We start from the raw sequence: 53,152 nt of genomic DNA on the forward strand, positions 1-53,152 counted from the left end.
CCCACGGCTTCGGCGCCCCCCGCCCCGCCGCCTCCGCCACCGCCGGCGGGTGGCGACGACGACATCGACGACGACATCGACGACGATGACGACGACGATGACGACGACTGAGGACGGTGAGGGTCAGAGCGAGAACGGCGCCGGCGGTCTGCGCCGGGTGCTGTCGAGCCTGCGCGTCCGCCTCGTCGGCGGCTACCTGCTCCTGCTCGCCCTCGCGCTGGCGGCGTCGATCGTGACGGTGCGCGCCGTGCTCCTCGACCGCGTGAGCGCACGCATCGACCGCGAGCTGCTCCAGGAGGTGGAGGAGATGCGGGCGCTCGCGGCCGGCAGGGATCCTGTCACCGGTGAGCCCTTCGGGGACCGCGTCGACCGGGTCGTCGAGGTGTTCTTGCGCCGCAACATCCCCCACCGGCACGAGACCATGGTCGCCTTCGTCGACGGGGAGCCGTTCCTGCGCAGTGCGAACCCCCCGCCCCTGCGCCTCGACCTGCAGCCGGAGCTCGTCGAGCGGTGGTCGGTGCTGGAGACAACCCAGCGCGGGCAGGTGGACACGGAGGTCGGCCCGGTCGACTACCTCGCCGTACCCCTGCGCGCGGACGGGCAGGCACGCGGCGTCTTCGTGGTCGCGGTGTTCACCGCGTTGGAGCGGGCGGAGGTCGACGAGGTCGTCCGCCTCGCCGGCACGGTCGCCTTCCTCACGCTGGCGGCCGGCACCGTGCTCGCGTTCGCACTCGCCGGCCGGGTGCTCCAGCCGGTGCGGCAGCTGACCGCGACCGCGCAGCGGATCACCGACACGGACCTGTCGCGACGCATCGACGTCCGCGGGCACGACGAGCTCGCCGAGCTCGCCGCCACGTTCAACGGGATGCTCGACCGCCTGGAGGGGGCCTTCTCCGGACAGCGGGCGTTCCTCGACGACGCCGGGCACGAGCTGCGGACCCCGATCACCATCATCCGCGGTCACCTCGAGCTGATGGGCGACGACCCGGCCGAGCGGGAGGAGGTCGTCGCGCTCGTCCTCGACGAGCTCGACCGCATGCACCGCATCGTCGACGACCTCCTGCTGCTCGCCAAGGCGCAGCGGCCCGACTTCCTGCGCGAGGAGGTCATCGACGTGCGCGCGCTGGCCGAGGAGGTGTTCGCCAAGGCCCAGGCGCTCGCGCCACGCGACTGGCGGTTCGAGGCCGTGGGCGACGGCCGGATCGTGGGTGACCGTCACCGGCTCACCCAGGCGCTCGTCGCGCTCGCGGCAAACGCCGCGGCCTACACCGAGGAGGACGTCGAGGTCGCGATCGGTGCGGCGGTCACGGACGGCCACGCGCGCCTGTGGGTCCGTGACGAGGGGCCCGGCATCCCCCTCGGCGAGCAGGAGCGCATCTTCGACCGGTTCGCCCGCGGTTCCCACGGGCAACGCAGCCGCGACGGCAGCGGGCTCGGTCTGGCGATCGTCCGCGCGGTCGCCGAGGCGCACGGCGGGCGCGTGGAGCTGCGCAGCCGCGCCGGCGCCGGTGCGACCTTCACCGTGGTGATCCCCGTGGACCGGGCCGGCGACGGAGACGGGCGGTGAGCCGCATCCTCATCGCCGAGGACGAGGCGCGTATCGCGTCGTTCCTCGAGAAGGGTCTGCGGGCGAACGGCTTCGTCACCTCGGTGGCGAGCGACGGGATCGAGGCGCTGCGGCGCGCGCGCAGCGGGGAGTTCGACCTGCTCATCCTCGACATCGGCCTGCCCGGCAAGGACGGCTTCGCCGTGCTCTCCGAGCTCCGGGGGACCGGCAACCGCTTGCCGGTGATCGTCGTGACCGCCCGGGACGGCGTCGATGACACCGTGGCGGCGCTCGAGGGGGGGGCCGACGACTACGTCACGAAGCCGTTCGCCTTCGAGGAGCTGCTGGCCCGTGTGCGGGTGCGCATGCGGGGTGACGCGGCCGTGGAGGAGACCGTGCTCCGCCATGGCGCGGTGTCGCTCGACCTGCGCACCCGCCGGGCGCGGGTGGGCGACCGGGAGGTCGACCTCACGGCCCGCGAGTTCACGGTGCTCGAGACGCTCCTGCGCCATCCCGGCCAGGTGCTGAGCCGTGAGCAGCTGCTCAGCCACGTGTGGGGCTACGACTACGACCCCGGGTCGAACGTCGTCGACGTCTACGTCGGCTACCTCCGCCGCAAGCTCGGCCAGCGCACGATCACGACCGTCCGCGGCATGGGCTACCGCCTCGAGGCCGTCGATGCCGGATGACGCCGACGAAGGCCGTTCCGTGACCGGTCCCGGGGGCCGCGTGCTCCTCGTCGAGGACGAGCCCCGGATCGCCGCGTTCCTCGTCAAGGGGCTGCAGGGCGACGGCTGCGACGTGGTCGTCGCGGAGGACGGCGAGGTCGGGCTCTACCTCGCCACCGCCGAGTCCTTCGACGCGGTCATCCTCGACATCGGCCTGCCGGGGCTGCACGGTGTGGAGGTGCTGCGGGGGATTCGCAGAGCGCGCCCGGCCCTGCCCGTCGTCATGCTCACCGCCCGCGACGAGCCCGACGCCCGCGACGTCTGCATGCAGGCCGGCGCGACCGGCTTCGTCACGAAGCCTCTCGTCTTCGCCGACCTGCGCGCGGTGCTCGCCGCGTGCATCTCTTCGGGTGCGGGCTGAACCGCCCGCCCCTTCCAAGCCGGTCCGCTGCTTCGGCGGCTTCCCGCGGACACCAACGGGTTGTCCGGCGGGATACCGCGGGGGTGGACCGCCCCGAGGGGCGGCCCACCCGCCGCGGGTCAGCGGGTGAGGACCGTCGGATCCCGGAAGGTGCCGACGAGGCCCGGCTGGGTCTCGCCCGGCGGCCGCGTGGTGTCACCGCGCAACCCGACGAAGTCGGTGAAGTGACCGCGCTCGGCGCACGTCGGCTGCGTGGCGTCACGCTGGTGCGCGAGGCACACGAGGATGCCCTGGAAGGACCCGTGACCAGTGATGTCCTGGAAGGTCCCGGTGCTCTGCGTGGGGGACAGCTCGAACCGCCCGGTCAGCTGCACCTCGTTGTCGGAGATCCGCCGGTACCGCGCCCGGAACTCGGTGACGATCGCGTGCTCGGTCTCGGTCTGGACGCCGTTGACCGTCTCGCAGAGGACGCTCGTGATCGTCCCCTCGATGAAGCCCCGGTCACCCCGCGGACCTTGCACCTGGGTGACGGTGCCCTGGACGTGGTGGCGGACCGCAGCGGTGCCGTCGTCGTCGTCGACACCGGGGTAGTCGGGCCGGAAGTCCAGCCCGAGGTCGTTGAAGGGCGCCCGCCCGGCGCAGGTACGGGACGAGTAGGCGAAGGTCTCACCCTCGACGAAGTCGTACGACAGCCGCTCGGTCGAGAAGAGCAGGCCCGACCAGTCGGGGTCGTCGTTGCTGTGGGTGTGGACGCTCAGCTGGAAACCGCCGCGCGCCTCCGACTTGGGTGCCTTGTTCGGATTGGCTGCGGCAGGGCCGACGAGCGCCAGGGCCGTCACGACGGCCAAGGCGAACACGAGACGTAGTCTTTGCATGCAACTCCCTTTTGGTAGCAATTCAGTCGCTTTCCCTTACTCGCGCGGGTTCAGGGCGCAAGGCGGGCTAGTGTAGCCAGGCTAGGAAAGTCGACAATCCTTTATTGCTCGACCCCGCGGCGTTGCGGGTACCGGTCGCTGTCGGCACCCCTCAACGGCTGGCGAACACGAGCGACTGCGTGTGGCCGGGCAGGTCGACGACGTCGACCGCGGCGAAGCCCGCCTCGGCAAGCCAGCGCGCATACTCCTCCTCCCCGTGCGTGTCCCCGCCGCCGCCGACGCCGAGCATCTGGACGGCGAAGGCCGGGACGACGGCGTTGCGGCCACGGACGAAGGCAAGCAGCGCGACGCCGCCGCGCGGGGCGACGACCGGACGCAGCAGGCGAAATAGGGCGGCATTGCGCGCGGGGTCGTACGTATCGGTGACGGCTGCGGCGAACACGATGTCGAAGGGTCCCTCCGCGAGGTCGTGGAAGAAGTCGCCGGCGCAGAGACGCACCCCGGCGGCCTCGAGTCGTCCGCTGCGGCGCGCGAGGTCGACGGCCTCGGGCCGGTCCTGCATCGTCACGGACAGGCCGCGGCGGGCGAACGCGAGGGCGTGCTCGCCGTGGCCTCCGCCGAGGTCGAGCACGCGCCGCGCGTGCGGGAAGCGCGACAGGCACGCCTCGACGGCGGCCGGTGCGACCGGACGCGCGTACGCCGCGAGGGCTGCGTACCACCGCTCGCGCTGCGCCGGCCCGGAGGCGGGCGCGGCGGTCGGCTCGACGCCCCGCAGGCGGGCGTCGAGCGCGCCGCTCCACATGCGTATGGAGCGGGCGTGGTGGCGCAGGAGCGCGGCGAGGTCGGGGTCGGGTGCGCCGGCGCCGGTCGCGTAGCGGCCGCCGCTGCGGCGTTCGACGATGTCCCAGACCGCGAGGAGGTCGAGGACGACGCGCACCGCGTGCTCGTCGAGGCCCGAGGCCGCCGCCACGTCGGCCGGCGTGCCCGGCAGGGCCGAGAGCACGCCGGCGTCGGCGGCGGCGTCGTAGACGAGCAGCATGCGCCAATCGCTCGCCTCGTCAGGCGGGGCGAGGAACGACCGGTCGGGGCGCACGGTCACCGGGCGGTCAGGAGTCCGTGGGCATGCCGGTCTCCTGGCCGGTGACGAACGCGTGCTTGTTGTACGTCGTCGGCACGACGCCGGCGACGCCGCCCGGGGTGTAGTACCAGGCGTCGAAGACCTCCGTGTCGTGGATCGAGAAGCCGGTCGGGTAGACGAGCGGCAGCAGCGGCAGGTCCTCGGCGACGATCTCCTGGATCTCGGTGACGATCTCGAGGCGCTCGTCGTCGTCGAGCGTGTTGAGCTGCTCGCGCGCGAGCTCGTCGACGCGCGGGTTCTCGTAGCCCTGCGCCTGCTGGACGAGCTGCTCCTCCGTCGAGTAGATGAGCCGCAGGTAGTCCGGTGCGAGGTCGCTGTTCATGCCGCCGAAGCTGATCATCGACATGTCCGTTTCGCCGGCCAGCACGCGCTGGTTGAACGACGGTGTGTCGAGCGCCTGCGGCTCCAGCTGCACGCCGATCTCCGCGAGGTAGCCCACGACGAGGTCGACCGGCGGCCCCGCCGGGGCGGGGACGAGGAGCTCGAACGACAGGGGCTGACCGTCGGGACCGGTGCGCATGCCGTCCTCGCCGCGGGCGTACCCGGCCTCGTCGAGGAGCGCGTTCGCGGCCTCGAGGTCGAACGCGTACTGCTCGACCTCGGCGTGGAAGGGATGCTCGGGCGGGATCCACCCGGGGTTGCCCGGGGCGCCGTTGCCGCCGAACAGCCGCTGCACCATGTCCTCGCGGTCGATGGCGAGCGCGCAGGCACGCCGGAACTGCGGGTCGGCGAGCGCGCCACCTCGGGCGAGGTTCCAGTACAGTGCCGTGCCGGCGGAACCCGGTGGCGCCTCGAGGATCTCGTAGCGGTCGTCCTCCTCGAACGGCGCGAGCGCGTCGTCGCGCAGCCCGTTGCCTCCGGCGGCGGACAGCTCACCGGCGAGCAGGGCGGTGAGCGGGTCGCCGACCTCGACGAACTCGAGCCGTTCGACGACCGGGGTCCCGAGGAAGTAGTCGTCGTTCGCGGTGTAGAGGTAGGACCCCTCGCCGGGGGAGTACTGCTCGAGGCGGTAGGGACCGGTGCCGACGAGCAGCGCGACGTCGCTGGCCTGGGCGGCGTCGTCGACCCCCGACCAGATGTGCTCGGGCACGATCGGGACCGCGCCTGCGGCGCCGAACTGCAGGAACGTCGCAGCCGGCTCCGAGAGGGTGAACTCGACCGTGTGGTCGTCGACAGCGGTAACCTCCTCGATCTCCTCGATCGGCTGCACGATGACCTGCGGCGAGATCTGCTGCTGGTCGAAGTACGCGAACGTGAAGACGACGTCCTGGGCGGTGAACGGCTCGCCGTCGTGCCAGGTGATGCCCTCGCGCAGCTCGAAGGTGTAGGTGAGCCCGTCGTCGGACTCCTCGAAACCGGAGGCCAGCCACGGCAGGACCTCCCCGCTCGCGTCCTTCCACACCAGCGTGTCGTAGATGAAGCTCGTCTGGACGTAGCCGGGACCACGCATGTAGCCGAACGGCGAGGGGAACCCCTGGTCGCCACCGGGCAGCCGCAGCGTCACGCGTTCCGGCGCCTCGTCGGTCGCCTCGGGCGTCTCGTCGGTCTCGGGTTCGGTGTCCTCCTCCTGGCCGGGGCAGCCGGTCAGTGCGAGGGCGAGCGCCACCAGGAGCGCCATGTGCCGGAGCGTTGCTTGCCTCATGCGGTTCCCTTCTCGTTGCGGATGGGCAGGTGGACAGGTTCGGGCCGGCGGGAGGCGAACGCGGAGGCGGCATCGACGAGCCGGCGGGCGGTCGGGCTCTGGGGATCGGTGGAGACGAACCTCGACGGGCCCTCCTCGACCACGCGGCCGGCGTCGAGCACGACGATGCGGTCGGTGACCTTGCGGACCACGGCGATGTCATGTGACACGACGACGAGGCCGAGGCCCATCTCGGCCTGTCGTTCGCGCAGGACGACGAGCAGGCGTGCCTGCTCGGACGCGTCGAGCATGCTCGTGGGCTCGTCGGCGATGAGCACCTTCGGACGGACGACGAGCGCGCGGGCGAGCGCGACCCGCTGCAGCTGGCCGCCGGACAGCTCGTGGGTGCGCGACCGGAGGAAGTCGCCTGCCGACGGCAGGCCGACGCTGTCGAGGACCTCGCGCACCGCGCGCGCACGCTCCGCGAGCGCCCCCGATCCGGCGACGTCGAGCGGCTCGCGCACGAGCTCCTCGACGGTCAGGCGCGGGGAGAGGGCGTCCCAGGGGTCCTGCATGACGAGCTGGATGCGCCGGCGCAGCGCACGGGCCGCGCGCCTGCGGGATGCGCGCAGCGGCTCGTCGCCGAGCCACACCTGCCCCGCGTCCGGCGCGACGTGCCCGGTGAGGACGCGCGCAAGGGTCGACTTGCCGCTGCCCGAGGGCCCGACGATGCCGACGGCTTCGCCCTCGCGCAGTTCGAGGGACACCCCCGTCAGTGCCTGCACCTGCGCGTTCCCACGCCCGAACGCCTTGCGCACCCCCGCTGCCGCGAGCAAGGTCTTCAGTCCGCCGAAGTGGCAGGCGACCAGGCGCCCCCGCGACAGCATGAGCGGAGGGTTGTCGTCGCGGCACCAGTGCTCTGCCTGCGTGCACCGCTCGAAGAAGGGGCATCCCGCCGGAAGGTTGCGCGGGTCGGGAGGGTGACCGCGGATGGGACGCAGGTCCTTCGTCGTGTTCATGACGGGGTAGGCGTTCACGAGCCCCCAGGTGTAGGGGTGGGCCGGGTCGGCGATCACCCGGTCGGTGTCGCCGACCTCCATGGCCTGTCCCGCGTAGAGGACCATCGTGCGGTCCGCCAGATGGGTGGCGTCGGGCAGATCGTGGGAGATCACGACGAGCGCGAAGGCGCGTTCCTGCGCCAGTGTTGCGACGCGGGCGACGAGCTCCGCCCTCGTCGCGGTGTCGAGGCCCGCCGTGGGCTCGTCGAGCACGACGAGCGCCGGATCGAGCACGAGCGTCATGGCCAGCAGGGCGCGGCGCCGCTCCCCACCGGAAAGCTGATGCGGATAGCGGTCGAGCAACTTGGGATCGAGCAGCATCCCCTCGGCGGCCGCCGTCACCCGGCGGCGGGCGCGTGCGGCGCTGAGACCGAGGCGGTCGCGCAGCGGCTCGGCAAGCTGCGTGCCGACGGTCGTCACGGGGTTGAACGGGGCGCCCTGCAGGGCGAGCGCGACCGTCGACCAGCGCAGCTCGCGGAGCCGCTCCGCCGGGGCGCCGATGAGCTCGACGCCGTTCAACCGGACGTTGCCATGCGCCTCCGGCGGCTGCACGAGGCCCGCGAGGCACATCGCGAGGGTCGTCTTGCCCGATCCGGACTCACCGACGACGGCGAGCGACTGCCCCCGCTCCAGGCGCAGGCTCAGTCCCCGCAGCGCGTGCACCCCGCCGGGGTAGCGCACCGCGAGATCCTCGACCTCGAGCAGCGCGCTCACGGGTGGGCTCCGACCCGCCGGTTGAGCAGCGGCTCGAGCCCCACGCCGAGGAACATGAACCCCGAGACGAGGACGGTGATGGCGAGGCCCGCCGGCAGGACCCACCACGTCCACAGCGGTGAGAAGTACAGGCCGGGGTGGGCGAGCGCGCGGTTGAGGATGAGCCCCCAGCTCACCGCGGTGGGGTCGGCCAAGCCGAGGAACGCGAGGCCGGTCTCCAGCAGGACCGCCTGGCCGGAGACGGCCACGAACCCCGCGACGATGAGTGGTCCGACCGCGGGCAGCAGGTGCCGGCGCATCACATAGAGGCCACCGCCACCGAAGCCGCCCGCCGCCGCGACGAAGCCCCGTTCCCGCAGGCTCGCCGCCTGGCTGCGCACCGTCCGCGCGATCACCGGCCACACGGTGAGCCCGATGGCGAGGACGAGGTTCGTCCTGCTCGGCCCCACGAGCGCGGCGACGAGGATGAGCAAGGGCAGGCGGGGGACGGCGAGCACGACGTCGACGACGCGCATCGCCACGACGTCGACGAGCCCACCGGCGAGCCCTGCCCCCACGCCGACGAAGGCACCGACGGAGATGGCCAACGTCGCCGCGCCGAGTGCGACGACGAGCGCGGCGCGGGCGCCCCAGACGAGCTGGGAGAAGAGGTCCTGCCCGATGTTGTTCGTGCCGATCAGGTGGCGGCTCGACGGGGGCTGGAGCGCCTCGCCGGCCAGGGCGCGCGGGTCGTACGGCGCGATCCACGGGGCGAGCAGGGCGGCGATGACGAGGGTCAGGACGAGCAGGCCCCCGACGAGCGCGAACCACGACCGCAGCCCGTGGCTCACCCGCGCATCCTCGGGTCCAGGCGGGTCGAGAGCACGTCGGCGAGGTAGTTGGCGGTGACCACCACGGCGCCGAGCACGAGGAAGCAGGCCTGCAGGACCGGGTAGTCGCGGAACTCCACCGCCTCGAACATCAACCGCCCGAGACCGGGATAGGCGAACACGACCTCGACGTAGATGCTGTTGGTGATCGCGAAGCCGAGGTGGACGGCGATGAGGCTGACGACGGGGAGCAGGGCGTTGCGCGCCGCGTAGCCGTACTTCAACCGGCGCTCGCGCAGCCCCTTTGCCCTTCCCATGAGCAGGAAGTCGGCCCCGAGCTGGCTGACCATGCCCGCGCGCATCACCAGGTACTGGCTGGCCGCGAAGCTCACCGCCATCACGGCCGCCGGCAGGACGAGGTGGTGGGCGATGTCGGCGGCGCGCTCGAGCAGTCCGAGCGCGGCGAACGGGGTGGTTCCGCCGGACAGGGGGAACCAGCCGAGCGTGGCCGCGAACACGAACACCGCCAGGGAGGCGAGGAAGAACGCGGGGAGGCTGTTCGCTGCCATGGCTGTGGTGAGCAGCCCGCGGTCGACACCGCGCCCGCGCCGCCAGCCCGACGTCGCCCCCGCCACGAGGCCTGCGGTCACCGCAACGGTCATCGCCGCCGCCACGAGCAGCAACGTCCACGGCAGCCGCTCCGCCAGGAGTCCGGCGACCGGGCGGTTGTGACGGATCGACGTGCCGAGGTCGCCGCGGGCGAGCCCCGCGAGGTAGGACACGTACTGCTCGCCGAGCGGCCGGTCGAGCCCGTAGTAGGCGGCCAGCTGCTCGCGCAGGGCTTCGCTCTGCACGTAGGAGGGAGCGGCCGGGTCGAGCAGGGCGACGAGCGGGTCGCCGGGCATCGCCCGCGGCAGCACGAACGTCAGCGTCACGAGGACGTAGACCGTCCCGAGGTAGGCGAGCAGGCGGCTCCCGCCCGCCCGCGACCTGCGTGGTCCGTCCGCCGGCTTCCGCGTGGCCAGCCCCGTGAGCTCCTCCGCCACCGCCGGGGGCTGCTCGGGCCCCCCGGTGGCCGGGGCGCGCGCCTCACGCGCCGCCATCGCCGTGCCCGGGCGCGAGGCAGGGACGCAGGTCGGTGAAGGCCCCGGGGGGGAGGTCCTTCGCCCCCCCGATGGCCGCCGCACGCAGCTCTGCCTCGGCCGCCTCCTCGACCACGATCGCGAGCTTGGCGGCTGCGGTCGGGGACGGCCCCCACACGAGCACCCCGTGGTTGGCCAGCAGCAGCGCCGACGTGCGGGGGTGCGCGCGGACGGTCTCCGCGATGGCACGCCCGAGCGCCGTGGATCCGCGCGGTGCCCACGCCGCGACGGGCATCTCGCCGTACTGGCCCCGTCGCAGCAGGGCCTCGTAGCGGCACGGGAGCGGACGACGCGCGAGGGCGAAGGCCGTGGCATGCGGCGAGTGGGTGTGCACCACCGCCCCGGCTTCGGGCAACGGTCCGTACACCGCGGCATGCATGCCGACGATCTCCGCGGTGGATGCGTCGAGCGTGCCCTCCTCCACTTGCCCGTCGGCCCCGACCACGGCGAACGACGTCTCCTTGACGGCGGCAACCGTCCCTCCGGCGAGGAGCATGCGCTCGGCGTCGATGCGGGCGCTGAGGTTGACGTGGCCGGTGTGGGACATGATCCCCGACTCCGAGAGGAGACGCGCCGCTCGCACGAGGCCTCGCCGCCGCTCCTCGACGGTCATGGGGATTCCACCGCTGTCGTCGTCCGCACGAGCGCCTCGCGCTCGTTGCGGGCCTCGTAGAACGCGCGGAGGACCGGCCGCTCGGGATCGACCATCGAGAGGATGAGGCACCAGAGCCCGCTGCCCTCCGCAAGGCGCCGGTCGAGCTTCGTGCAGGTGTCGCGCACGGGGTCGGAGGCCCACGCGACGCGGTGCATGTGGTAGGACCCGAACAAGATGGAGCCGGCCGCGTCGCAGGTTTCCTCCGCCGCCTGCACCTCGTTGGGGTCGGCGACCCATCCGCGCCGCTCGAACGGCGTCTCGGAGGGGACGGCCACGGCCTCCATCACCTCGTCGACGTAGGGCCGCAGCGGCGCCGACCAACGGAGGTTGCGACGGAGGGCAAAGGCATGCGTCGCGACGATTTCGTGGTCGTGCATGCGGCCGCCGAGCAGGCCGTAGCTCTTCTTCGCGGCCTCCTCCCCGGGCTCGTAGTCGCCACGGAGCTTGCGGCGGGCGTGCGCGAGGACGCGGTCGTACACGCCCTGCGGGAACGTGATGGTGCGGACCTCTTCCAGAAACCCCACGACGACGGCTCCTTCATGACACTGCGGGCAGGTCCGTTGGTCGGGCAGGGGGGCGCTCATCGGTCCGGTGAGGTCGAGGGCCGGCTGCCGGTTGCTGCCCGTTGCCGCAGCCAGAGGTCCGCCCGCTCGACGACCCGGTTGACGAGCGTGGCCGCGTCGCCGACCTGGCGGGCGGGATCGAAGATGCGGTCGAGCTCCTCGTCGCCCAGGTGCATGCGAACCTGCGGGTGCCGGGAGACCCCGGTGCGCAGGGACCGTCCCTCGTCGCGGGCCTGCTGGCTGAGCGCGTAGACGAGCGCGTAGGCGCTCTGTTTGCCCATGTGGCGGCCGAGGGCGAGCATGAGCGGCTCCGTGCAGATCTCCTCGGCGCGGGCCTTGGCGCCTTCGGCCATGCGGTCGGTGTGGACGCGCAGGCCGTCGAGGACCTCGGCGACGATCCGCAGGCCCGTGAGCGTGTAGTGCGACACGTCGGCGACCGCGACCCATTCCAGGCGGAGCCCCCGCGAGTCGCGCTCGTGCTCCACCACGAGCCCCTCGAGCGCGAGGGTGGCGTCCACCCGGGCGAGGCGCGCAAGCACGACAACCTGCTGGCAGGCCTCCGGGTTGCGCTTGTGGGGCATGGTGCTGCTGCCCACCCTTCCCGGGCTCCAGCCTTCCTCCAGCTCGCCGAGCTCCGGCCGCCCGAGTGTGCGGATCTCGTCGGCGATGCGCGCAAGCGTGCCCGTGAGCATGGCCAGGCACGTGACGTACTCGGCCACGCGATCGCGCGAAGCGTGCCAGGACGTGGCCGGCACGCCCAGTCCGAGACGGTCCGCGAAGCACTCGAGCAGCCGAGGTCCCCGCCCGTGGAACCCGGCCATGGTGCCCACACCCCCGAAGAGCTGGGCCACGAGGGCCCGTTCGCGCATGGCGTCCACTCGCGCCGCCTGGCGGAGCAGCTCGTCCAGCCATCCGGCGACCTTGACCCCGAAGGTCGTGGGCAGTGCCGGGCGGCCGTGCGTCCGTCCGACCATGACCCTGTCGCGGTGCAGAAGGGCGAGGTCGCGCAGGACGACCACGAGGCCGAGGACGTCGCGGTCGACGACGTCGAGGACGTCGCGCATCTCCAGAGTTTGCGCGGTGTCCTGGATGTCCTGCGTCGTCGCGCCGTAGTGAACGAACTCGCCGGCGCCTGCCCCGCACGCCGCCTCGTGCGCGCGCAGCAGCGCGACGAGGGAGTGGTTCGTGGCGCGGAAGTTCTCGGCCAGCGCGTCAAGGTCCATGCGACCGAGGTCGGCGGCGCGTGCGATCTCCTCGGCCGTCTCGCGGGGCAGCAGGCCCACGTCCGCCTGGCTCAGGGCCAGGGCCGCCTCGACGTCGAGCCAGCGCTGCATGCGGCAGGTGTCGCAGAAGATGCGGCGGCTCTCCTCGGTGGCGTACGCGTGACCATGGAACCGTGAGTCGGTGATGTGGCCGTGCCGGTGCGAGCACGGGGCACTGCGAGGTTCGGCGGGCGCCCGGTCAACGCAGCCCCTCCGCCGCCCCGCGGTGGGGCCGGTCCCCGTAGGGACGCCGCCGCCCGGCGTCCTGTTCGGCGCATAGCCGCAGTGCGGCCTCTCGCGGGGGAACGCCTCCCGCCGCCGCCAGGGAAAGAACCTCGCGCACGAGCGCGCGCGCCCGCCCCGCGACGCGCGCGAGCACCTCGTCGGCCGCAGGGCGTGCCGGCGGACCGAAGAGGGCGTCCATGGAAGCCGGGCCGCCGCAGCCGCCCACGAAGTCGGGGACGACCACGACACCCCGATCGTGCAGCCACTGCTCGGTGTCCGCCGACAGGCCGAGGTTCGCCCCCACCACGACCGCCCTCGTGCCGGCCGCCAGCGCGTTTCGCGCGTCGGCGTCGACGGCGTCCTCGCAGGCCGCGAGCAGGAGGACGTCGACGGCTTCGAAGACCGCATCGGGAGGCGCGACACGGCCGGCGGTGCGCGGACGGGTACGCGTACCATCGTGGTGCGGCCGCCGCAGCAGGGCCGTCACGTCAAGGCCCCCATCGGCGATCAGGCAACCGTGCTCGTCGCCCACCGCGGTGACCGGCAGGCCGGCCTCCACGAGTGCAGCCGCAGCAGCACGCCCGAGCGTTCCGAATCCCTGGATCCCCACCCGTGGGCTGGATCTCGGGTAGCCGACCTCCTCGAGCGTGGCGATGGCGGCGTGGGCGAGTGCGTGGCCCGCGCGCCGCTCTCCGAGCGTGAGATGGCCGACGCGCTCGTCGAGGCGCCGAAGGCGGTGGAGAACCTCCCCTTCGGGCAGTTCCTGCGCCGCCGCGACGGCGATCTTCACCGACGCGATCCCCTCGGCACGCGCGTGTCGCTCGATCTCGTCCCAACGCGTGCCCATGTCTGGGCCCATGGAGTAACGCTCGAGCAGGTAGGGCTTGATGAAGTGGAAGAACCGGCGGATGGCCGCCGCCTTGCCCGGCGCGCGGGGGTCGTAGGCGATGCCGGACTTCGCCCCGTCGACGCCCAGGCCGAGGACCCGCTGCTTCAACGCCATGACCCCCGCCAACCGCTGGACCGTCGAGGCGGTCAGGCCGGGATGCACGCGGAAGCCGCCCGCGGCCAGGGCGTTCCCGACGCCCGCGAACGACAGGTGACCGGAGAACCCTTCGACGGGGTCCACGTAGTGGACCAGCGACGCCGCGCGGTCTGCGTGGAGGAGTTCGGAGTAGGCCTGGTGGCGGGAAATGGGCTGCTCTCCGAGCTGCGAAAGGTCCAACCGGGACGCGGGGGTGGTTGACGTGGCATGCGTCGGGAGGCGGGCCAGTGGCCAGCGGGCGGGCAGGGAAGATGTCAGGCTAGGAGCTTCGGTGGGCGCGTCAATGGGTGTGCGCGTCATCTAGTCCACTCGGGCGGGTCTGCGGCGGCCGAGGGAGGTTTACACGACCGCGGGTGGCGGCAGGCTCGCGGCGCGCGTGGGCCTCCTTGATTGGCGTGGGTGTGGCCGGGCTGTCCGCGTCGACCAAGGGACAAGGACCGATCGGCCGGCAGGCAGGCCCCGACTGTGCGACGAACCGACAACGACCCACGGCGCACGCAGCGTGCCAGCTTCCGCTTGCTCTACCTCGGCCCGTTCATCGCGTACGGCGACCGCTTCGCCATCGCCCCGATACTCGTGTCGATCGCCCGCGACCTGCAGGAGTCGCTGGCCGCGGTCACCGCCGTGGCCATGTTCTACTTCTTCCTCTATGGCGTCATGCAGCCGATCTACGGTGTTCTGGCCGATCGCTTCGGCCGTGTGCGGGTCATGCGCTTCGCCCTCGTCGGGATGGGTCTTGCGAACCTGCTGTCCGCCGCCGCCGGCGACCTCAGCGCCCTCATCGTCGGCAAGGCCGCCGCGGCGGGGTTCGCCGCCGGGATCCTGCCCCTCTCTCTCGTCTACGTCGGCGACAAGGTCCCGTTCGACCGCCGCCAGCAGGTCATCGCCAACGTGCTCGCCGCCGGTGCCCTCGGGACCGTCCTCGCGACGACGGGTGCGGGCCTGCTCGGGCGGTTCTCCGCGTGGCGTGCGGTGTTCGTCATCCCGGCTGTCCTGGCCCTTGCGCTTGCGGTCCTCCTCGCGTGGCTGCCCGAGTCGCTCGAGCGGCGCGAGGGAACCGGCCCGTGGGGGCAGATCACGCGGGTGGTCACCCGGCCATGGGCGCTCCTGCTGCTGGGGATCGCAGTGGCAGAGGGCGCCTTCATGCTCGGGATGCTCACCTTCCTCCCCGCCGCTCTCGAGGCCCACGGGGAGAGCGCCGCCGTCGCCGGTACGGTCGTCGCCGTCTACGGTGTGGCGGTCTTCGTCGGCATGCAGGTCCTGAAGCGCTTCATCCGCAGGACGGCCGTCGAGCCGGGGACCCTGATCCTCGCCGGTGGCACACTCGTCACCGCCGCCTATCTCGCAGCGGTGCCGGCGCAGGGCATCGTGAACATCCTTCTTGCCTCCCTGCTCATCGGATTCGGCTACTGCTTCCTCCACTCCACCCTTCAGACCTGGGCGACAGAGGTCGTGCCGGAAGCTCGGGGCACCGCGGTGACCCTGTTCGTGACGAGTGTGTTCACCGGGGCGGCGATCGGGACCGCGGCGGTGCGGGGGCTCGTCGACGCGCAACGATTCTCGGCGGTCTTCCTCGTCGCGGCGGGGCTGACGGTGCCCGTGACGCTTGTCGGGGCATGGGCGCGCAGGCGCTATGGCGAGACCGCCGCAGTGTTGGGGGCCGGCGGGTCACCATGAGCGGCCATGACGGGGCCCCACCGCGGCCCGCACCCTCGGCGCCCATGGCCATCCACCAGGTCGCGGCAGCCGGCTATGCGACGTGCGGCGACGCGTACGAACGCGGGCGTCCCGGTTACCCTGCCGACGCACTCCGCGAGGTCTGCACGCGCCTTCGGATCGGCCCCGGCAGTGTTCTGCTCGAGGTCGGGGCAGGTACCGGAAAGCTGACCCGGTTGCTCGTCCACGCCGATCGCACCGTCGTGGCCGTCGAGCCGGTGCAGGCGATGCTGCGCCATCTCACCGGCGCCGTGCCGGGGGCGCTCGCTGTCGCGGGCACAGCCGAGGCGATCCCCCTGCGCGCGAGGTCGGTCGATGCCGTCGTGGTCGGGACCGCGTTCCACTGGTTCGACGGCGACCGGGCACTCGAGGAGATCCGGCGGGTCCTGCGCCCCGGGGGCGGTCTCGCGCTGCTTTGGAACAACCCCGACCGGGACCACCGGTGGGTGGCAAGGGCATGGGAGATCATCGATCGGCACCGCAGCGGCACGCCGGGCAACCGTGACCTTCGCTGGCGCGACGCCTTCCGCCGGACCAGCGGCTTCACCGCTCTGCGGCACGAGCGCTTCTCCCACGAGGACCTGACCGACCTCGACGGTCTGCGGGCCCGCGTCGCGTCGATCAGCTTCATCGCGGCCCTTCCGGAGGGTGCACGGCAGGAAGTGCTCGCGCAGGTCGCCGACGTGGCGAGCAGCGATCCCATCGTGGCCCGGCGCGGGGTGCTCGTGCTGCCCTACCGCACCGACGTCTACTGGTGCCGCGCGGCGGGTGAGGAGGGCGAGGAGGCAGACGCGGCGCGTCGGTGAGAATTCTCTCACCGACGGCTCATCGGTCCTTCATCGGGGGCGGGGAAGGTGCGTGACGGTCCCCGACAGCCGAGACCCGAGGAGCGTGGCATGCAGCCGGTCTGGATCCTCACCGACGAGCGCTACGTCGCTCAGCGGATGCCCGGGGCGCTGACCGCCGCCCTGCGCAGGCGCGCGGTCGACGCGCGGCTCATCGTCGCCGAGCGCGTCGCCCCCCATCCCGCCGGCGGCTCCCCGTGGCCGGGCTTGCGCCGGGGGGACATGGTCGTCGGGCGTGCCCGCTCGCCGTGGGCCCTGACCCTCCTGCGCGCCGCGGAGCGGGTGGGGGCTGCAGCGATGATGCCCTCCGCGGCCATCGAGGCGGTCCGCGACAAGGCGCTCGCGGCGGGGGTCCTCGCCGACGCCGGGGTGCCCACGCCCCCGACCTGGCTAGCTCACGGCCCCGACGCGGTGAGGGCGCTGCCCGCCACCGCCTATCCGCTGCTGCTCAAGCCGGTGTACGGGGACAACGCCCGGGGCATCCGCCTCGTGCGGGGACCTGACGACCTGCGCGGCGCCCACGACGAGGCGTCCGTGCTGGTCGCGCAGCGCTACGTCGACGTGGCAGGCGTCGACCTCAAGCTCTACATCGCCGGGGAGCGGGTGTGGGCGGTGCGGCGCCCCTCGCCGCTGACCGGCGAGCCGGGTGAGGGCACCGACGTCCCCGTGGACCGCACCCTGCACGATCTCGCCCGCAGGTGCGCGGAACTCTTCGGGCTCACCTTCGCCGGGGTCGACGTGCTCGCCGCGGCCGACGGCCCGCTCGTCGTCGACGTGAACGACTTCCCCAACTACACGGGGATCGCCGAGGCGCCCGCCGTGCTCGCCGACCTCGTCCTGCGGTCGGGCGCGGCCGCCGCCCCGGTGCGGGAGGGGATGTGCGCATGAGCGCCGTCCGATCGCGGGGCACCCGCCCGGTGGCCTTCGTCCTCGGCCGGCCGGCCGGTCCCGGCTCGGTGCTGCCCGACGTGATCGCTCTGCTCGGCGAGCGTGGCATCCCGGTGACCGTCGACGTCGTCGACGACCGCGTCCCGGCGCCCCTGCTCGCCCGCTGGGCCGACGCCGGGCTGCTCGTACCGCGGGGACTCGGCCTCCCGGTCCTCGAGGCGCTGCGCAGTCTCGCGGGGGTGCCGGCGTGCAACCCGGTGGCGGCCACGGCGGCGGCGCGCGACAAGGTCGAGGCACGCCGGCGGGTGCTCGCCGCCGGCGTGCCGATCCCCGAGGCCGCCGTCACGGGTCGCTGGGAGGCCGTGCGGGCCTTCGGTGCGCGGCGGGCGGTGGTCGTGAAGGCGGTGGCCGGCAGCCGCGGGCGGGGCATCCACCTGACCGACCGGCCCGGCGCGCTGCCCGCCGACCCGCCGTTCGCAGGGCCTTGGATCGCCGAGGAGCGCGTCCCCGCGGACGGGCTCGACCGCAAGCTCTACGTCATCGGCTCGGGCGTGTCCGGGGTGCTGCGCACCTGGCCACCCCGCACGCTGGGCGACAAGCTGGGCACCGCCTTCGAGCCCTCCGAGGTCGAGCACGCGGTCGCCCGCCGCGCCGCGGGCGCCGTCGGCCTGTCGCTCGCGGGGGTCGACGTCATCAACGGGCCCGAGGGGCCGGTCGTCGTCGACGTGAACGCCTTTCCCGGCTTCAAGGGCGTGCCCGACGCCGCCGCCCGCATCGCCGCCCACCTCGCCGACCAGCGGGGCGCGCCAGCCGTCGAGCCGGCGAGCACCGCCCGGGAGGTGACGGCATGCGCGTCGTGATCGTCGGCACCGGCAAGATCGGCTGCGGCGCGCTCGCGCCGTTGTTCGCCGACGCGGGCTGGGACGTCGTGATGGCCGCCCGCACCCGCGCCGTCGCGCAGCGGATCCGCTCGTGCGGCGGTTGGCTCGTGCAGGTCACCGGCCCGCGGGGCGGAGGACCGCGCTGGGTGCCGGTCGCGGACGCCGTGGCGGTCGGCGACGACGCCTTCGGCGAGGCCGTGGCCGCCGCCGACCTCGTGTGCGTGTCGGTCGGGGTCGGCAACGTCGCCGCCACCGCCGCTCCGCTGGCGCGCGCCCTCGCCGGCCGTGTGCGCCCGGTCGACGTGTGGGTGGTCGAGAACGCCGACCAGGCACCCTCCCTGCGGACCGCACTCGCCGCCTGCGGCACCGCGCTGCCCCCCGTGGGGATTGCCGGGGTGGTCGCGAGCGTCGCGGTGGGGCGCGGGCGCTGGACGGCCACCGGTCCGGCGCCCTGTTTCGTCGGCGACGACGCCCGCACCCTGTGGGTGGACGGCACCGCGCTCGTGACGCCCCCGCCCACGCTGCCGGGCGTGCGCGCCACCCGCCACTACCGCGCCCGTCTCGTCGAGAAGCTCTACGTCTTCAACGCCGGGCACGCGGTCTGCGCCTACCTCGGGGCGCTGCGCGGGCACGAGACGGTGCCCGACGCGGTGAGCGACCCGCTGCTGCGCCCGATCATCGTCGGCTGCCTGCTCGAGGCGCGGCGTGCGGTGCTCGCCGCCCACCCCGAGCTCGTCGGCGAACCCGCCGCCGAGGGCGTCGGCCCCCACACCGCCGACGAGGTGCACGCGGTGGTCGGCGACGCGCTGCGCCGGTTCGCCGACCGCGAGCTCGCCGACCCGATCGAGCGGGTGGCGCGGGAGCCGATCCGCAAGCTCGGGGCCGACGACCGCCTCCTCGGCCCGGCCCGGCTCATCCGGGCGGCGACGGGACGGGTGCCCGCGCACTTCGCGCTCGCCGTCGCCGGGGCGCTGCTCTACCCGTCCCCCGACGACGAGCAGGCCGTCGCGCTGCGGCGCATGCTGCGCCGCCAGGGGCTCGTCGCCACCCTCGGGCAGGTCTGCGGTCTCGCGCCCGACGACGAGCTGACCGCCGCCATCGAGGCGCGCTACCGGGGCTTCATCCTCACCCCCGAGGGCACGATCTTCCCGCCCGTGCACACGACCGACGCGCTGCTCGCGCCGCGGCTGGCTGCCCCCGAGGCTGACCTCGCCGGAGCCCCGGGCATGCGAGGGGCGTCATGAGGTCGCGCGTCTGCGCCGTCGTGGAGGCCGGGGGGGTGCCCGGCCGCAACCCCCTGCTCCCCCCGCTGGCCGCCATCCTCGCCGGCGCGGGGGTGGAGCTCGTGACCTGGGACCCGACCCCGGGGTTCTCGGCCACGGCGCCGGGCGCGCCGGAGGCCGACCTCTACCTCCTGAAGGGCGATCACCCGGCGGTGGCGACCGCGGGTGGCTGCCTGGCCGACGCGGGGGCGCCCTGCCTGAACACGCTGGCGGCCACGTCGCTCGCGCGGGACAAGGCCCGGGCGCTGGCCCGGGCGTCGTCCGCGGGCGTGCCGGTCCCCGCCTCGACCGTCGTGGGGGACCCCGCGGCACTCGCGGCTGCGGTCGCGGCCGGCCAGCGGGTCGTCAAGCCGCTCACCGGCGCGCACGGCAGCGGCGTCGCCCGTGTGGGACCCGGCGACCCGCTGCCCACCGGCCCGGGCCCCTGGCTGGTGCAGGAGCCCGTCGAAGGCGACGGGTTCGACCGCAAGGTCTACGGGGTGGGAACGCGCACCGCCCTGCGGCGGATGCGCTTCTCCCCGGGCCGCGTCGACGGTGAGCGGCTGCCCTGCCCCGCCGACCCCAACCTCGAGCGTCACGCCGGCGCGGCGGCGGCGGCCTGCGGGCTCGTCTGCTGGGGGGCGGACTTCGTCGTCGGGCCCGACGGCCCGGTCCTCGTCGACCTCAACGCGTTCCCCGGCTACCGGGGCGTCCCCGAGGGCCCCGCCTGGGTCGCCGAGGCCGTCCTGTCCGCGCTGCGAGGCCGCGAGGAGCCGGCGGCATGACCGGCAGCCCCGGCATCGCGCGCGGCCGCGTAGCGGGGCTGCGCGCGTGGGGGCGGAACGCGCCCGCGGTCAAGGCGGTCCTGCTCGAGGGCTTCTTCACGAGGCTCGGCTTCGGCATCGTCACCCTCTACCTGCCCCTCTACGCGCTCGAGCTCGGGATGAGCCTGACAGAGGTCGGCCTGCTCGTCGGCGCCAAGGCGCTCGTCGTCCCGGCCGTCAAACCGGTCATGGGCGTCGTCGTGGACCGGTTCGGGGCGCGGCGCGGCTACCTCGCCGCGGTCGGGCTGCGCTTCCTCGGCGCGCTCCTGCTGCTCGCCGCCGCCACGCCCGCAGCCCTCCTCGCGGTCCGCTTCGTGCAGGGCGCGGCCTCCGCCGCCCGCGACCCCGCGTCCGTGACCGTGCTCGCCAAGCAGGCGCAGGCGCGGCTCGGCCGGACCTTCTCGGCCGCCATCGGTGCGAAGGACCTCGGCAACATCAGCGCCGGGGTCGTCGGCGGGACGGTCCTCGCCCTGTCCGGCGGGGACTTCGGGGTGCTGTGGGTGGCAGTGGCCGTCCTCGCGGCGGTGCCCGTCCTCGCCGTGTGGCGTTGGGTGCCGGCCGCCACGGCGGTCGACCAGCCCGCTCCCGCGGCGCCCGACGTCACCGAGGCCGCGGCCGAGCAGGGACGCGCGGCCGCCTCGGTGCTCCGCAGCCCCCACCTGCGTCGGATCGCCGCCCTCGGGATGTGCACCGGCCTGACCGCGCACCTGTTCCACGGCCTGTTCCAGGTGTACGCGTCGGAGGTGGCGGGCCTGTCGGCCGGGACGATCGGGGCGGTCTACTCGCTGTCCATCGTCACGCTGCTCGTCGTCGGTCCCGTCGCGGGCTGGGCCGCCGACCGCTTCGGCACCGGGCCCCTCGGCGGGGTACGCGGCCTCGCCAACGCCCTTTCGTCGATGATCTTCCTCGCCGCGCCGAGCCTCGGGGGCGTCGTGGCCGGGCGACTCGTGGACGACGCGGGCAAGGCGGCGTTCCGGCCGACGTGGGGAGCCCTCGTCGGGGGCGCCGCGCGCGAGGCCGGGCCGCGCGGCGGCCGGGTCGCCGCGGGACTCGACACCGCGTTGTCGGTCGGCGAGGCGCTCGGCCCGCTGCTCGCCGGGTTGCTGTGGGACACCTTCGGGGTGGCGGTGTTCCTCGTCGTGCGGGCGGTGCTCGGCGTCGGCACTGAGGTCGTCGTGGGGCGGCGCCTGCGTGGCAGCGCGCCGGCCGCCCCACACGCGGCCCACCACAGCCCCCCGCTCGGGACCGACGGGGGCTGGGCCGAGGGCGAGGACGCCGCCGCCGCGGTCGTCGACACGGCGGCCGAGCCGCGCGGGCGCGTCGAGCAGGCGCTGCGGGCCCGCAGGCCCGACGCGGTGCCCGAGGAGCTCGCTCGCGCGTGGGCGCGTGCGGGCCTCGACGTGCTCGGCTCGCTCGACGCGGCACGCAGCGGCGAGGCGGGCGTGCTGCCACCGCCGGTGCGGGCGCGCCTTGCGCTCGCGGCCGCGCTCGTGGGCGACCCGAGCCACATCCTCCTCACGGGGCCGCATGCCGAGGAGCTGCTGCCCGTGCTCGACCGCTACCCGGGAACGGTCGTCGCCGACGTGCCGGCGCGGACGGGGGCGCCGGAGCGACCCCCGGTCGCCCTGTCCAGCTGACCGTGGCGCCCGCCACCCCGCGGCCGGCCGCGCCTACACTGGCCGAAACGCGTGTTCCCTCGCGAGGGTGGTTCCTGTGGTTCTCCAGAAGATGCTCCGACTCGGTGAGGGTCGCCAGCTGAAGAGGCTCGAGCGGCTCGTCGCCCGCGTCAACGACCAAGAGGACAGCGTCGCGGCCCTGTCCGACGAGGACCTGCGGGGTCGCACGGAGGAGTTCCGCGCACGCTTCGCCGACGGCGAGGCCCTCGACGACCTGCTGCCCGAGGCGTTCGCCACCGCCCGCGAGGCCGCGCGGCGGGTCCTCGGGCAGCGCGCCTTCGACGTGCAGGTGCTCGGCGGGACGGCGCTGCACCACGGCGACATCGCTGAGATGAAGACCGGTGAGGGCAAGACCCTGACCTCCACCATGCCGGTGTACCTGAACGCCATCGAGGGCAGGGGCGTCCACGTCGTCACGGTCAACCCCTACCTCGCCGCCCGCGACGCGGACTGGATGGGGCGGGTGTACCGCTTCCTCGGCCTGTCCGTCGGCCTCGTGTACTCCCAGCAGCCTCGCGAGGAGAAGCGGGTCGCCTACGCCGCCGACGTCACCTACGGCACGAACAACGAGTTCGGCTTCGACTTCCTGCGCGACCACATGGTCCTCACGAGCGCCGACAAGGTGCAGCGCGGGCACCGCTACTGCATCATCGACGAGGTCGACTCCATCCTCATCGACGAGGCCCGCACGCCGCTCATCATCTCCGGGCCCGCCGACCAGGCCACCGAGTGGTACACGGTGTTCGCCCGCCGCGTCGTACCCCGCCTGACCCGGGACGAGCACTACGAGGTCGACGAGGCGAAGCGCACCGTCGCCGTCACCGAGGAGGGGGTCACGAAGGTCGAGCAGCTGCTCGGCGTGGAGAACCTCTACGAGAGCGTGAACACCCCGCTCATCCACCACCTGCAGAACGCCATCCGCGCCAAGGAGCTCTACCGGCGCGACGACGAGTACATCGTCGAGGACGGCGAGGTCCACATCGTCGACGAGCACACGGGGCGCACCCTCTACGGCCGGCGCTACTCCGAGGGGCTGCACCAGGCGATCGAGGCCAAGGAGGGCGTGCGGGTCAAGGAGGAGAACCAGACCCTCGCGACGATCACGCTGCAGAACTACTACCGCGGCTACGACAAGCTCGCGGGCATGACCGGCACGGCCAAGACCGAGGAGAGCGAGTTCGCGCACATCTACGACACCGGGGTCGTCGAGGTGCCGACGAACCGTGACATCGTGCGCCTCGACCAGGCCGACCTCATCTACAAGACCGAGGCCGCCAAGCTCGAGGCGGTCGTCGCCGACCTCCTGGAGCGCCAGGAGCGCGGTCAGCCGGTCCTCGTCGGCACCGCGTCGGTCGAGAAGTCCGAGAGGCTGTCGGGCATGCTCACCCGCCGGGGCGTGACGCACGAGGTCCTCAACGCGAAGAACCACTTCAAGGAAGCCGAGATCGTCGCCCAGGCCGGGCGCATCGGTGCGGTCACCGTCGCAACGAACATGGCCGGGCGCGGTGTCGACATCATGCTCGGGGGCAACCCCGAGGCCCGCGCGGACGCCGACGCCCGCAAGCAGGTCGACCCCGAGCTCGACGCCGACGGCTTCCAGGGCGCCTACGCCGAGGCGCTGGAGCGCTACCGCGCCGAGTGCAAGGCCGAAGGGGACAAGGTCCGCGAGCTCGGCGGGCTGTACGTGCTGGGGACCGAGCGCCACGAGTCCCGGCGCATCGACAACCAGCTGCGCGGGCGGTCGGGCCGGCAGGGCGACCCGGGCGAGTCCCGGTTCTACCTGTCGCTCGAGGACGACCTCATGCGGCTGTTCAACGCGAGCGCGGTCGAGTCGATCATGACCCGTTTCAAGCTGCCGGAGGACATGCCCATCGAGCACAAGATGGTGTCGCGGGCGGTTCAGCGGGCGCAGGGCCAGGTCGAGTCGCGCAACTTCGAGATCCGCAAGAACGTCCTCAAGTACGACGACGTGATGAACAACCAGCGCAAGGTGATCTACGAGCAGCGCAACGTCGTCATGGAGGGCACCGACGAGCAGGTCGCCGAGTACGCCGAGGACTTCATCGAGGAGGCGGTACGCAACCTCTGCGCCCAGCACGCCGCCGAGGGGATCTACCCCGAGGAGTGGACGCTCGAGGACCTCTGGACGGCGCTCGAGCGCATCTACCCCGTGTCGGTAGACCGGGAGAGCCTCGACCTCGACACCATCACCGCCGAGGAGCTCGCCGAGCTGCTCGTCACCGACGCCATGGAACGCTACGAGGAGCGTGAGGCCGACCTCGGCGCGGAAACCCTCCGTCACGTCGAGCGCCGCGTCATCCTGTCGGTCGTCGACCGCCTGTGGCGCGAGCACCTCTACGAGATGGACCACCTGCGCGACGGCATCGGCCTGCGCGCGGTGGGCCAACGCGACCCGCTGCGCGAGTACGAGCGGGAGGCCTACTACGCCTTCAACGACATGATGGCGCAGATCAAGGAGCAGGCCGCCGGCTACTTCTTCAACCTGCCCGTGCAGAAGCCCGAGGAGCGCGAGGAGGCTGAGCGCGAGCGCCGCCGGCAGGCACAGGTCGCCCGCCCGGCGCTGCGCGACGACGCCCCGCGCCAGCCGGTGCAGCAGCTCTCCTACACGTCCTCGACGAGCGCTTCGTCGGCGCCCGCCGCGGGCGCGTCGTCCTACACCGTCAGCACCACCGGAGGCGGCAACGGTCAGGGCGGGGAGTCGCCGGCCCGCCCGGCCGGAGTCGGCGCCCCCGGCGCGGCGGCGGCGGCCGCGGCGGCGCAGCACGCCTCCGGGACGGTCACCCGCGACAAGGTCGGCCGCAACGAGCCGTGCCCGTGCGGCTCGGGGCAGAAGTACAAGAAGTGCCACGGGGCGTAGCCCCCGACGCTGAAGCCGTCCCTACGGTCGGGTGGTCTCAGCGGATTGAAGGCGAGCAACGCCCGGCCGTGCGCAGGCGCTGAGCGCCGCCACTCACCGCAGGAGGCCGTGCTCCATCGCGAACAGCGCCGCGGCCGCGCGCGTCGACGCGCCGATCTTCGCGTAGATGTGCTGGACGTGGTGCTCGGCGGTGCGGCGGGAGACGACGAGGGCCTCGGCGACCTCGCGGTTCGACAGGCCGCCTGCAACGAGCCGCAGGACCTCCACCTCCCGGTCGGAAAGCCCCAGGGGCCAGGTACCGCGGCCGTGGGTGGGACGCTCGCCGGCGGCCTCGATGAGCGCACGGACGCACTCCGGGTCGAAGCGTCCGGCGCCGGCCGCCTCCTCGACGGCCCGCGCGGCCTCCTCCGGCGGACGGGCCGGCCGGTGCGGGCGCTGCTGGGTCATAGCCTGGAAGGCGTCCGCAACGGCGAGCAAGCGAGCCCCCACCGGGATCTCGCTGCCCGCCGCGCCGCGGTGGTACCCCGAGCCGTCGAGGCGTTCGTGGTGACGCCCGGCGATCCGGCCGAGGGGCTCGAGGGGCGCGCTGCGCGCAAGGATGCGCTCGCCCTGGTAGGCATGCAGGCGCACCTGTTCCCACTGCGTCGTGGTGAGGGCCCTCGGCCGCTCCCAGACGGCGTTGGGCACCGCCACGCGGCCGAGGTCGTGGAGCAGGGCCGCCCGGCGGAGACGCTCCGTGTCGCCCGAGCCCAGGCCGAGCCGCTCCGCCGCCCCCACGGCGAGCTCGGCCACCCCCGCCGAGTGGCCGAGCGTGAACGGGGTCTTCAGGTCGACCATGTCCCCGAACGCGGCGGCGACCGCGTCGAGATGCGCGGGGGGGACGCGACGCGGCGGCTCCGGCTCGGCCGCGGCGACCTCCTCCCACACGTCCACCTCGGCGAGGAGGCGCAGGAGGTCGGGGCCGACGCGCAGGAACGCCTCCGCCACCGCGGGGTCGAACCACCGCCCGGCACGCCGCCGCACCGTCGCGCACGCGAGCTCGGGCCCTCCGAGCCGGTCGAAGATCACCGCCTGCGTCGCCACGACGCTGAAGCGCGCGGGCAGGGCGATGTCGTCACCGGTGAGCCCGTGGGCGCCCTCCCTGCCGTCCCACGACTCCACGCTGTGGTAGAGCGCCTGCTGCACCCCCGCGCTGAGGCCGAGCCGCGCGGCGAGACGGGTACCCACCTCGCACACCGCGGTGAGGACGTCCCGGGTGCCCTCGGTGCCCGCCGCCACCAGGCGGGCGAGGTGACGGAGCCGGTGCACCCCCGTGCCCCTGCCCGCCAGCGCGAGCAGCGCGAGCGCCTCACGCGGGCTGCGCGGGTCTGTCCGTTCTGCCTGCGGGAGCGTGCTGAGGTCGTCGCCGAGCAGCAGCGTGGTCTCGTGCGCCGGCGCCGTGCAGCCGAGGTGCTGCAGCAGCGTGCTGTAGTAGACGTCGCGCACGTCCCGGTCGGGCAGGTCCATGCTGCGGGCGAGGTGCGTCGCGAGCACGCAGGCCCGCACCGCCTTCTCCGGCTCCTGACCCATGCCGAGGTCCGTCGCGACCGACAGGGCCGCGAGCAGGTCGGCCAACCGCACCTCGTCCGCCCCCACAGAGCTGAGGATGACACAGGCCGCAATAGGTAGCCCTACCGATGCGCCGGCCCCCGTCTGCCGCCCACGCTGAGCACACCAGTCGACGCGAGGAGGCACGACGATGAACCATCACAGCACCGCGGTCGCCGATCCGAGCACCGCCGGCCCGTCGGGGACGGCGATGCCGGGAAGACGCCTGAGGCCCCCGACGAGAAGCACGCTGCTCACGCCGCAGTTCCTCGCCCTGGCGCTCGCCACACTGGCCTACTTCACCGCGGACGGGATCCTCATCGCGGCGGTCCCCCGCTTCGTCGCCGGGCCGCTCGGCGCGGGCAACATCGCCGTCGGGCTCGTCGTCGGTGCCTTCAGCGTGTCCGCGTTCTTCCTGCGTCCGTGGGCCGGCCGCCTCGGCGACCGGCGGGGGCGGCGCCCGCTCATGGTCGTCGGCGCCGGCGTGTTCGCCGTCTCGGTGCTCGGCTACGTGACCGCCAGCGACCCCGCGGTGCTCGCGGCGCTGCGGCTGCTCACCGGAGCTGGTGAGGCGTTCTTCTTCGTCGGTGCGCTGACCGCGTTCACCGACGTCGCCCCGCCGGACCGACGGGGGGAGGCCATGAGCCTCGCCTCCCTGAGCCTCTACGTCGGGATCGGTGTCGGCCCTCTGCTCGGCGAGCTCGCCATCGACAGGGCCGGGTTCACCGCGGCTTGGCTGCTCGCGGCCGTCTGCGCCCTCGCCGCGCTGGCCGCCGCGCTGCGCACCCCCGAGACCCGGCCAGCGCTACCCGCGGCCTCGGCGGGCGACGAGCCCGCTGGCCACCGGCTCGTGCACCCGGCGGGAGTCCTGCCCGGCCTCGTGCTGCTCGCAAGCATCCTCGGCATGGCCGGCTTCCTCGCCTTCGTGCCGCTCTACGCCCTCGACCTCGGGATGACCGGCTCGAGCGGCGTGCTGCTCGTCTTCGCCGGCGTCGTCGTCGGCATCCGCGGCGTCGGCGCCCGCATCCCCGACCGGCTCGGGGCCGCGCGAGCCACACGGCTTGCCCTCGGGCTTTCGGCGATCGGCCTGGCCACGGCCGGCTCCTGGCAGTCGCCCACAGGCCTGTTCGCCGGCGCGATCGTCCTCGGCGTCGGCATCGCGCTGCTCACGCCGTCGGTCTTCACCCTCGCCGTCGAACGCGTCGCCCCGCAGGAGCGCGCGGCGGTGATGGGGACGACGTCGGCGTTCCTCGACCTCGCCTTCGGCCTCGGGCCGGCCGGACTCGGCGTCGTCGCCGCCTCCGTCGGCCGTCCGGGGACCTTCGTCGCCGGCGCGGTCGTCGCCGCCGCCGGCCTCGTCCTCGTCGTAGCGGCGCGCCTCGGCCGCCCGCCCCGACCGCACAGGGCGGCGACGAGCCACCGGTGACCTGGTGAGCTTCGGGTCTGCTGTGCGTCCGCCGACCTCACCAGGACGACCGCCGCCCCGCATCGATCAGCCGCCGTGCCAGGAGCCGCCGGGCGACGCGAGGCAGCGGGTGACCTGCTCGGCGACCATCGGGTCGAGGCGGGCGAGCGCGTCGGGCAGCGGCACCCAGGCGACGGCGTCGATCTCGTGGGCGTGCACCGCGGTGGGCTCGGCCGGCACGGGCCGCTCGGGGACCGCCTCGTAGACGAGCACGAGCCGGTCGGGCCCCGAGGCGGTGAACAGGCCGAGCAGACGGTCGGCACGCACCCGCAGACCGGCCTCCTCCCAGGTCTCGCGCTCCGCCCCCGCCCGCGGGTCCTCGTCGGCGTCGACGACCCCCCCGGGAATGGTCCAGCGGCGCTTGAAGCTGTCGTGCACGACGAGCAGGCGCCCCTGCTCGTCGCGGCACACGGTCGCCGCGGCCACCACCTTGCGGGGCAGGGTCGCGAAGAACGCGCGGCTGCGCACGGCCGGGTCGGCGTGCCAGCGCCCGAGGGCGACCACCCGGGGGGCGGCGTCGAGCAGGCCCGGCCGGCGGTCGAGCGCGGGCTGGTAGTCCGGCGGCGCCCCCGCGAGGCGGCTGCCGGCGCCCGGTGCGCAGAGCAGCTCGACGGCGAAGCCCCGATGCCCGAGGAGGCGCTCGAGCTCGTCGGCGCGGTAGGCGCGCACACCCCCCGCCGGCCCGCCGTTCGCGGCGACGTGGAGGGCGCTCTGCGCCCCGACGAGCGCCACGCCCCCCGGGGCGAGCACCCGGGCTACGTCGGCGACCAGGCCCTCGGCGTGGTCGCCGCTGCGGCTCAGCTCGTCGGCGAGGAGGACCACCGCGTCGGCTGCGCCGGCGGCCACGTCGGCCAACGCCGCAAGGCGGACGTCGAGACCGGCGTCGGTGAGGGCCGCGACGGTGGCGGGGGACGGGGACAGGGCGGCGACGCCCGCAAGCCGCGTAGCGGCGACGGCCACGAGCTCGGGCGGCACCCCCGGTCCGCTGATGGGAGGTGTCTAGCCGCAGGCCCGGCGCACGTAGGGGTAGGGGTTCACGTTGCCGCCGCCGCCGGGCATGACCTCGAAGTGCAGGTGGGGGATGCCGCGGGCGTTGCCGGTGTCGCCGTTGGCGGCGATGTGCTGCCCGGCGTCCACCCGCTGGCCCGCTGACACCCCAGCCGCGTAGCCCTGGAGGTGGGTGTAGTAGTACTGGGTGCCGCTGTCGCCCGCGAGGTACAGGGAGATCCCGCCGACCCTGCTCGTGTTGAACCGGGTGATGCGGCCCGACTCGTAGGCGTAGATGGGCGTGCCGCGCGGTGCGAGGATGTCCGTGCCCTTGTGCGCCCGGCCACCCGATCGCGGCGCCCCGTAGGTGTCGCTGAAGCTGCGGGGCTGGCCCACCGGGCAGGCGATCCCGCCCGTGACCGCTGTGGGCAGGGGGACGGCAAGGGGCGCCGCGCGAGTGGGCCGCTGCTGGGCGGCGGCGGTGCGGCGCGCGGTCGCCCGGGCGGCCGCGCGCTGGGCGGCGGCCTGCTCGGCCGCGACGGTGCTGCGCGCCGACTGCTCCGAACGTTCCGCGGCGGCCACGAGCACTCCGGCCTCCTGCCGCGCCCGGTCGAGCTCGTTGCGGCGTCCCCGGAGCACCGCCGCCACGCGCTCGGCTTCCTCCGCGGCGACCTGTGTGCGGATGCGCGCGGCCGACGCCGCCTCGTAGCTCGCCCGGCCCTGCTTGGCGAGCAGGCCGAGCAGCCGCGCCTGGGCGAGCGCCTGGCCGGGCGAGTCGCTCGTGAGCAGGCTCAGGGTCGGGTCGGCGCTCCCGTACCGGTAGGAGGCTTGCGCGAGCAGCGCCACGGTCGTGGTCGCCTGCTGCGCCTCGTCGCGGTGGCTCGTCACCGCGGCGTTCAGCTGGGCGAGCTCCGCCTCGGCGGCGCCGACGCTGGCCTGCAGGTCGCCGAGACGCTGCAGGACCTCGTCGAGCCGCTGCTGTGCCTGGCGGCGCTGCTCGAGCGCCTTCTCGATCCGGGGGTCGGCAGCACGGGCCGGGGCAGAAGCCGGCCAGCCGACGACGAGCGCTGCGACGAGCAGACCGACCGCGACCGCCACCATCCGGCGGAGAGGGGAGGGGGCGGAGACCGGCCTGACGCGCCGCGCGGGGGGCTGCGCGTGCATGCGGAGCTCACCCTAGCGGGCCGGATGGGTTGGGGCCAGTTCCCACGACCGTGTCGTCGTGCTGCGAATCAACCTGCGCCGGCGCCAAAGGCGCGGTCATTGCGACGCGGTCCTCCGGGCGCGCGGCGTCGGTCACCCGCCATGCGCCCTCGGTCCTGGTGAGTGCGACGACCACGGCGCCGTAGCGCGCGCCGCGGCGCACGAGGGTGACCGCCTCGTAGCGGTCTGCGGACACCCTGACGCCGTAGGTGCGCAGCGCACGCCCCGGCGGCCCGCCGCGCACCCAGACGTCGGCGAGGCGCAGGGCGAGCTCCGGGCACAGGACAGGGTGGAGCTGGGTGCGTGCGCGACGCCCCGACTCCACCTCGAGGAAGGCCTGGGTGAACCCCGCCGCGAGGCGGCGCAGGCGCTCGCTCTCCCGCCGCTGCCGCGAGGGAGGACGCCGGGGGGCGGGCCCGCGGCCGGCCGGTCCGTTCGGACCGGGTCCGGCCCGCTCGCTCCGACGGCGCCGCGGCCGGTGTTCCGGGGGCTCACAGGTCGCGAGGGTGCTCATGGCGATGCTCCGATCGTCGTCCCTGGTTTTTTGCGGTCACGGTTGCATGCCGAGCACTGCGGGGTCAGTCTCCCCGTGCAACCACAGGCGGTGGCTGCGGGGGGTCGCCTCACCGGGGCCGAGCGCGTCGACGTGTGCCCGCAGGACCCCCCGCAGCTCAGGATGGGCATGGACCTCGAGGACCTCGACGTCGGTATAGCCGGCGGCCTCCACCGCCCGGGCCACCCCGGCCCGGTCCGCGGGCGCCGGCTCCCAGGCGGCATCCGCCCCCGGCGGCGGCGGGACGGGCAGCGGCCAGGGGTCGCCCACGGCCACGGGGTGCCCGTCGACGTAGCGCGTCGGGACGGCGAAGCGCGCGGGGCGCGCGGCATGCCAGCGGTCCGCCGAACCCTCGAGGACGACGGCGGCGACGGTGACGACCGTCACGTCGCCCACCGGGTGCATCGACGCGGGGATCACGACGTCGACGTAGCGGCGCTCGGCCGGTGACGCAGGCGCACTCGTGACGGCCAGGCGCACCGCCACGGCCGCGGCAGCCCCGAGCGCCGGGTCGACCGACGGGGCGGGGGTGCTCGCGCCGACCGACGGCGCGTCGTCGCGGGCAGGGGCCGGCGCCGCGGTGCCCGCGGCGGGGCGCTCGGGGCCTTCGCCGACGCCGAGGAGGCCGAAGGCGCCGACGACGCCCACCACCGCCCACGGCACCACGGCGAGCCGCAGCAGGCGGCGGCGCGGCGGCCGGCCCGCGTCGCCGGCGGGGGGGCGGGCCCACGCCGCAGGCTCCTCCTCGGGCGACGTGGGGGGCGACAGCGCCCAGTCCGGCCAGGTCACCGGACGGTCCGGGCCGTCAGCCGCCTCCTGCTCGCGGGCCTGCGCGCCGCCCGCGGACGCCTCGTGGCGCTCCCGCAACCAGTCGGCCAGAGGGTTGTCGCTCACGGGTGCTCCACGTCGGTGGGAGGACGGGCAAGGGGAGGGAACAACGTTATAGATCAGCTTTGGAGACGGTTCAAGAAGATCTAACAAGAACCTGGAGAAAACGACGGTGCGCGTAGACTGGCGCGCCATGACGACGTGAGGGGAGGGCGATGGCAACGGCTCGGCAGCAGCTCACCGACACCGAACGGCACGAGGCCTTCACCCGCGACGCCCTGCCGCATCTCGACGCGCTCTACTCGGCGGCGCTGCGCTTCACCCGCAACCCCACGGACGCCGAGGACCTCGTGCAGGAGACGTACGCGAAGGCCTACGAGAAGTTCCATCAGTTCGCGGCCGGCACGAACCTCAAGGCGTGGCTGTACCGCATCCTCACGAACACCTACATCAACAGCTACCGGCGCCGGCAGCGGCGTCCGACCGAGGTTTCCGCCGACGCCGGTGAAGACGGGGGGTTCTCCCTGTACGACCGGATCGCCGGGGCGACGCACGCCCCCGCCGAGGTGGAGGTGCTCGCCCGGCTGACCAACGACGAGGTCAAGCAGGCCCTGGCCGACCTCCCCGAAACCTTCCGCATGGCGGTCTACCTCGCCGACGTGGAGGGCTTCCGCTACGCCGAGATCGCCGACATCATGGGCACGCCCATCGGAACGGTGATGAGCCGCCTGCATCGGGGAAGAGCCCGGCTGCACGAGGCGTTGTTCACCTACGCGCGCGACCGGGGGCTCCTCGGCCGCGCGGACGACGCCGAGCCGGGAGAGAGGGCGACATGACGGAGCCGTGCTGGGAAGTCCTTGCGGAGCTCGACGTGTACCTTGACGGGGAGTGCGGCCCGAGCTTCGAGGAAGCGGTCCGCCGGCACCTCGATGCGTGCTCCCCCTGCCTCGACCGGGCGGACTTCCAGCGAGAGCTGCGGGCGTTGATCGCCGCCAAGTGCAAGGATGCGGCTCCCTCGGGACTGCTCGACCGCGTGATCGACAGCCTCACGAAGCGCTGATCACCGGCCCAGGGCCGGAGAAGGACGAGGGAACAGCATGCGCGTGCTCGTCACCGGTGGCGCCGGGTTCATCGGCTCCAACCTCGTCGACCGGCTCCTCGCCGACGGCCACATGGTGACGGTCGTCGACGACCTGTCGACCGGCAAGCTGCACAACCTCCACCAGGCGCGCCGCAACCCCGACCTGCCGCTCGACTTCCAGCGCCTCGACATCACCTCGACAGCGCTCGAGCGGGTGGTGGCCCGCGCCCGGCCCGACGTCGTGCTCCACCTCGCGGCGCAGATCGACGTCCGCCGCAGCGTCGCCGACCCCGTCCACGACGCGATGGTCAACATCGTCGGCACCGTCCAGCTGCTCGAGGCGTGCCGGCGGCACGAGGTCGGCAAGATCGTGCTCGCGACCTCTGGGGGCTGCATCTACGGGGAGCCTACGCTCGACGAGTTGCCGATCGACGAGTCCTACCCCGGGCACCCCCACTCGCCCTACGGGGCGTCAAAGCGCGGCGTCGAGGAGTACCTCTACACCTACGAGGCGCTCTACGGGCTGCGCTGGACGTCGCTGGCGCTCGCGAACGTCTTCGGGCCGCGACAGGACCCGGGTGGCGAGGCGGGTGTCGTCTCGATGTTCGGGGGGCGGATGCTCGCGCAGGAGCCCGTCACCATCTACGGCGACGGCGAGCAGACCCGCGACTTCGTGTTCGTCGACGACGTCGTCCACGCCTTCGTGCTCGCCATCGACCGCGGCGACGGGGCCCGCTGCAACATCGGCACCGGCGAGGCTACGAGCGTGAACACCCTGTTCGCCGAGCTCGCCGATCTCACCGGATATCCCCGCGACGCCGAGCACGCCGCGGAGCGCAGCGGCGAGCTCCGCCACATCGCCCTCGACGCCCGCCTTGCGGGCACGGCGCTGGGCTGGAAGCCGTGGACGACGCTACGCGAGGGGCTCGTCGCCACGCTCGACTGGCTCCGCGGCTGACGCGTCCCCGGCTCGAGCGGTAACCTGCCCGGCCCCGCCCCGGGGCTGGCGCCTGCGGCGGCTCGGTGCGGCCTGGCGCAGCATGAGATTCACGACGAGGATGCCGACGCCGGCGGCCAGGACGACGTCGCCGGCGCTCACAACCGTACGCAGCATCGGGACGGCGAAGATGTCGGCCAGCGGCGTGAGCAGGTCACCCTCGGCAAGCAGCCGGTGCTTGCCCGGCGAGATGCTCGTCGCCTCGCCCGCGGAAACCGCGAGCAGCGCGTGGCGGGACACCGGCATCGCGCCGTTCACGGTGATCACCGCCGCGTTCATCGCGAAGCCGGCGAACACGAGCAGCATGCCCGGCAGCATCCGGTTCACCACGACGAAGGCGAGCAGTGCCGCGTGACTCGCGAGCAGGAGGGGAGCGGACAGCGCATGCGCCGGCCCTCCCGTCGCGGACACCGCCGCGAGCACGGCCTGGGGCAGCACGGAGACGAGCACGAGCCACCCGTGGCGCAGCGCGACGTGGCCGAGGTTGGCCAGACGCCCCCCGCGCGCGTAGCCGGCAAGGATCGCCCCGAGGACCGTGACGAGCACGAGCACCATGGCTCCCATGCTCGCACGCGCCGGCGCGCCGCCGGCCACACCGCGAGCGCAAAAGGGGGTCAGTGGACGCCCCGGATGGGTATGAGCCGGGCCTGCCGACCGAGGAGGGCCCCGTGGACCCGACCCAGGAGTCGCTCTGGATGGCGACGAGCTCCGGACCGGCTCGCCCCGCGCTGCGCGGGGCCGAGCGCTACGACGTCGCCGTCCTCGGGGCGGGCATCACCGGCATGACGGCTGCCCTGCTCCTCAAGCGTGAGGGGCTGCGGGTTGCGGTGCTCGAGGCCGGTGCGGTCTGCCAGGGGGTGACCGGCCACACGACCGCGAAGGTGACCTCGCTGCACCAGCTCGTGTACGCCGAGCTGGCGTCGCGGTTCGACGACGACACGGCCAGGGTGTACGGGGAGGCGAACGAGGCGGCCATCGCCCTCGTGGCCTTGCTCGTCGCCGACTACGGCATCGACTGCGCATGGGAGCGCCGGCCGGCGGTGACCTTCACCGAGCGGGAGGACGAGGTCGACCAGGTGCGGGCCGAGGCCGAGACCGCCGCCCGCGTCGGACTGCCTGCCCGGCTCGTCACCGACACCGACCTGCCGTTTCCCGTGCGGGCTGCCGTCCAGTTCGACGGTCAAGGCCAGTTCCACCCGCGCGACTACGTGCTCGGCCTCGCCGAGCAGGTGGCCGGTGACGGCTGCGCCGTCTATGAGCACTCACGCGTCGTCGACGTCCGCGACGGTGACCCCTGCCGCGTGGAGACGCCGGAGGGAAGCGTGGAGGCGTCCTCGGTCATCGTGGCAACGCATCTGCCGCTGCTCGACCGGGGGCTGTTCTTCGCCAAGGCGCATCCCTCGCGGTCGTACGCCCTGGCGGCCACGGTCGAGGGCCCCCTCCCCGACGGCATGTACATCAACGTCGAGCAGCCGACGCGCTCGGTCCGCCCGTACGTCCGCGGCGCGACGCGCATGGTCGTCGTGAGCGGTGAGGGCCACAAGCCGGGTGAGGACGAGGACGAGGCCCGCCATTGGGACGCCCTGGCCGAGTGGACCCGCCGGCACTTCGCGGTCATCTCCGTGGACTACCTCTGGTCGGCTCAGGACTACACGCCCGTCGACAAGATCCCCTTCGTCGGCAAGGTGACGAGGACGTCGAGCAACATCTGGACGGCGACGGGGTTCCGCAAGTGGGGGATGACCGGGGGGACGGCGGCCGCGATGATCCTCGCCGACCTCGTCGCCGGGCGGGACAACCCGTGGGCGGCCACGTTCGACGCCAACCGCGTCACGCCCGTGCAGTCCGCGAGGTCGTTCGTCACCGAGAACCTCGACGTCGCACGCCACTTCGTCGCCGACCGCATCACCGAGCCGGAGGATGCGGAGGCGGCGGAGCGGCTCGGGCCCGGCGAGGGGACGGTCGTGCGGATCGACGGCACGGCCTACGCCGTGTGCCGGGACGACGATGGCGCCCTTTACGCTCTGTCCCCGGTGTGCCGCCACATGGGCTGCCACGTGCGGTGGAACACCGCCGAGCGCTCCTGGGACTGCCCCTGCCACGGCTCCCGCTACACGCCCGACGGTCGGGTCATCCAGGGCCCAGCGGTGCACGACCTCGAGCCGCGCGAGCTGCCCGAGCGCGGGTCCTGACCCGCCTCATCCCTCCTCGCGGGCGTCGCTTGGGTTGATCGCCCAAGCGAGTCCCTCGTCGTCGGTGAGGCGGCGCGCGCGGTGGAGGCGGCGCGCCGGCGGCAGCGTCGTGACGGCCACGGCAGGAGTAGCGCGTCGGGGTCCGCCGCGTCGACGAGGGTCTGCAGATCCTCCATCGCCCGCAGCCTACGGCCCCCACCCCCGGGGTAGCATTCCGTCGTGGACGAACGACCTTCCCGCCCCGCCTCCGGCCGCCGCGCCGAGGATGCGGCGCTGCGCGACCTGCGGGGCAAGCTCTCGGGGGTGCTGCGGCGGTTGCCCGACATCGAGCGGCGGGTCGTCGAACTGCGCATGGGCCTCGACGACGGCACGCCCGGCAAGCCCGGCGAGGTCGCCGAAGCGCTCGGGCTCACGATCGGCGAGGTGAAGAAGATCGAGGCGCGGGCCTTCTCGCGGATCCGTGAGGTCGGGCCGATCAAGGGGCTGGAGCGCTTCCTCGAGCGGTAGCGCCAGGCCATCCTGTTCACAGCAGCCCCAAAGCCGTTATTCTTACCCACTTCAGTAACCGACCTTGGTTGCCGAACGTCTCCGGGACGTGGTCCCGTGGCGTCGGGGCGCCGCACGTCCCCGGGGGCAACGGGCGAGCCGTGCCGCCGGCCGATGGAGTGGTTCATGTGATCAACCGCGCACTCGTGGTGCTGGTCCTGTCCATGGGGCTGGTCCTCGCGGGGCTGCCGAGCGCCGCCTCCGGCGAGCCGCCGATCCCCCCGACGGTTTCCGAGCATCTCGACGGCCTGCCCCTGGGGGAGGACCCGGGCACCTTCCAGCAGCGGCTGCGCGCCTACCGGGAGGGCAGCGGTGGAGGGGACGGGGCCCCGGAGCCGTCCCGGGCTGACGAGGTCGCCGGCGCGGCCGCCGTCCGCTCCGCCGCCGTCCGCACGCCGATCCCTTTCTCCATGGTGGGCTTCGCGATCCCGCCGGGCGCCGAGGTGAGCTTCCGCACCTCCGCCGACGGCCGCGAGTGGACGCCCTGGCAATGGGCTCCCGCCGTCGGCAACGACGGGGGCCCGGACCCCGGCACGGCGGAGGCGCAGGCGGCGGCGCCGCCCGAGACGCGCAGCGAGGGGCACTGGGTCGGCCGGGCGACCTCCCTGCAGGTGCGGGTGCTCAACGGCCGTCCCGAGGACGTCGGCGTCGACCTCATCGACTCGCTCGGGCTGTCGCGCTCCCTGCCCGAGCGGGCCGCGGACGCGGTCCGCGCCGCGGTGCGGCCCGCGCCCGAGCCGGCGATCGCCGCGCCGGGCAGGCCGCGGATCGTCTCGCGCGAGGAGTGGGGCGCGGACGAGTCGCTGCGCAAGGACAAGCCGACGTACGCCAGCCGGGTGCGCATGGGGGTGGTCCACCACACGGCGGGCGCGAACGACTACACCGCGGCGGAGGCACCGGGGGTCATGCGGGCCGTCTACCGATACCACACCGTGAACCAGGGCTGGTCCGACGTCGGCTACAACCTCCTCATCGACCGCTTCGGCACGGTGTACGAGGGGCGGGCCGGAGGGCTCGAGTCGGCCGTGGTCGGCGCCCACTCGCGGAACTGGAACACCGGCAGCTTCGGGGTGTCGGTCATCGGGTGCTTCGACTCCCAGGCGTGCGCCGGAGTCCCGGGAGGGGGCGGCAGCCTGCCCGCAGCCGCCGAGGAGGCGCTCATCGATGTCCTGGCCTGGAAGCTCGACGTCCACTCCGTGGACGTGGACGCGACGATCACTATGAACAACACCAAGGTGCGCACCCTCGTCGGCCACCGCGACATCGGGGCGACCTCGTGTCCCGGCAACCTGCTCTACGCGAAGCTCGACGCCATCAGGGAGCGCGTGGCCGCCCGGCAGGCCGACCAGGGGGGCGTGGTCGTCGACCCGGGGGCGACGCCGTCGGTCGTGGCGCTGCGCGAGGGCAAGCTCGGTGACGAGGTCACCCTGTCGGCGCGCCTTCGCCCCCCGGGAGCGTGGCAGCTCGAGGTCACCGACGTCGACGGCCGCCTGGTCCACAACGCCTCGGGGTCGGGCGACACCGCCGTCTCCCGCTGGTCGGGCGGCAGCGGCCTGCGACCAGGCACGTACCGCTACGCATTCTCGAGTCCCGGGCGGCGCACCGCCACCGGCGCCTTCGCGGTGGAGGCGCTCTGCGGGGACGCCTTCTGCGACATCGTGGGCTCGGTGCACCGCGAGGCGATCCTGCGCCTGCACGAGCGCGACGTCGTCCACGGCTGCGCGGAGGGCCGCTTCTGCCCGAGCGGGCGGGTGACCCGGGGGCAGATGGCCACGATGACCGCCCGGGCGCTCCAGCTGACCCCGGCGGGTGACGGCCACTTCCGCGACGTGCCCGCCGGCCACCCCCACGCCGCGGGCATCAACGCGCTCTACGAGCGCGGGATCGTGCAGGGGGACGGCGGGCGGTTCTTCCCCGACCGGCTGGTCCGCCGGGACCAGATGGCGACCTTCCTGCGCAACGGCCTCGGCCTGACGCCGAGCGGCGCGAGCCACTTCAGCGACGTGGCCGGCAACACCCACGAGGCCGCGATCAACGCGCTCGGCGACCACGACATCGCACGCGGGGACGGCGCGCGCCGCTTCCTACCCGACCGGCCCATCCGCCGCGACCAGATCGCGTCGCTGCTCGACCGGGCCCTGCAGGTCGCTCCCTGACGGCGCCGACGTTCCCCGTGTGCTGAAATGGGGGGCGGAGGTGCTGACGATGTCCCCGCTCCAGGAGCTCCTCGCCGAGCGGTCCAGCCTCGACGTGCGGGCGGTGGACCATCTCCTGCTGCTGCTCGCCGACTGGCAGCTCCTCGCCGACCTTTCGTTCGCCGACCTGCTGCTGTTCGTGCCGGAGACGGGGGTGTCGCCGCCCGCCTACCTCTGCGCCGGCCAGATGCGCCCATACACCGCCCAGACCATCTACCACGAGGACCTTGTCGGCACGTCGTTTCCGGTCCGTGACCGCCCGATGGTCGGCAGGGCCCTCGCGGAGGGCCGGGTCATCCGCGACGCCGACCCGGACTGGTCCACCGGCGTCCCGGTGCGCGAGGAGGCCATACCGGTGCGCTTCGACGGGCGCCTCATCGCCGTGGTCACCCGCGAGGCGAACGTCTCGACCGCCCGCTCGCCGTCCCAGCTGGAGCTCACCTACCTCCAGTCAGCCGGCGAGCTCGCGCAGATGCTCGCGGACGGAACCTTCCCCTACCGCGGCGACGACCCCCAGGAGCGTGAGCTGTCGCCCCGCGTCGGTGACGGCATCATGCGCCTGAACGCGGACGGCGTGGTCACCTACGCCTCACCGAACGCGATCTCGGCCTACCGCAGGCTCGGGAGCCTGCCCAACGTCGTCGGGCGGGAGCTCTCCTCGTTCGACCCCGGCCACGCCGAGCTCGCCGCCGGCCTCGCCGGGGGCGTGCCCGTCGAGACCGAGATCGAGGACCAGGGGGCCGTCGTCCAGCGCCGCCTGCTCCCCCTCATCGGCCAGGGGGGCGTGGTCGCCGGCCTCCTGCTCGTGCGCGAGGTCACGGAGCTGCGCCGCCACGAGCGCGCGCTGCGGGTGAAGGACGCGACCATCCGGGAGATCCACCACCGGGTGAAGAACAACCTGCAGACCGTCGCCTCGCTGCTGCGCCTTCAGTCGCGCCGGCTGCGGTCCCAGGAGGCGCGTGAGGCACTCACCGAGTCCGTGCGACGGATCTCCTCCATCGCCCTCGTTCACGAGACGCTCAGCCAGGAGTCCCGTCAGCGGGTCAACTTCGACAAGGTCGCCCGGCGGGTCATCGACATGCTCAGCGACGGGCTCGTCAACCCCGACGTTCCGGTGGTGTTCGAGACCCACGGGGCCCCCGGCGACCTGCCCGCCGAGGTCGCCACCCCCCTCGCGCTCGTGCTCACCGAGCTGCTGCAGAACTCCGTCGAGCACGGCTTCCCCGAGAAGGGGGGGAAGGTGACCATCACCTTCGAGCGCGGGCCCGTCACTCTGCGCGTGCTGCTCGCCGACGACGGCGTCGGGCTGCCGGAGGGGGAGACCCTCGAGGCGCGCGCCAACCTCGGCCTGCAGATCGCCCGCACCCTCGTGGAGACCGAGCTCGGCGGGACGTTCACGCCTTCGCCCGGTGCCGGCGAGGGCCGGGGGCTCGCGGTCGAGCTCGTCCTGCCGTTGCCGTAGTCCCGGCTGGTGTCAGCTCGCGATGCGGCGCCGGCGCTGGCGGCTGCGCCGCAGGGTCCGGCGCTCCTCCTCGCTCATGCCACCCCAGACCCCGGCGTCCTGGTTGGAGTCGAGCGCCCACTCGAGACACTGGTCGATGACGTCGCAGCCCCGGCACACGTCCTTGGCCCGCTCAGTCTGCTCCACGGCCAGGCCGGTCGTACCGACGGGAAAGAACAGCTCCGGGTCCTCGTCCAGGCAGACTGCGTGCTGGCGCCAGTCCATAGCCTCTCTCCTTGGTCGTCTCGCGTTCACGAGCCCGGCTGGCTCGAGCAGTCCGTCGGTGCCGGTGGTCGGCAGCAACCGCCGGCACGCGTGGGAATGCAGGGGGACCGAGCACCCGGGCCTTGTGAATCCTGTCACAATGTGGACCGAGTCGTAACCCTATAGGCCCGATCCGCACGAGTAAAGGCCCTCGCCCAAGATGGCGGAAACTTTTCCCGGCGGCCCCAGGCCCGCCGTCGTCGGGCACCGGGGCGCCCCGGGCTCGGCTCCCGAGAACGTGCCGGCGGCGGCGCAGGGCGGGGCGGCGTACGTCAGCCTCCGGCGGGGCGACGTCAGTACTCGGCGTCGCCCTCCATGCCCTCCCGCAGGAACTCGAGGATCCGCGTGAGCAGGCGGGAGACGTGCATCTGGCTGATGCCGACGTGCTCGGCGATCTTCGACTGCGTCATGCCCTTGAAGAACCGCAGGTAGAGGATCGTGCGCTCGCGCTCGGGCAGCTGCTCGATGAGCGGGGCGAGCGAGGCGAAGTACTCGAGGTTCTCGAGGCGGAAGTCCTCCTGGCCGATGCGGTCGACCCGCAGCGGGGCGTCGTCGTCGTCGCCCGACGGCGCGTCGAGGGACGTCGTCGAGTAGGCCTGGCCGCTCTCGAGGGCCTCGAGGACCTCCTCCTCGGTCACCTCGGCCATCTTCGCGATCTCGCTGACCGTCGGGGAGCGCCCGAGATCCTGGGTGAGCTGCGCGATGATCTTGTTGAGGCGCAGCGAGAGCTCCTGCAGGCGGCGGGGCACCCGCACCGCCCAGCCCTTGTCGCGGAAGTAGCGCTTGAGCTCTCCCACGATGGTCGGCGTCGCGTAGGTGGAGAACTCCACCCCCCGGTCGAGGTCGAAGCGGTCGATCGCCTTGAGCAGCCCGACGCTGCCGACCTGGACGAGGTCGTCGAGCGGCTCGCCCCGGTCCTTGAAGCGCTTCGCGAGGTACTCCACGAGCGGCAGGTGCAGGCGCGCGAGCTCCTCCCGGTAGGTCTGGTCCCCCGTGCGCTGCAACTCGGCGAACAGCAGCTTGGTGTCCTCTCGGTTGTAGGTGCTCATCAGCGATGCGGCCCGCTCGTCACGTTGATCCGGTGCTTGGTGAGGACGATCGTGGCGTGACCCTGCTGCATCTCGATGCGCAGGTCGTCGGCGAGTGCCCTGAGGATCGTCCAGGAGAACGACGACTCGTCGATGACCGGTTCGCTTCCCGCCACCTCGGCGTGCACGCGGACCTCGACGCCGGGCTCAGTGGCCTTGACCTCCAGGGTTATGAAGTCGCCTGTGGCGTGCCGCAGCAGCTGCACCGCGCTCTCCTCGACCGCCATGCGGAGGTCGTCGACCTGGTCGAGGGTGAAATGGTCGCGCGCCGCGAACCCGCCCACCGCGGTGCGAAGCAGCGCCAGGTGACCCGCAGTGGGGGGCACCTTCACCATCACCATGTCCACTGTCACGCTCTGCCCGTCTCCTGTGCGACCCGACCACGACCCGCCGCGCGGGGACGGGGGGCACAGCCTACAACCGTACGCGCAGGTCGGCCCCCGGCCGCACGGTTCGTCGGACGCGCGGCAGGGCAGGTCTGGCGTATGGACATCAACCTCGACACCTACTACCGGGGGTTGGCCGCGGAGCGGCTCCAGGAGCTCGGCGACCGGCTGCTCGCCCTGTCGAGGGAGGCGGAGAAGGCCGACGCGCACGACGCGGCCTGGCACCTGGCGGACCTCGCCACGCAGCTGCTCGACATGGGCATCGAGGTCGGAGGCCGCACCACGCCCGACCCGTGACCCCGACCCGTGACCCCAGGGGGTCACGGGACCCCCAGGCCCTATCCTTAGGTGATGGTGGCCGACCCGGCGCTCGCGCGCTTCTCCGCGCCCACCCGCGAGTGGTTCAGCTCGTCCTTCGACGCCCCCACGGAGGCGCAGGCCGCGGCGTGGTCGCACATCCACGAGGGCGCCAACGTGCTCGTGAGCGCGCCGACGGGCTCGGGCAAGACGCTCGCGGCGTTCCTCGCGACCCTCGACCGGCTCTTCACGACCCCGCGCGAGGAGCGTGGCACGCGGGTCCTCTACGTGTCGCCGCTGAAGGCTCTCGCCTACGACGTCGACCGCAACCTGCGGGCGCCGCTCGCGGGCATCACCCGCGCCGCGGAGCGCCGCAACCGGTCGGTTGCGCCCGTGGACGTCGCGCTGCGTTCGGGCGACACGCCGGCCGACGAGCGCGCCCGCATGGCCCGCACGCCGCCGGACATCCTCATCACGACGCCCGAGTCGCTGTTCCTCCTGCTCACCGCGCGGGCCCGGGAGACGCTCGCCGACGTGGAGACCGTCATCCTCGACGAGGTTCACGCGGTGGCTGGCACGAAGCGCGGCGGGCATCTCGCGCTGTCCCTCGAGCGGCTCGAGGCGCTCGCCGGACGACCGCTGCAGCGCATCGGGCTGTCGGCGACGCAACGCCCGCTCGACGAGGTGGCGCGCTTCCTCGGCGGTGGCGTGGTCGGCGGTGACGGGGCCTGGACGCCGCGACCGGTGCGCATCGTCGAAGCGGGCGCGCGCAAGCAGCTCGAGGTGGAGATCGTCGTGCCGGTCGAGGACATGAGCCGCCTCGGCGAGGTCCTCGAGGAGCCCCCGACGGGGCCGGCGGCGGTCGGCGAGCAGCGCCGGTCGATCTGGCCGGCGGTGCAGCCCCGGATCCTCGAGCTCGTGCTCGCGCACCGCTCCACGATCGTGTTCGCGAACTCCCGGCGCCTCGCGGAGCGCCTCTGCGCCCGCCTGAACGAACTCGCGAACGCGACGCGAGGTGACGACGAGCCGGAGGTCGTCGTCGCGCGGGCGCACCACGGCTCGATCGCGCGGGAGCAGCGCGTGGAGATCGAGTCGGCGCTCAAGGAGGGGCGGCTGCGCTGCGTCGTCGCGACGTCGTCCCTCGAGCTCGGCATCGACATGGGCGCGGTCGACCTCGTCGTCCAGGTCGAGTCGCCCGGCAGCGTCTCGCGGGGGCTGCAGCGCATCGGCCGGGCCGGCCACGCGGTCGGGGCGCCGAGCGTGGGCAAGGTGTTCCCGAAGTACCGGGGCGACCTCGTCGAGGCGGCGGTCGTCGTCCGCCGCATGCACGAGGCCGCCATCGAGGAGACCCGCTACCCGCGCAACCCCCTCGACGTCCTCGCGCAGCAGGTCGTCGCGATGGCCGCGATGGACTCCTGGGACGTCGGCGAGCTCGTGCGGGTCGTGCGCGGGGCGGCGAGCTTCGCGGACCTGTCGCGCGCGCAGCTCGACGGCGTGCTCGACATGCTCTCGGGCCGCTACCCCTCCGACGAGTTCGCCGAGCTGCGCCCCCGCCTGAACTGGGACCGGGTCGCCGACCGCATCGTCGGTCGCGCCGGCGCCCAGCGCCTCGCGGTCACCTCCGGCGGCACCATCCCCGACCGCGGCCTGTACGGGGTGTTCGTCGAGGGGGAGGGCACCGGCCGGCGCGTCGGCGAGCTCGACGAGGAGATGGTCTACGAGACCCGCCCCGGAGAGACCATCGTGCTGGGCTCGACGACGTGGCGCGTCACCGACATCACCCGCGACCAGGTCCTCGTCACACCGGCGCCCGGGGAGCCGGGCAAGCTGCCCTTCTGGCACGGCGACGCCCCGGGGCGGCCCGTCGAGGTCGGGCGGGCGGTGGGCGCCTTCCTCCGCGAGACGGCCGAGGCGTCGCAGGAAGAGGCGAGAGCCCGTCTCGCCGCCGACTACGCCCTCGACGAGCTCGCCGCCGCCAACCTCGTCGCCTACGTCGCCGAGCAGCGGGCCGCGGTCGGCACGGTCCCGTCCGACCGCACCATCGTCGTCGAGCGGTTCCGCGACGAGATCGGCGACTGGCGGGTGTGCGTCCTGTCGCCCTTCGGCGGACGGGTCCACGCCCCGTGGGCGCTCGCGATCGAGGCACGGGCGCGCGAGCGCCTCGGCCTCGACCTGGCGACCATGGCCACCGACGACGGCATCGTGATCCGCCTGCCCGACACCGACGCCGACGGCGGGGCCGCAGGGCTGGCGGGCACCGTCGTCATCGACGCCGACGACGTCGAGGACCTCGTCGTGGGCGAGCTCGCCAACTCGGCGCTGTTCGCCGCGCGCTTCCGCGAGTGCGCCGGGCGGGCGCTGCTGCTGCCGCGGCGTCGCGGCGGGTCCGGTGGCGTCGCCCGCACCCCGCTATGGCAGCAACGCCAGCGGGCCCACGACCTGCTCGCCGTGGCGAGCCGCTACGGCAGCTTCCCGGTCCTGCTCGAGACCTATCGGGAGTGCCTGCGCGACGTGTTCGACGTGCCGGCGCTCGTCGCGCTCCTGCGCGACGTCGCCGCCCGGCGGGTCCGCGTCGTGGAGGTCACGACGCCGCAGGCGAGCCCCTTCGCGTCGTCGCTGCTGTTCGGCTACATGGCCGGCTACCTCTACGAGGGCGACGCCCCGCTCGCCGAGCGCCGGGCCCACGCGCTGAGCCTGGACCGGGAGCGCCTCGCCGAGCTGCTCGGCTCGGGCGAGCTGCGCGAGCTCGTCGACCCGCGCGCGCTCGCCGAGCTCGAGCTCGTCCTGCAGCGCCTCGCCCCCGACCGCCATGCCCGCGACCCCGACGGCGTCCACGACCTGCTCCGAGAGGTCGGCGACCTCGCCACCCACGAGGTCGCTGCCCGCACCGACGGGCCGGCGGAGCGCTGGCTCGACGAGCTCGCCGCCCAGCGGCGGGCCTATCCGCTGCGGGTGGCGGGTGACGAGCGGTGGGCGGCGGCGGAGGACGCCGCACGCTTCCGCGACGGGCTCGGAATCCCGCCGCCTGCCGGCCTGCCGCAGGCCTTCGTCGCGCCCGTCGACCGCCCGCTCGTCGACCTCGTCGCCCGCTACGCCCGCACGCACGGCCCGTTCCGCCCGCGCGACGTGGCGGCGCGCCTCGGGCTGCCGCCCGACGCCGCCGACCTCGCGTGCAAGGAGCTCGAACGCGACGGCCGGCTCGTCGCTGGCGAGTTCCGTCCCGGCGGCAGCGGCCCGGAGTGGTGCGACGCCGCTGTCCTGCGCCGGCTGCGGCGGGCGTCGCTCGCGGCGCTGCGCCGGGAGGTCGAAGCGGTCGAGCCCGCGGCCCTCGGCCGGTTCCTGCCCGCCTGGCAGGGGGTGGGTGCCGGGCGCTCCTCGACCGGTGCGGACCGCATGCTCGAGGTCGTGGCCCAGCTGCAGGGCGCGCCGATCCCCGCGTCGGTCCTCGAACGCGACGTCCTCGCGTGCCGGGCGCGCGACTACGAGCCGGCCTGGCTGGACGGGCTGGCGGCCGCCGGGCAGGTCGTGTGGGTCGGACGGGGACCGCTCGGGTCACGCGACGGACGGGTGTCGCTGTACCTGCGCGACGAGGCGCGTCCGCTCGTCGCGCCGCCGGACGCCGTGCTGCCGGGGGGCGGCGAGGACGGGTCCACGGCCGCCCAGGCCGCCATCCCGGGGTGGAGCGCACGCCACGCCGGCATCATCGAGCTCCTTGGCTCGCGCGGCGCGTCGTTCTGGCCGGCGATCCACGCCGCGGCGGGGGGCGGCGGCGAGCAGGAGGTCCTCGACGCGCTGTGGGACCTCGTGTGGGCGGGGCTCGTTACGAACGACATGCTCGCGCCGCTGCGGGCGCTCGTCGACGCCGGCGCGCGGCGTGCGCGCGGCGCCGGTCGCCGCCGGCCGGGTCGGGCCGTGACGCGCAGCGGACCCCCGGCGGCGGCCGGCCGCTGGTCGCTCGTCGCCGACCTCACGCAGGACGGGGCGTCCGCCACCGACCGCGCCGCCGCACTGGCCGCCTGCCTGCTCGACCGTCACGGCGTCGTCGTGCGCGACGCGGTCGCCGCCGAGGACGTCCCGGGCGGGTTCGGCGCCGTCTACGGCGTGCTGAAGGCCATGGAGGAGGCGGGCCGGGCGCGCCGCGGCTACTTCGTCGAGGGGCTCGGGGGCGCGCAGTTCGCCCTGCCCGGCGCCGTCGACCGGCTCCGAGGAGTACGCGAGGCGGGTCTGGACGCCCAGGCCGACGCGCCGACGGTGCTCGCAGCGACCGACCCCGCCAACCCCTACGGGGCGGCGCTCGCCTGGCCGGAGCCGCTCGGCGCGCACGGCCACGCCCCGCGCCGGGTCGCCGGCGCGCACGTCGTCCTCGTCGAGGGCCGCCCGGTCGTCTACGTCGAGAAGGGGGGACGCTCCCTGCTCACCTTCACCGCCGACGGCGGCCATCTCGCGGCAGCGGCCGAGGGGCTGGGCGCCCTCGTCGACGCCGGCCGTGTCGACCAGCTGCGGGTGCGGCGCATCGACGGCGGACCGCCGGGCAGCCAGCCGCTCGCGGCACACCTGCGCAAGGCGGGCTTCGGTGACCACCCACAGGGACTCGTCCGGCGGCACCGCTGACGGTCTCCCGGGGCGGCAGGGAACCGCCCCCGGGGATCCCTGCTGGGTGGATTGGCGGCGCCGCGGTCGTTGGGAGAATATGCGGGCATGGACACCACCACACCCGCCACCGGCGACGCCCCTTCGAGCCTGCTCGTGCACGCGGTCGAGCAGGTCGTGCTCGGCGACCGCACGGCCTACCGCGGGGGCCAGCTGACCGTCGGGGTCGAGCAGGCGCACGACGCCCTCGCCGACCCCGCGCTGTCGTCGGTGCGCGTGCACGCGACGAACCCCGGGGACCCGGTGCGGATCGTGAAGCTCCTCGACGTCGTCGAGCCGCGCACGAAGGGCCCGGGCCGCGGCGGGGTCTTCCCCGGCTTCCTCGCCCCGCCCCGCCCCGACCGTCCTCGCCAGACGCACGTCCTGCGCGGTGCGGCGGTCATGGCCGCCGGCGCCCTTCCGCGCAACCAGGAGGGCATCGTCGACATGAGCGGCCCCGCCGCGGAGGTGTCGCCGTACGCCGCCACCTCCAACGTCGTCGTCGAGTTCGCGCGGACCGACGACGCGAGCTGGGAGGACGTCGACGTGGCGTTGCGCCGGGGGCTGCTGCGCCTGGCGGTCCACCTCGCCGACGCGGCCGCCGAGGCGGACCCCGACGACGTCGAGGAGTGGGCGCCGCCCGCCCGGCCCGGCCCGGGCGACCTGCCACGGGTCGGTGTGGTGACGAACCTCCAGACGCAGGGGTCGTTCAAGGACGTGTACGTCTACGGACGCAGCTTCGCCACGAGCCTGCCCACCCTCATCGACCCCTTCGAGGTCGACGACGGCGCCATCGTCGGCGGGCAGTTCGGCCACCCGGGGCTTCGCAACTCGACGTACGTCCACCAGAACCACCCCGTCGTCGCCGAGCTGCGTCGCCGGCACGGTCACGACCTGTCCTTCGCCGGGCTCGTGATCTGCCCCGAGCCGGTCGACCAGCACGCCAAGGACCACATCTCCGCCCACGCCGCTCGCCTGTGCATCGCCGCGGGCTTCGACGCGGCCGTCGTGACGAAGGAGGGCGGGGGCAACGCCGACGCCGACGCGTCGCTGAAGATGGACCGTCTCGAGGACGCCGGCATCGCCGCCGTCGGCATGTTCGCCGAGTTCGCCGGCCCGGACGGCACGGGCCCGCCCCTCGTGTTCCCTCCGCGCAGGGCGACGGCGATGGTGAGCACCGGCAACTACGACGAGCGCCTGCAGCTGCCGGCGATGGAGCGGACCCTCGGGGGGGACCGGGTCGACATCGCCGACGCCGACGCCGACGCCGCGATGGAGCTGCCCGTTGCGACCATCCACGGCTCGCTCAACCTGCTCGGCGGGGGCCGGCTGCGCGCCCAGGAGGAGGCCGCCTGATGCGTGTCGTCCACTACCTCAACCAGTTCCAGGCCGGCGTCGGCGGGGAGGACGCCGCGAGCACGCCTCCCCAGGTTCACGACGAGCTCGTGGGGCCGAGCCGGCTCCTCGCGCGGCTGCTGGAGCCAGGAGGCGAGCAGTCCGGGGACGCGCACGAGGTCGTCGCGAGCATCTCCTGCGGTGACGACCATGCCGCCTCCGACCCGGGCGTGATGACCGAGGTCCTCCGCCTCGCCCGCGAGGTGGGCGCCGAGATGATCGTCGCGGGACCCGCCTTCGGCAGCGGCCGCTACGGCCTGGCCTGCGGGCGCCTCGTGGCCGGGGCGGCAGCCGAAGGCATGCCGGCGATCGCGGGCATGCACCCCGACAACCCCGGCGTCGACCAGGCCGGCGGCGCGGTGGTCGTCGCCGCGGGAGCCAGCACGCGGGAGATGCGCCCCTCGATGGAGCGCCTGGCCGCCGCGGCGCTCAAGGTCGCCGCCGGTGAGCCCGTCACCGCCGAGGACGGCCGCGTCGGGCGGATCCCGCGCCGCACCACCACCGTGGAGCAGCCGGCGGCCGTGCGCGCCGTCGACCTCGCCCTTGCCCGCCTCGCCGGCGACCGCGACGCCACCGAGATCCCCGCCGGCCTGTTCGACGTCGTCAGCCCCGCCGGGCCCGTCGAGGACCCCGCCGAGGCGACCATCGCGCTCGTCACCGAGGGGGCGCTCGTGCCGGCCGGCAACCCCGACCGGCTCGAGGCCGCGCGGGCCACCCGCTGGGTGCACTACCCGCTCGACGGCGTGACGGCGCTCGCAGCGGGTGACTACGAGTCCGTGCACGGCGGCTTCTCACCGGCGGCCGCCAACGCCGACCCGCACCGCATCCTCCCGCTCGACGTCGCCCGCGAGCTGGAGGAGCAGGGGCGCATCGGCGCGCTGCACCATGAGTACCTCGCGACGGCGGGCAACGGCACAGCCGTCGCGAACGCCCGGCGCTTCGGCGTCGAGTGGGCGGCCCGCCTGCACGGCTCCGGTGTGCAGGCCGCGATCCTGACCGCCACCTGAGGGACGGGAACGCGTTGCGGGTCAACGCTTGCGAAGGAGCTCGAACGGGGAGGGATCCCCACGGCGCTGCTCTGCAACCTCGTGTCGATCGCCGAGCAGGTCGGCGCGCCGCGCATCGTGCCGACCCGGGGCATCCCCTACCCGGCCGGTGACCCCGAGCTCGATCCTGAGGAAGAGCGCGCCTGGCGCCGTCGTCTGCTCGAGACGGCGCTGCGGGCGGTCTCCACCCCCGTAAAGCGCCCCACCATCTTCGACGTCGAGGAGTCCGCGTCATGATCCCTGTCGTCACGGGTACGAGCGCCGTGCTCGCGCACGCGCCCGGCCTGGCCCGCCACGGGTCCAAACCGTCACGGGAGCTGGCCCGCGACGACGCGGTCCGCTCGCGGTTCCTCGCAAGCCTCCGCTCGTTCGACGAGGCGGTCGGCTATTCGCCCCATCAGGCGTACCTCGGGGCGCTGCACCCCCGCGAGCTGCCCGCGCGCCCGCGCACCGGTCAGCGCGTCGAGGGGGCCGAGCGGTTCGCCGCCGCCGGCGAGCTTCTGCCCGAGGAGGAGTTCCTCGGCCTGCTCGCCCTCGCCGACGACTTCGACCTCATCACCCTCGACCCGGCGGTGGCCGAGGACGCCGCCGCCCGCCTCGCCCGCCACCCGCTCGCCAAGGCCTTCGACCTCGACAAGGTCACCAAGGCGGCGGGCGACGCGGAGCGCGCCGCGGACCAGCCCGGGGCGCTGCCGCTGCACATCGGAGCCGACCGCCTGGCCGGCGCGATCCAACGGGGGCACGAGGCGGACGAGGCGCTCACGGCGCCCGTGCTCCTCGAGAACCTCGCCGGCAAGGCGACGGGCTTCCTCGCCCTCGCCTGGCTCCTCCACGGTCACGGCATCGACCCCGGCGCCGTCGACTACGTCCTCGGCTGCTCGGAGGAGGCGGTCGGGGACCGCTACCAGCGTGGCGGCGGCAACCTCGCGAAGGCGATCGCGGAGACGGCCGGCCTCGCCAACGCCTCCGGTGCGGACGTCAAGAACTTCTGCGCCGCGCCGATCCCCGCGCTCGTCATCGCCGGCAGCCTCGTCGCCTCGGGGGTGTGCCGCACGGTCGCGGTGGTCGCCGGGGGGTCCCTCCCGAAGCTCGGCATGAAGTTCCAGGGACACCTCAAGCATGGCCTGCCCGTGCTCGAGGACGTCCTCGGGGGCATGGCCGCGCTCGTGACCGCCGACGACGGCGCGTCACCGCATCTGCGGCTCGACGTCGTCGGCCGCCACCCCGTCAGCGCGGGCAGCGCGAACCAGAGCATCCTCACCGCGCTGACGGTCGAGCCGCTCGAGCGGGTGGGGCTGCGCATGGTCGATGTCGACGACTACGCCACCGAGCTGCACGACCCCGAGGTGACCGAGCCGCAGGGGTCGGGCGATGTCGCGGCCCGCAACTACAAGACGATCGCCGCACTGGCGGTGCGCCGGGGCGAGATCGAGCGTGGGGACATGGGGGCCTTCGCCGCCGAGCGCGGCATGCCGGGGTTCGCGCCGACGCAGGGCCATCTCGCCTCGGCGCTGTGCTACCTGCCGCACGCGCTGCGGCGCCTCACCGCCGGCGACGCCAACCGGGTGCAGCTGCTGGCCAAGGGCAGCCTCTTCCTCGGGCGGATGAGCCGCAGCTCGGACGGCATGAGCGTCGTCCTCGAACGCAACCCGCGAGTGACAGGAGAGCAGGCATGAGCGTCAAGGAAGCCACCCGGGAGGACTTCTGGGATTTGATCGACGTGGGCACCGTCCTCGTCGACGTGTGGTCGGAGCAGTGCCAGCCGTGCGTGAAGCTCGCCCCCCACCTCGAGCAGCTCGCCGAGGAGTACGCCGAGCTCACCGTGGTCAAGCTCGAAGCACCGAAGGCACGCCGCGTGTGCATGGAGCTGAAGGTGATGGGTCTGCCGACCCTCCTGCTGTTCCGGGACGGCGAGGAGGTCGACCGCATCACCGACCCCGACCTCGACGCACGGGCGGTGCGCAGCTGGCTGAACGAGCACTTCGAGCAGTAGCCGACACGACGAAGGGAGCGACGAATGTTCGACGGAAAGAAGGTCATCGCCATCGGCGAGCGCGACGGCTTGGGAGGCCCCGCGATCGCCGCCTGCGCCGAAGCCGCAGGCGCGGAGGTCGTCTACACCTCCACCGCCTGCTTCGTCTGAACGGCTTCAGGAGCCATGGACCTCGACACGCAGGCCGCGATCAAGCGGCTTGCGGAGGAGCACGGGCCCGAGCAGCTGCTCGTGCTGCTCGGCGCACCGGACCCCGAGGCCGCGGAGATCGCGGCCGAGACGGTGGTCGTGGGTGACCCGAGCTACGCAGGTCCCCTGGCGGAGGCCCAGTTGGGTCTCGACGTGTACCACGTGCTGGAGCCCGAAGTCGCCGCGGCCGTCCCCGACGACGTCTACGACGAGCAGGTGGGCCTGATGGCCGACGTGCTCGACGCGGAGGCGGTCACCGAGGCGGTCAGCGGCATGCGAGCCAAGATCGGCGCCTGAGGGAGCCGGCGGTGAGCCAGCGGCCGGCGGCGGTGGTGTTCGACGTCGACGGGACACTCGTCGACAGCGAACGCCACGGCCACCGGGTCGCGTTCAACGCCGCGTTCGCCGACGCCGGCCTGCCGCACCGGTGGAACGAGGACCGGTACGGGCGCCTGCTCGCCGTCCCCGGCGGTGAGCGGCGCATCCGCGAGTTCCTCCTCGGCGAGGGCTACCCCGCACCCGAAGCCGAGGAGCTCGCCGCCCGCCTCCACGCGCACAAGACCGCGCTCTTCCGCGACCTCGCGGCGCAGGGGCGCATCCCCGCGCGTCCGGGGACCGAGCGGCTGCTCGACGAGCTGGCCGAGGCGGGCACGCCCGTGGCGGTCGCGACGACCGGCAGCAGGGCGTGGGTGGAGCCGCTGCTCGACCGGCTGTTCGGCCTGTCGCGCTTCGTGACCGTCGTGGCCGGTGACGACGTGCCTGCGCTGAAGCCCGCCCCCGCGGCCTACCACGCGGTGCTCGACCGCCTCGGCGAGCCCGCCGACGCCGTCGTCGCGATCGAGGACTCGGCCAACGGTGTGGCCGCGGCGCGCAAGGCCGGCGTGGCGTGCCTCGCCGTCGTGAACGACTACACCGCGGGGGACGACCTCGAGGGCGCGGCGCTCGTCGTCGACCGCTTCGGCGAGCCGGGCCGCGCCCGGGTGCTCGCCGGCCCCTCCGACGCGCTCGAGCGGGGGGCGGTCACCCTCGGCACGCTGCGCCGCCTCCTGGTATGAGCAGCCGCGCCCACCGCGTCGACCCGCACGGGTCGGGCGGGCGTCAGTGGCCCGCGGCTGCCTTCGCCGCGGCGAGGGTGGCGGCGGACACCGCCGAGGTGCCACCGAGGGCCACGACGTGGCGTGGGCGCAGTCGGGCGAGCTCCGCTGCCGCTGCCGGTGGCAGCGCGTCGGGGCGTACGAGCAGCAGCGGGCTGTCGTGGGCGCCTGCGGCCGGCCCGCCGGCGAGCGCGTCGGGGAACTCCAGCCCCGTGGCGAGGTAGACGACGTTGGTTTGTCCGGGGAACGTCCAGCGCGAGACCTCACCGGAGGTCGCGAAGCGGTTCGTGCCGAAGACGCGGGTCACCGAGCCTGCATAGGAGGCCACGGTCGACAGGACGCCGTCGGTGATGGCGGTGGGCCCGCCGAGGACGACGATGTGGGCGGGCCGCAGCGCCCGGATGGCCTGCTCGGTCGCGTCAGGCAGCCGCGACGGCTCGGTGAGCAGCAGCGGGGCTCCCTGGGCGGCGGCTGCGGCACCGCCGGCGAGCGCGTCGGGGAAGTTGCGCCCGGACGCGAGGTAGAGGACGGGCACCGGACCGTCGAACGCGTCGCGGGCGATGGCGGCGGCTGTGCTGTAGCGGTCGCCGCCGGCGACGCGACGGACGGGGCCGTAGCGGGACAGGGCCTGCGCCACGTCGGTGGACACCGACGCGAAGCCGCCGGCGAGCACGATCTCGCTCGGCTGCAGGCGGGCGAGCTCGGCCGCGGTGCTGGGCGGCAGGGCGGTCGGTGCGGTGAGGAGCACGGAGCCGCCGGAGGCCGCCGCCGCGGGGCCGGCCGCGAGGGCGTCGGGGTACTGCCGCCCCGTGCCGACGTAGACGCGGTCGACGCCGGGGCGACGTGACGCCGCGCTGATCGCCGCGGCCGTCGCGTAGCGGTCGCCGCCGGCGAGGCGGTCGGATGCGGGCGGGGGCGGGGCGG

47 protein-coding genes are annotated in these 53,152 nt (G+C 74.1%); 27 read left to right on the forward strand and 20 right to left on the reverse strand.

The features are described 5' to 3' along the window. Positions 1-97 precede the first annotated feature (97 nt). Genes VM324_05235 through VM324_05245 form a run of 3 tightly spaced genes read left to right on the forward strand, consistent with a single transcriptional unit; the run spans position 98 to position 2,635 of the window. Positions 98-1,567 (forward strand): HAMP domain-containing sensor histidine kinase, encoded by a 1,470-nt coding sequence (locus VM324_05235; protein HVL98675.1) that lies wholly within the window; start codon positions 98-100, stop codon positions 1,565-1,567. Next, entirely contained in the window at positions 1,564-2,235 is a 672-nt protein-coding gene (locus tag VM324_05240; GenBank protein ID HVL98676.1) for a response regulator transcription factor, read from the forward strand. Before VM324_05235 ends, VM324_05240 begins: the two co-directional genes overlap by 4 nt. A gap of 19 nt (positions 2,236-2,254) precedes the next feature. After that, the gene (locus VM324_05245) at positions 2,255-2,635 is read left to right on the forward strand and encodes a response regulator (GenBank protein ID HVL98677.1); all 381 of its coding nucleotides are present in this window, start codon (positions 2,255-2,257) and stop codon (positions 2,633-2,635) included. Positions 2,636-2,754: 119 nt separating this feature from the next. Here the strand turns inward: VM324_05245 and VM324_05250 are convergent, their stop codons facing one another. From VM324_05250 to VM324_05295, 10 genes are all read right to left on the reverse strand, one after another. Next, positions 2,755-3,492 carry a hypothetical protein gene (locus VM324_05250; GenBank protein ID HVL98678.1) on the reverse strand — a complete coding sequence of 246 codons (738 nt, stop codon included), beginning with the start codon at positions 3,490-3,492 and terminating at the stop codon, positions 2,755-2,757. A gap of 169 nt (positions 3,493-3,661) precedes the next feature. After that, positions 3,662-4,609 carry a class I SAM-dependent methyltransferase gene (locus tag VM324_05255; protein ID HVL98679.1) on the reverse strand — a complete coding sequence of 316 codons (948 nt, stop codon included), beginning with the start codon at positions 4,607-4,609 and terminating at the stop codon, positions 3,662-3,664. A 7-nt stretch (positions 4,610-4,616) separates the two neighbouring features. Continuing rightward, positions 4,617-6,266: an ABC transporter substrate-binding protein gene (locus VM324_05260; GenBank protein ID HVL98680.1), complete on the reverse strand. Its 1,650-nt coding sequence runs from the start codon at positions 6,264-6,266 to the stop codon at positions 4,617-4,619. A 20-nt stretch (positions 6,267-6,286) separates the two neighbouring features. Next, positions 6,287-8,041, reverse strand: a complete 1,755-nt coding sequence (locus VM324_05265; GenBank protein HVL98681.1) for an ABC transporter ATP-binding protein — start codon at positions 8,039-8,041, stop codon at positions 6,287-6,289. Continuing rightward, complete coding sequence (locus tag VM324_05270) at positions 8,038-8,871, reverse strand: ABC transporter permease (GenBank protein ID HVL98682.1); 834 nt, start codon at positions 8,869-8,871, stop codon at positions 8,038-8,040. Before VM324_05270 ends, VM324_05265 begins: the two co-directional genes overlap by 4 nt. Continuing rightward, positions 8,868-9,953, reverse strand: a complete 1,086-nt coding sequence (locus VM324_05275; GenBank protein ID HVL98683.1) for an ABC transporter permease — start codon at positions 9,951-9,953, stop codon at positions 8,868-8,870. Before VM324_05275 ends, VM324_05270 begins: the two co-directional genes overlap by 4 nt. Continuing rightward, a complete protein-coding gene (locus VM324_05280; GenBank protein HVL98684.1) occupies positions 9,940-10,605 on the reverse strand; it encodes a class II aldolase/adducin family protein in 666 nt (221 codons plus the stop codon). Before VM324_05280 ends, VM324_05275 begins: the two co-directional genes overlap by 14 nt. After that, entirely contained in the window at positions 10,602-11,171 is a 570-nt protein-coding gene (locus VM324_05285; GenBank protein HVL98685.1) for a hypothetical protein, read from the reverse strand. Before VM324_05285 ends, VM324_05280 begins: the two co-directional genes overlap by 4 nt. 56 nt (positions 11,172-11,227) lie before the next feature. Further along, the gene (locus VM324_05290) at positions 11,228-12,619 is read right to left on the reverse strand and encodes an adenylosuccinate lyase family protein (protein HVL98686.1); all 1,392 of its coding nucleotides are present in this window, start codon (positions 12,617-12,619) and stop codon (positions 11,228-11,230) included. Positions 12,620-12,671: 52 nt separating this feature from the next. After that, positions 12,672-13,922 carry a Glu/Leu/Phe/Val dehydrogenase dimerization domain-containing protein gene (locus tag VM324_05295; protein ID HVL98687.1) on the reverse strand — a complete coding sequence of 417 codons (1,251 nt, stop codon included), beginning with the start codon at positions 13,920-13,922 and terminating at the stop codon, positions 12,672-12,674. Between the two features lie 285 nt (positions 13,923-14,207). Between VM324_05295 and VM324_05300 the strand changes: the two genes are divergently transcribed. From VM324_05300 to secA, 8 genes are all read left to right on the forward strand, one after another. Continuing rightward, a complete protein-coding gene (locus VM324_05300; protein HVL98688.1) occupies positions 14,208-15,419 on the forward strand; it encodes an MFS transporter in 1,212 nt (403 codons plus the stop codon). Positions 15,420-15,463: 44 nt separating this feature from the next. Beyond that, the gene (locus tag VM324_05305) at positions 15,464-16,264 is read left to right on the forward strand and encodes a methyltransferase domain-containing protein (GenBank protein ID HVL98689.1); all 801 of its coding nucleotides are present in this window, start codon (positions 15,464-15,466) and stop codon (positions 16,262-16,264) included. A 90-nt stretch (positions 16,265-16,354) separates the two neighbouring features. After that, positions 16,355-17,191, forward strand: coding sequence for an ATP-grasp domain-containing protein (locus VM324_05310; protein ID HVL98690.1), 837 nt, complete (start codon positions 16,355-16,357; stop codon positions 17,189-17,191). Continuing rightward, positions 17,188-18,051, forward strand: coding sequence for a hypothetical protein (locus VM324_05315; GenBank protein ID HVL98691.1), 864 nt, complete (start codon positions 17,188-17,190; stop codon positions 18,049-18,051). Before VM324_05310 ends, VM324_05315 begins: the two co-directional genes overlap by 4 nt. Continuing rightward, on the forward strand, positions 18,039-19,316 hold the full coding sequence (locus tag VM324_05320) for a hypothetical protein (protein ID HVL98692.1): 1,278 nt from the start codon (positions 18,039-18,041) through the stop codon (positions 19,314-19,316). The genes VM324_05315 and VM324_05320 overlap by 13 nt, the downstream gene beginning before the upstream one ends. Next, complete coding sequence (locus VM324_05325) at positions 19,313-20,119, forward strand: hypothetical protein (protein ID HVL98693.1); 807 nt, start codon at positions 19,313-19,315, stop codon at positions 20,117-20,119. Before VM324_05320 ends, VM324_05325 begins: the two co-directional genes overlap by 4 nt. Continuing rightward, positions 20,116-21,795 carry an MFS transporter gene (locus VM324_05330; GenBank protein HVL98694.1) on the forward strand — a complete coding sequence of 560 codons (1,680 nt, stop codon included), beginning with the start codon at positions 20,116-20,118 and terminating at the stop codon, positions 21,793-21,795. Before VM324_05325 ends, VM324_05330 begins: the two co-directional genes overlap by 4 nt. A 76-nt stretch (positions 21,796-21,871) precedes the next feature. Further along, positions 21,872-24,712: a preprotein translocase subunit SecA gene (gene secA, locus VM324_05335; GenBank protein ID HVL98695.1), complete on the forward strand. Its 2,841-nt coding sequence runs from the start codon at positions 21,872-21,874 to the stop codon at positions 24,710-24,712. A 93-nt stretch (positions 24,713-24,805) separates the two neighbouring features. Here secA and VM324_05340 read toward each other — a convergent pair whose 3' ends face one another. Beyond that, positions 24,806-26,326, reverse strand: coding sequence for an HD domain-containing phosphohydrolase (locus VM324_05340; protein HVL98696.1), 1,521 nt, complete (start codon positions 26,324-26,326; stop codon positions 24,806-24,808). A 124-nt stretch (positions 26,327-26,450) separates the two neighbouring features. Here VM324_05340 and VM324_05345 point away from each other — a divergent pair, with 124 nt between their 5' ends. After that, positions 26,451-27,725, forward strand: coding sequence for an MFS transporter (locus VM324_05345; GenBank protein HVL98697.1), 1,275 nt, complete (start codon positions 26,451-26,453; stop codon positions 27,723-27,725). 66 nt (positions 27,726-27,791) lie between these two features. Here the strand turns inward: VM324_05345 and VM324_05350 are convergent, their stop codons facing one another. From VM324_05350 to VM324_05365, 4 genes are read right to left on the reverse strand one after another with little or no spacing between them, the layout of a single operon-like run. Beyond that, entirely contained in the window at positions 27,792-28,739 is a 948-nt protein-coding gene (locus tag VM324_05350; protein HVL98698.1) for an NUDIX hydrolase, read from the reverse strand. Between the two features lie 24 nt (positions 28,740-28,763). Then, positions 28,764-29,915 (reverse strand): peptidoglycan DD-metalloendopeptidase family protein, encoded by a 1,152-nt coding sequence (locus VM324_05355; protein ID HVL98699.1) that lies wholly within the window; start codon positions 29,913-29,915, stop codon positions 28,764-28,766. A 7-nt stretch (positions 29,916-29,922) separates the two neighbouring features. After that, a complete protein-coding gene (locus tag VM324_05360; protein HVL98700.1) occupies positions 29,923-30,468 on the reverse strand; it encodes an Rv3235 family protein in 546 nt (181 codons plus the stop codon). Between the two features lie 36 nt (positions 30,469-30,504). Then, the gene (locus VM324_05365; protein ID HVL98701.1) at positions 30,505-31,401 is read right to left on the reverse strand and encodes a hypothetical protein; all 897 of its coding nucleotides are present in this window, start codon (positions 31,399-31,401) and stop codon (positions 30,505-30,507) included. A 149-nt stretch (positions 31,402-31,550) separates the two neighbouring features. Here VM324_05365 and VM324_05370 point away from each other — a divergent pair, with 149 nt between their 5' ends. The 3 genes from VM324_05370 to VM324_05380 are packed head-to-tail and all read left to right on the forward strand — an operon-like array spanning position 31,551 to position 33,374. Continuing rightward, positions 31,551-32,171, forward strand: a complete 621-nt coding sequence (locus VM324_05370; GenBank protein HVL98702.1) for a sigma-70 family RNA polymerase sigma factor — start codon at positions 31,551-31,553, stop codon at positions 32,169-32,171. Then, the gene (gene rsrA, locus VM324_05375) at positions 32,168-32,395 is read left to right on the forward strand and encodes a mycothiol system anti-sigma-R factor (protein ID HVL98703.1); all 228 of its coding nucleotides are present in this window, start codon (positions 32,168-32,170) and stop codon (positions 32,393-32,395) included. Before VM324_05370 ends, rsrA begins: the two co-directional genes overlap by 4 nt. Positions 32,396-32,432: 37 nt before the next feature. Next, the gene (locus VM324_05380; GenBank protein ID HVL98704.1) at positions 32,433-33,374 is read left to right on the forward strand and encodes an NAD-dependent epimerase/dehydratase family protein; all 942 of its coding nucleotides are present in this window, start codon (positions 32,433-32,435) and stop codon (positions 33,372-33,374) included. Here the strand turns inward: VM324_05380 and VM324_05385 are convergent. Then, positions 33,330-33,968: a DUF5317 domain-containing protein gene (locus VM324_05385; protein ID HVL98705.1), complete on the reverse strand. Its 639-nt coding sequence runs from the start codon at positions 33,966-33,968 to the stop codon at positions 33,330-33,332. The genes VM324_05380 and VM324_05385 overlap by 45 nt on opposite strands. 113 nt (positions 33,969-34,081) lie before the next feature. Between VM324_05385 and VM324_05390 the strand changes: the two genes are divergently transcribed. From VM324_05390 to VM324_05405, 4 genes are all read left to right on the forward strand, one after another. After that, positions 34,082-35,605: an FAD-dependent oxidoreductase gene (locus VM324_05390; protein ID HVL98706.1), complete on the forward strand. Its 1,524-nt coding sequence runs from the start codon at positions 34,082-34,084 to the stop codon at positions 35,603-35,605. Positions 35,606-35,824: 219 nt separating this feature from the next. Next, positions 35,825-36,112, forward strand: coding sequence for a sigma factor-like helix-turn-helix DNA-binding protein (locus VM324_05395; protein HVL98707.1), 288 nt, complete (start codon positions 35,825-35,827; stop codon positions 36,110-36,112). A gap of 167 nt (positions 36,113-36,279) precedes the next feature. Beyond that, positions 36,280-38,307 carry an S-layer homology domain-containing protein gene (locus VM324_05400; protein ID HVL98708.1) on the forward strand — a complete coding sequence of 676 codons (2,028 nt, stop codon included), beginning with the start codon at positions 36,280-36,282 and terminating at the stop codon, positions 38,305-38,307. Positions 38,308-38,356: 49 nt separating this feature from the next. After that, complete coding sequence (locus VM324_05405) at positions 38,357-39,808, forward strand: histidine kinase N-terminal domain-containing protein (GenBank protein ID HVL98709.1); 1,452 nt, start codon at positions 38,357-38,359, stop codon at positions 39,806-39,808. Positions 39,809-39,820: 12 nt separating this feature from the next. Here the strand turns inward: VM324_05405 and VM324_05410 are convergent, their stop codons facing one another. From VM324_05410 to VM324_05420, 3 genes are all read right to left on the reverse strand, one after another. After that, positions 39,821-40,072 carry a WhiB family transcriptional regulator gene (locus VM324_05410; protein ID HVL98710.1) on the reverse strand — a complete coding sequence of 84 codons (252 nt, stop codon included), beginning with the start codon at positions 40,070-40,072 and terminating at the stop codon, positions 39,821-39,823. Between the two features lie 332 nt (positions 40,073-40,404). Further along, the gene (locus VM324_05415) at positions 40,405-41,160 is read right to left on the reverse strand and encodes an RNA polymerase sigma factor SigF (protein ID HVL98711.1); all 756 of its coding nucleotides are present in this window, start codon (positions 41,158-41,160) and stop codon (positions 40,405-40,407) included. After that, positions 41,160-41,552: a hypothetical protein gene (locus VM324_05420; GenBank protein HVL98712.1), complete on the reverse strand. Its 393-nt coding sequence runs from the start codon at positions 41,550-41,552 to the stop codon at positions 41,160-41,162. Before VM324_05420 ends, VM324_05415 begins: the two co-directional genes overlap by 1 nt. Positions 41,553-41,684: 132 nt before the next feature. On the opposite strand from VM324_05420, the gene VM324_05425 reads away from it, so the two are divergent. From VM324_05425 to VM324_05460, 8 genes are all read left to right on the forward strand, one after another. Next, a complete protein-coding gene (locus tag VM324_05425) occupies positions 41,685-41,882 on the forward strand; it encodes a hypothetical protein (GenBank protein HVL98713.1) in 198 nt (65 codons plus the stop codon). 54 nt (positions 41,883-41,936) lie between these two features. After that, entirely contained in the window at positions 41,937-46,493 is a 4,557-nt protein-coding gene (locus tag VM324_05430) for a DEAD/DEAH box helicase (protein HVL98714.1), read from the forward strand. An 87-nt stretch (positions 46,494-46,580) separates the two neighbouring features. Further along, positions 46,581-47,867: a glycine/sarcosine/betaine reductase component B subunit gene (locus VM324_05435; GenBank protein ID HVL98715.1), complete on the forward strand. Its 1,287-nt coding sequence runs from the start codon at positions 46,581-46,583 to the stop codon at positions 47,865-47,867. Next, a complete protein-coding gene (locus VM324_05440; protein ID HVL98716.1) occupies positions 47,867-49,189 on the forward strand; it encodes a glycine/betaine/sarcosine/D-proline family reductase selenoprotein B in 1,323 nt (440 codons plus the stop codon). The genes VM324_05435 and VM324_05440 overlap by 1 nt, the downstream gene beginning before the upstream one ends. After that, positions 49,186-50,628 carry a glycine/sarcosine/betaine reductase complex component C subunit beta gene (grdC, locus tag VM324_05445; GenBank protein ID HVL98717.1) on the forward strand — a complete coding sequence of 481 codons (1,443 nt, stop codon included), beginning with the start codon at positions 49,186-49,188 and terminating at the stop codon, positions 50,626-50,628. The genes VM324_05440 and grdC overlap by 4 nt, the downstream gene beginning before the upstream one ends. Beyond that, positions 50,625-50,945: a thioredoxin family protein gene (locus tag VM324_05450; protein ID HVL98718.1), complete on the forward strand. Its 321-nt coding sequence runs from the start codon at positions 50,625-50,627 to the stop codon at positions 50,943-50,945. The genes grdC and VM324_05450 overlap by 4 nt, the downstream gene beginning before the upstream one ends. Positions 50,946-50,969: 24 nt before the next feature. Continuing rightward, positions 50,970-51,431, forward strand: coding sequence for a glycine/sarcosine/betaine reductase complex selenoprotein A (gene grdA, locus VM324_05455; GenBank protein ID HVL98719.1), 462 nt, complete (start codon positions 50,970-50,972; stop codon positions 51,429-51,431). A gap of 11 nt (positions 51,432-51,442) precedes the next feature. Beyond that, entirely contained in the window at positions 51,443-52,189 is a 747-nt protein-coding gene (locus VM324_05460) for an HAD-IA family hydrolase (protein HVL98720.1), read from the forward strand. A 43-nt stretch (positions 52,190-52,232) separates the two neighbouring features. Here VM324_05460 and VM324_05465 read toward each other — a convergent pair. Beyond that, the coding region (locus VM324_05465) for a cell wall-binding repeat-containing protein (GenBank protein HVL98721.1) at positions 52,233-53,152 on the reverse strand (920 nt) is incomplete at its 5' end.

The organism is Egibacteraceae bacterium (assembly GCA_035540635.1).
Lineage (GTDB): Bacteria > Actinomycetota > Nitriliruptoria > Euzebyales > Egibacteraceae > DATLGH01.

Excerpts from the sequence above, each read along its gene's own strand:
- VM324_05415 (HVL98711.1), bottom strand. The coding sequence starts at position 41,160 with ATGAGCACCTACAACCGAGAGGACACCAAGCTGCTGTTCGCCGAGTTG.
- VM324_05310 (HVL98690.1), top strand. The coding sequence starts at position 16,355 with ATGCAGCCGGTCTGGATCCTCACCGACGAGCGCTACGTCGCTCAGCGG.
- VM324_05275 (HVL98683.1), bottom strand. The coding sequence starts at position 9,953 with ATGGCGGCGCGTGAGGCGCGCGCCCCGGCCACCGGGGGGCCCGAGCAG.
- VM324_05435 (HVL98715.1), top strand. The coding sequence starts at position 46,581 with ATGGACACCACCACACCCGCCACCGGCGACGCCCCTTCGAGCCTGCTC.
- VM324_05345 (HVL98697.1), top strand. The coding sequence starts at position 26,451 with ATGAACCATCACAGCACCGCGGTCGCCGATCCGAGCACCGCCGGCCCG.
- VM324_05450 (HVL98718.1), top strand. The coding sequence starts at position 50,625 with ATGAGCGTCAAGGAAGCCACCCGGGAGGACTTCTGGGATTTGATCGAC.
- VM324_05405 (HVL98709.1), top strand. The coding sequence starts at position 38,357 with ATGTCCCCGCTCCAGGAGCTCCTCGCCGAGCGGTCCAGCCTCGACGTG.
- VM324_05320 (HVL98692.1), top strand. The coding sequence starts at position 18,039 with ATGCGCGTCGTGATCGTCGGCACCGGCAAGATCGGCTGCGGCGCGCTC.
- VM324_05360 (HVL98700.1), bottom strand. The coding sequence starts at position 30,468 with ATGAGCACCCTCGCGACCTGTGAGCCCCCGGAACACCGGCCGCGGCGC.
- VM324_05370 (HVL98702.1), top strand. The coding sequence starts at position 31,551 with ATGGCAACGGCTCGGCAGCAGCTCACCGACACCGAACGGCACGAGGCC.
- rsrA (HVL98703.1), top strand. The coding sequence starts at position 32,168 with ATGACGGAGCCGTGCTGGGAAGTCCTTGCGGAGCTCGACGTGTACCTT.
- VM324_05355 (HVL98699.1), bottom strand. The coding sequence starts at position 29,915 with ATGCACGCGCAGCCCCCCGCGCGGCGCGTCAGGCCGGTCTCCGCCCCC.
- VM324_05315 (HVL98691.1), top strand. The coding sequence starts at position 17,188 with ATGAGCGCCGTCCGATCGCGGGGCACCCGCCCGGTGGCCTTCGTCCTC.
- VM324_05325 (HVL98693.1), top strand. The coding sequence starts at position 19,313 with ATGAGGTCGCGCGTCTGCGCCGTCGTGGAGGCCGGGGGGGTGCCCGGC.
- VM324_05305 (HVL98689.1), top strand. The coding sequence starts at position 15,464 with ATGGCCATCCACCAGGTCGCGGCAGCCGGCTATGCGACGTGCGGCGAC.
- VM324_05425 (HVL98713.1), top strand. The coding sequence starts at position 41,685 with ATGGACATCAACCTCGACACCTACTACCGGGGGTTGGCCGCGGAGCGG.
- VM324_05330 (HVL98694.1), top strand. The coding sequence starts at position 20,116 with ATGACCGGCAGCCCCGGCATCGCGCGCGGCCGCGTAGCGGGGCTGCGC.
- VM324_05235 (HVL98675.1), top strand. The coding sequence starts at position 98 with ATGACGACGACTGAGGACGGTGAGGGTCAGAGCGAGAACGGCGCCGGC.
- VM324_05260 (HVL98680.1), bottom strand. The coding sequence starts at position 6,266 with ATGGCGCTCCTGGTGGCGCTCGCCCTCGCACTGACCGGCTGCCCCGGC.
- VM324_05380 (HVL98704.1), top strand. The coding sequence starts at position 32,433 with ATGCGCGTGCTCGTCACCGGTGGCGCCGGGTTCATCGGCTCCAACCTC.
- VM324_05410 (HVL98710.1), bottom strand. The coding sequence starts at position 40,072 with ATGGACTGGCGCCAGCACGCAGTCTGCCTGGACGAGGACCCGGAGCTG.
- grdC (HVL98717.1), top strand. The coding sequence starts at position 49,186 with ATGATCCCTGTCGTCACGGGTACGAGCGCCGTGCTCGCGCACGCGCCC.
- VM324_05430 (HVL98714.1), top strand. The coding sequence starts at position 41,937 with ATGGTGGCCGACCCGGCGCTCGCGCGCTTCTCCGCGCCCACCCGCGAG.
- VM324_05280 (HVL98684.1), bottom strand. The coding sequence starts at position 10,605 with ATGACCGTCGAGGAGCGGCGGCGAGGCCTCGTGCGAGCGGCGCGTCTC.
- VM324_05385 (HVL98705.1), bottom strand. The coding sequence starts at position 33,968 with ATGGTGCTCGTGCTCGTCACGGTCCTCGGGGCGATCCTTGCCGGCTAC.